The organism is Methylobacterium sp. Leaf125 (genome assembly GCF_001423085.1).
Taxonomy (GTDB): domain Bacteria; phylum Pseudomonadota; class Alphaproteobacteria; order Rhizobiales; family Beijerinckiaceae; genus Methylobacterium.
In genome coordinates this window covers 173015-229614 of record NZ_LMNU01000023.1, presented here as the reverse complement: position 1 = coordinate 229614, position 56600 = coordinate 173015, and the positions used below count along the sequence as shown (strand labels likewise).

Annotated in this window: 48 protein-coding genes and 1 other RNA gene (2 of these 49 running past the window's edge); 29 read left to right on the top strand and 20 right to left on the bottom strand. The window is 72.3% G+C overall.

Annotated elements, in window-relative coordinates; translation table 11 throughout:
- Nucleotides 1–1845, top strand: partial view of a bifunctional [glutamine synthetase] adenylyltransferase/[glutamine synthetase]-adenylyl-L-tyrosine phosphorylase gene (locus tag ASF58_RS17345; protein WP_055955195.1) — the 3' portion only. It extends 1074 nt beyond the left edge of the window; 1845 of the gene's 2919 nt are visible here — the last part of the coding sequence; its start codon lies beyond the left edge, outside the window; the stop codon is at nucleotides 1843–1845.
- Between the two features lie 408 nt (nucleotides 1846–2253).
- On the opposite strand, the gene ASF58_RS17340 is transcribed toward ASF58_RS17345, so the two are convergent.
- Together ASF58_RS17340 and pepN are read right to left on the bottom strand one after the other, a co-directional pair.
- Nucleotides 2254–4644 (bottom strand): ATP-binding protein, encoded by a 2391-nt coding sequence (locus tag ASF58_RS17340; protein WP_055955192.1) that lies wholly within the window; start codon nucleotides 4642–4644, stop codon nucleotides 2254–2256.
- 192 nt (nucleotides 4645–4836) lie between these two features.
- Nucleotides 4837–7467: an aminopeptidase N gene (pepN, locus tag ASF58_RS17335; protein ID WP_055955189.1), complete on the bottom strand. Its 2631-nt coding sequence runs from the start codon at nucleotides 7465–7467 to the stop codon at nucleotides 4837–4839.
- A gap of 147 nt (nucleotides 7468–7614) precedes the next feature.
- On the opposite strand from pepN, the gene gloA reads away from it, so the two are divergent.
- A complete protein-coding gene (gene gloA, locus ASF58_RS17330; protein WP_055955186.1) occupies nucleotides 7615–8055 on the top strand; it encodes a lactoylglutathione lyase in 441 nt (146 codons plus the stop codon).
- A 63-nt stretch (nucleotides 8056–8118) separates the two neighbouring features.
- On the opposite strand, the gene ASF58_RS26740 is transcribed toward gloA, so the two are convergent.
- Nucleotides 8119–8295 carry a hypothetical protein gene (locus tag ASF58_RS26740; protein WP_181017248.1) on the bottom strand — a complete coding sequence of 59 codons (177 nt, stop codon included), beginning with the start codon at nucleotides 8293–8295 and terminating at the stop codon, nucleotides 8119–8121.
- Nucleotides 8296–8643: 348 nt separating this feature from the next.
- Between ASF58_RS26740 and rnpB the strand changes: the two genes are divergently transcribed.
- The 11 genes from rnpB (at nucleotide 8644) to ASF58_RS17280 (ending at nucleotide 22958) form a co-directional block, all read left to right on the top strand.
- An RNA gene (gene rnpB, locus ASF58_RS17865) (RNase P RNA component class A) lies at nucleotides 8644–9054 on the top strand.
- A gap of 416 nt (nucleotides 9055–9470) precedes the next feature.
- Nucleotides 9471–10481, top strand: a complete 1011-nt coding sequence (locus ASF58_RS17325; protein ID WP_156375766.1) for a cytochrome c peroxidase — start codon at nucleotides 9471–9473, stop codon at nucleotides 10479–10481.
- Nucleotides 10482–10560: 79 nt separating this feature from the next.
- Entirely contained in the window at nucleotides 10561–12222 is a 1662-nt protein-coding gene (locus tag ASF58_RS17320) for a HAMP domain-containing methyl-accepting chemotaxis protein (protein WP_055955184.1), read from the top strand.
- Nucleotides 12223–12622: 400 nt separating this feature from the next.
- A complete protein-coding gene (gene rsmH, locus ASF58_RS17315) occupies nucleotides 12623–13681 on the top strand; it encodes a 16S rRNA (cytosine(1402)-N(4))-methyltransferase RsmH (RefSeq protein ID WP_055955181.1) in 1059 nt (352 codons plus the stop codon).
- Nucleotides 13678–14106, top strand: coding sequence for a hypothetical protein (locus tag ASF58_RS17310; RefSeq protein ID WP_055955178.1), 429 nt, complete (start codon nucleotides 13678–13680; stop codon nucleotides 14104–14106). The genes rsmH and ASF58_RS17310 overlap by 4 nt, the downstream gene beginning before the upstream one ends.
- A 176-nt stretch (nucleotides 14107–14282) precedes the next feature.
- On the top strand, nucleotides 14283–16019 hold the full coding sequence (locus ASF58_RS17305; protein WP_244477380.1) for a penicillin-binding protein 2: 1737 nt from the start codon (nucleotides 14283–14285) through the stop codon (nucleotides 16017–16019).
- Nucleotides 16016–17494, top strand: coding sequence for a UDP-N-acetylmuramoyl-L-alanyl-D-glutamate--2,6-diaminopimelate ligase (locus ASF58_RS17300; RefSeq protein ID WP_055955175.1), 1479 nt, complete (start codon nucleotides 16016–16018; stop codon nucleotides 17492–17494). The genes ASF58_RS17305 and ASF58_RS17300 overlap by 4 nt, the downstream gene beginning before the upstream one ends.
- Nucleotides 17491–19011 (top strand): UDP-N-acetylmuramoylalanyl-D-glutamyl-2,6-diaminopimelate--D-alanyl-D-alanine ligase, encoded by a 1521-nt coding sequence (locus ASF58_RS17295; RefSeq protein ID WP_082513143.1) that lies wholly within the window; start codon nucleotides 17491–17493, stop codon nucleotides 19009–19011. Before ASF58_RS17300 ends, ASF58_RS17295 begins: the two co-directional genes overlap by 4 nt.
- A gap of 85 nt (nucleotides 19012–19096) precedes the next feature.
- Complete coding sequence (gene mraY / locus ASF58_RS17290; RefSeq protein ID WP_055955172.1) at nucleotides 19097–20182, top strand: phospho-N-acetylmuramoyl-pentapeptide-transferase; 1086 nt, start codon at nucleotides 19097–19099, stop codon at nucleotides 20180–20182.
- A gap of 27 nt (nucleotides 20183–20209) precedes the next feature.
- The gene (murD, locus tag ASF58_RS17285; RefSeq protein ID WP_055955169.1) at nucleotides 20210–21571 is read left to right on the top strand and encodes a UDP-N-acetylmuramoyl-L-alanine--D-glutamate ligase; all 1362 of its coding nucleotides are present in this window, start codon (nucleotides 20210–20212) and stop codon (nucleotides 21569–21571) included.
- Nucleotides 21572–21680: 109 nt separating this feature from the next.
- A complete protein-coding gene (locus tag ASF58_RS17280) occupies nucleotides 21681–22958 on the top strand; it encodes an O-antigen ligase family protein (RefSeq protein WP_055955166.1) in 1278 nt (425 codons plus the stop codon).
- Nucleotides 22959–23030: 72 nt separating this feature from the next.
- On the opposite strand, the gene ASF58_RS17275 is transcribed toward ASF58_RS17280, so the two are convergent.
- The 3 genes from ASF58_RS17275 to maiA form a co-directional block, all read right to left on the bottom strand.
- Nucleotides 23031–23381 carry a hypothetical protein gene (locus ASF58_RS17275; RefSeq protein WP_055955163.1) on the bottom strand — a complete coding sequence of 117 codons (351 nt, stop codon included), beginning with the start codon at nucleotides 23379–23381 and terminating at the stop codon, nucleotides 23031–23033.
- A gap of 22 nt (nucleotides 23382–23403) precedes the next feature.
- Complete coding sequence (locus ASF58_RS17270) at nucleotides 23404–24735, bottom strand: NAD(P)/FAD-dependent oxidoreductase (RefSeq protein WP_055955160.1); 1332 nt, start codon at nucleotides 24733–24735, stop codon at nucleotides 23404–23406.
- A gap of 113 nt (nucleotides 24736–24848) precedes the next feature.
- Nucleotides 24849–25493, bottom strand: a complete 645-nt coding sequence (gene maiA, locus ASF58_RS17265; RefSeq protein ID WP_055955157.1) for a maleylacetoacetate isomerase — start codon at nucleotides 25491–25493, stop codon at nucleotides 24849–24851.
- A 185-nt stretch (nucleotides 25494–25678) separates the two neighbouring features.
- Here maiA and dgcN point away from each other — a divergent pair, with 185 nt between their 5' ends.
- Together dgcN and dgcA are read left to right on the top strand one after the other, a co-directional pair.
- The gene (gene dgcN / locus ASF58_RS17260; RefSeq protein ID WP_055955155.1) at nucleotides 25679–26710 is read left to right on the top strand and encodes an N-acetyltransferase DgcN; all 1032 of its coding nucleotides are present in this window, start codon (nucleotides 25679–25681) and stop codon (nucleotides 26708–26710) included.
- Complete coding sequence (gene dgcA, locus ASF58_RS17255; RefSeq protein WP_055955153.1) at nucleotides 26707–27693, top strand: N-acetyl-D-Glu racemase DgcA; 987 nt, start codon at nucleotides 26707–26709, stop codon at nucleotides 27691–27693. The genes dgcN and dgcA overlap by 4 nt, the downstream gene beginning before the upstream one ends.
- A 174-nt stretch (nucleotides 27694–27867) precedes the next feature.
- Here dgcA and ASF58_RS27535 read toward each other — a convergent pair whose 3' ends face one another.
- From ASF58_RS27535 to ASF58_RS17245, 3 genes are read right to left on the bottom strand one after another with little or no spacing between them, the layout of a single operon-like run.
- Nucleotides 27868–27990 (bottom strand): hypothetical protein, encoded by a 123-nt coding sequence (locus ASF58_RS27535; RefSeq protein ID WP_280137553.1) that lies wholly within the window; start codon nucleotides 27988–27990, stop codon nucleotides 27868–27870.
- Nucleotides 27987–29033 carry a cytochrome d ubiquinol oxidase subunit II gene (gene cydB / locus ASF58_RS17250; protein WP_055955150.1) on the bottom strand — a complete coding sequence of 349 codons (1047 nt, stop codon included), beginning with the start codon at nucleotides 29031–29033 and terminating at the stop codon, nucleotides 27987–27989. Before cydB ends, ASF58_RS27535 begins: the two co-directional genes overlap by 4 nt.
- Nucleotides 29034–29072: 39 nt before the next feature.
- Nucleotides 29073–29408, bottom strand: a complete 336-nt coding sequence (locus ASF58_RS17245; protein ID WP_055955147.1) for a hypothetical protein — start codon at nucleotides 29406–29408, stop codon at nucleotides 29073–29075.
- Nucleotides 29409–29729: 321 nt separating this feature from the next.
- Between ASF58_RS17245 and ASF58_RS17240 the strand changes: the two genes are divergently transcribed.
- The 3 genes from ASF58_RS17240 (at nucleotide 29730) to ASF58_RS17230 (ending at nucleotide 32861) form a co-directional block, all read left to right on the top strand.
- Entirely contained in the window at nucleotides 29730–31670 is a 1941-nt protein-coding gene (locus ASF58_RS17240; RefSeq protein WP_055955474.1) for a PAS domain-containing sensor histidine kinase, read from the top strand.
- A gap of 89 nt (nucleotides 31671–31759) precedes the next feature.
- Nucleotides 31760–32488 carry a peptidoglycan-binding domain-containing protein gene (locus ASF58_RS17235; protein WP_055955144.1) on the top strand — a complete coding sequence of 243 codons (729 nt, stop codon included), beginning with the start codon at nucleotides 31760–31762 and terminating at the stop codon, nucleotides 32486–32488.
- A 31-nt stretch (nucleotides 32489–32519) separates the two neighbouring features.
- Nucleotides 32520–32861 carry a DUF1491 family protein gene (locus tag ASF58_RS17230; RefSeq protein ID WP_055955141.1) on the top strand — a complete coding sequence of 114 codons (342 nt, stop codon included), beginning with the start codon at nucleotides 32520–32522 and terminating at the stop codon, nucleotides 32859–32861.
- A 45-nt stretch (nucleotides 32862–32906) separates the two neighbouring features.
- Here ASF58_RS17230 and ASF58_RS17225 read toward each other — a convergent pair whose 3' ends face one another.
- From ASF58_RS17225 to ASF58_RS17210, 4 genes are all read right to left on the bottom strand, one after another.
- The gene (locus ASF58_RS17225) at nucleotides 32907–34031 is read right to left on the bottom strand and encodes a DUF2336 domain-containing protein (protein ID WP_055955138.1); all 1125 of its coding nucleotides are present in this window, start codon (nucleotides 34029–34031) and stop codon (nucleotides 32907–32909) included.
- 151 nt (nucleotides 34032–34182) lie between these two features.
- A complete protein-coding gene (locus ASF58_RS17220; RefSeq protein ID WP_055955135.1) occupies nucleotides 34183–35814 on the bottom strand; it encodes a heme biosynthesis HemY N-terminal domain-containing protein in 1632 nt (543 codons plus the stop codon).
- 135 nt (nucleotides 35815–35949) lie between these two features.
- Entirely contained in the window at nucleotides 35950–38187 is a 2238-nt protein-coding gene (locus tag ASF58_RS17215) for a hypothetical protein (RefSeq protein ID WP_055955133.1), read from the bottom strand.
- Between the two features lie 129 nt (nucleotides 38188–38316).
- Nucleotides 38317–39042: a uroporphyrinogen-III synthase gene (locus tag ASF58_RS17210; RefSeq protein WP_055955129.1), complete on the bottom strand. Its 726-nt coding sequence runs from the start codon at nucleotides 39040–39042 to the stop codon at nucleotides 38317–38319.
- Nucleotides 39043–39202: 160 nt separating this feature from the next.
- Here ASF58_RS17210 and tsaD point away from each other — a divergent pair, with 160 nt between their 5' ends.
- The 5 genes from tsaD (at nucleotide 39203) to ASF58_RS17185 (ending at nucleotide 43173) form a co-directional block, all read left to right on the top strand.
- Nucleotides 39203–40246 (top strand): tRNA (adenosine(37)-N6)-threonylcarbamoyltransferase complex transferase subunit TsaD, encoded by a 1044-nt coding sequence (gene tsaD / locus ASF58_RS17205; RefSeq protein WP_055955126.1) that lies wholly within the window; start codon nucleotides 39203–39205, stop codon nucleotides 40244–40246.
- Nucleotides 40239–41117 carry a GNAT family N-acetyltransferase gene (locus ASF58_RS17200; RefSeq protein WP_055955124.1) on the top strand — a complete coding sequence of 293 codons (879 nt, stop codon included), beginning with the start codon at nucleotides 40239–40241 and terminating at the stop codon, nucleotides 41115–41117. The genes tsaD and ASF58_RS17200 overlap by 8 nt, the downstream gene beginning before the upstream one ends.
- Nucleotides 41114–42103: an NAD(P)H-dependent glycerol-3-phosphate dehydrogenase gene (locus tag ASF58_RS17195; RefSeq protein ID WP_055955119.1), complete on the top strand. Its 990-nt coding sequence runs from the start codon at nucleotides 41114–41116 to the stop codon at nucleotides 42101–42103. The genes ASF58_RS17200 and ASF58_RS17195 overlap by 4 nt, the downstream gene beginning before the upstream one ends.
- Complete coding sequence (locus ASF58_RS17190) at nucleotides 42100–42564, top strand: opioid growth factor receptor-related protein (RefSeq protein ID WP_055955117.1); 465 nt, start codon at nucleotides 42100–42102, stop codon at nucleotides 42562–42564. The genes ASF58_RS17195 and ASF58_RS17190 overlap by 4 nt, the downstream gene beginning before the upstream one ends.
- Before the next feature lie 192 nt (nucleotides 42565–42756).
- Nucleotides 42757–43173, top strand: coding sequence for an EVE domain-containing protein (locus ASF58_RS17185; protein WP_055955113.1), 417 nt, complete (start codon nucleotides 42757–42759; stop codon nucleotides 43171–43173).
- A gap of 66 nt (nucleotides 43174–43239) precedes the next feature.
- On the opposite strand, the gene ASF58_RS17180 is transcribed toward ASF58_RS17185, so the two are convergent.
- Together ASF58_RS17180 and ASF58_RS17175 are read right to left on the bottom strand one after the other, a co-directional pair.
- Nucleotides 43240–43899: a response regulator transcription factor gene (locus ASF58_RS17180; RefSeq protein ID WP_055955110.1), complete on the bottom strand. Its 660-nt coding sequence runs from the start codon at nucleotides 43897–43899 to the stop codon at nucleotides 43240–43242.
- Nucleotides 43896–45389 carry an ATP-binding protein gene (locus tag ASF58_RS17175; RefSeq protein ID WP_055955106.1) on the bottom strand — a complete coding sequence of 498 codons (1494 nt, stop codon included), beginning with the start codon at nucleotides 45387–45389 and terminating at the stop codon, nucleotides 43896–43898. The genes ASF58_RS17180 and ASF58_RS17175 overlap by 4 nt, the downstream gene beginning before the upstream one ends.
- 49 nt (nucleotides 45390–45438) lie before the next feature.
- On the opposite strand from ASF58_RS17175, the gene ASF58_RS17170 reads away from it, so the two are divergent.
- Entirely contained in the window at nucleotides 45439–46383 is a 945-nt protein-coding gene (locus ASF58_RS17170; protein ID WP_156375765.1) for a hypothetical protein, read from the top strand.
- A 218-nt stretch (nucleotides 46384–46601) separates the two neighbouring features.
- Complete coding sequence (locus ASF58_RS17165; RefSeq protein WP_156375764.1) at nucleotides 46602–47627, top strand: hypothetical protein; 1026 nt, start codon at nucleotides 46602–46604, stop codon at nucleotides 47625–47627.
- Between the two features lie 137 nt (nucleotides 47628–47764).
- On the opposite strand, the gene ASF58_RS17160 is transcribed toward ASF58_RS17165, so the two are convergent.
- Nucleotides 47765–49480: a DEAD/DEAH box helicase gene (locus ASF58_RS17160; protein ID WP_055955471.1), complete on the bottom strand. Its 1716-nt coding sequence runs from the start codon at nucleotides 49478–49480 to the stop codon at nucleotides 47765–47767.
- A 248-nt stretch (nucleotides 49481–49728) separates the two neighbouring features.
- On the opposite strand from ASF58_RS17160, the gene ASF58_RS17155 reads away from it, so the two are divergent.
- Both ASF58_RS17155 and ASF58_RS17150 read left to right on the top strand, forming a co-directional pair.
- Nucleotides 49729–50817, top strand: coding sequence for an NAD(P)/FAD-dependent oxidoreductase (locus ASF58_RS17155; RefSeq protein WP_055955098.1), 1089 nt, complete (start codon nucleotides 49729–49731; stop codon nucleotides 50815–50817).
- Nucleotides 50818–51033: 216 nt separating this feature from the next.
- The gene (locus ASF58_RS17150; protein WP_055955095.1) at nucleotides 51034–52731 is read left to right on the top strand and encodes a methyl-accepting chemotaxis protein; all 1698 of its coding nucleotides are present in this window, start codon (nucleotides 51034–51036) and stop codon (nucleotides 52729–52731) included.
- A 111-nt stretch (nucleotides 52732–52842) separates the two neighbouring features.
- Here the strand turns inward: ASF58_RS17150 and ASF58_RS17145 are convergent, their stop codons facing one another.
- From ASF58_RS17145 to ASF58_RS25240, 4 genes are all read right to left on the bottom strand, one after another.
- On the bottom strand, nucleotides 52843–53283 hold the full coding sequence (locus tag ASF58_RS17145) for a GFA family protein (protein WP_055955468.1): 441 nt from the start codon (nucleotides 53281–53283) through the stop codon (nucleotides 52843–52845).
- Nucleotides 53284–53394: 111 nt separating this feature from the next.
- A complete protein-coding gene (locus ASF58_RS17140; RefSeq protein WP_055955093.1) occupies nucleotides 53395–54117 on the bottom strand; it encodes a ferredoxin reductase in 723 nt (240 codons plus the stop codon).
- Entirely contained in the window at nucleotides 54110–54715 is a 606-nt protein-coding gene (locus tag ASF58_RS17135; RefSeq protein ID WP_055955090.1) for a sulfite oxidase-like oxidoreductase, read from the bottom strand. The genes ASF58_RS17140 and ASF58_RS17135 overlap by 8 nt, the downstream gene beginning before the upstream one ends.
- 76 nt (nucleotides 54716–54791) lie before the next feature.
- Complete coding sequence (locus ASF58_RS25240) at nucleotides 54792–54956, bottom strand: YqaE/Pmp3 family membrane protein (RefSeq protein ID WP_082513141.1); 165 nt, start codon at nucleotides 54954–54956, stop codon at nucleotides 54792–54794.
- A gap of 210 nt (nucleotides 54957–55166) precedes the next feature.
- Here ASF58_RS25240 and ASF58_RS17130 point away from each other — a divergent pair, with 210 nt between their 5' ends.
- Both ASF58_RS17130 and ASF58_RS17125 read left to right on the top strand, forming a co-directional pair.
- Nucleotides 55167–56171, top strand: coding sequence for a DUF2336 domain-containing protein (locus ASF58_RS17130; protein WP_055955088.1), 1005 nt, complete (start codon nucleotides 55167–55169; stop codon nucleotides 56169–56171).
- 13 nt (nucleotides 56172–56184) lie between these two features.
- A protein-coding gene (locus tag ASF58_RS17125) for a hypothetical protein (RefSeq protein WP_055955086.1) crosses the window boundary here: on the top strand, nucleotides 56185–56600 show its 5' portion. The gene runs 322 nt beyond the window's last position; only the first 416 of its 738 coding nucleotides appear in the window; it begins with the start codon at nucleotides 56185–56187; the stop codon falls past the right edge of the window.

Below are 56600 nucleotides of genomic sequence, written 5' to 3'. Positions count from 1 at the left end.
GGCGGGCGTCGGCCGGAGCTGCGCGGGCGCAGCACCGTCGCCATGCTCGACGGCCTGACCCGCGACGGCTGGATCGACGCCACCGCCCGCGACGACCTCACGGCGGCCTACGACTTCCTGCGCACCATTGAGCACCGCCTGCAGATGCTGCGGGACGAGCAGACCCAGCGCCTGCCGAGCGAGGCCGACGAGCTCGCGCGCTTCGCCCGCTTCGCGGGCTTCGACACGCGGGACGCCTTCGAGGCGGCCCTGTTCCACCACGCCCGCCGGGTGCAGGGCCACTACGCCCTGCTGTTCGAGGCCGAGCCCGACCTGTCCTCGGAGGTCGGCGACCTCGTGTTCAGCGGCACCGGCGACGACCCCGCGACCCTGGCGACCCTGACCAAGCTCGGCTTCCGCGAGCCCGAGCGGGCGGTGGAGACCGTGCGCGGCTGGCATTTCGGCCGGCGCCCGGCCGTGCGGACGCCCCGCGCCCGCGAGGTGCTGACCGAGCTGGTGCCGGTGCTGATGCAGGCGCTGGGCGGCACCGCCCACCCGGACGCCGCCCTCGACACCCTCGATCGGGCCTTCGCCCGGATGCCGGCGGCCCTCGAACTCCTCACCATCCTGCGCTCGAACGAGCGCCTGCGCCTGCTCTTCGCCGACCTCCTCGGCACGGCGCCGCGGCTCGCCGAGACCGTCGCCTTCAGCCCGCACGTCCTCGACGCGGTGATCGACCGGGATTTCGCCGATGCCGGCACGGATGCCGAGGCCCTGGCGCAGCAGGTCCGCGCCCGCCTCGGACAGCCGAGCGACCATGAGGACTTCCTCGACCGGGCCCGCGATGCCGCCCGCCAGCTCCGCTTCCTCACCGGGGCTCGGCTCCTCTCGGGCATCCTCTCGCCCGAGGAGGCCGGCCGCGCCTTCGCGGGCATCGCCGACGCGGTGATCGCCGTGACGGTGGAGCGGGTCTCGGCGAGCTTCTTCGCCGAGCACGGGGCGGTGCCCAAGGGACGCCTCGCGGTGCTCGGCCTCGGGCGCCTCGGCGCGCGCCAGCTCACGGCGGATTCCGACCTCGACCTCGTGCTGGTCTACGACTTCGACCCCGACGACCGCACCAGCGCCGGCCCGAAACCCCTCGACGCGGCGGTGGCCTACAACCGCCTGGCCCAGCGCATCGTCGCCGCCCTCACGGTGCCGACCCGGCGCGGCCATCTCTACGAGGTCGACCTGCGCCTGCGCCCCGGCGGGGGCCAGGGCCCGGTGGCGGTGCAGTGGCGCAGCTTCCGCAGCTACCATTCCGAGGAGGCGGAGCTCTGGGAGCACATGGCTCTGACCCGCGCCCGGGTGGTCGCCGGCGACGCGGGCCTCGGCGCCGAGCTCGAGGGCGAGATCCGCGCCATCGTCGCCCGCCCGCGGGACCCCGCCGAGGTCCGGCGCGCGGTGCGGGAGATGCGAAGCCTCGTGGAGCGGGAAAAGGGGCATCGCGGCCCCCTCGACCTCAAGCTCGCCCCCGGCGGCCTGCTCGACCTCGATTTCCTGGCCCAGGCCCTGGTGCTCGGTCAGGCCCATCGGCGACCGGACCTCGTCGGCCTCGGCGCCTGCGCGGTGTTCGCGAAGGCCGCCGATCACGGCGACCTCGCCCGGCCTGATGCGCAAAGCCTGCTGGACGCCTATCGCCACTTTGACGACGTGCTGCACTGGCAGCGCCTGATGGTGGAGGGCGACCCGGCCGAGGCCTCGCCCGTGGCCCTGGCGCGCCTCGCCGTCGCCATGGGCGCCCCGGATTCGGGCCGGCTGATCGCGCAGCTGGACGAGGCGCGAACCGGGATCCGGGCGCTGTTCGAGCGCCTGATGGCGGGGTGAGGACAGGGGGCGGGCCGAGGCCCTCCGCCCGGGACCAGCGTTCGTGCGAGACGAGAGACATCGTGTAAGCGGCGGATCGTTCCGACGCTCTGAGGCGCTCCGTCCCGGCAGGGCGATCGCCGTCCGCCGCGGGGTTCCGGGCCGACGGGGTGCCGCACGCGGATCTCGTGCCTCGACTGCGGTCGCGAGCGGACGTTTGCCGATGGCACCGCACCATCATTCCCGGGTGCCGCAGGCGAGCCCGGACTCCCGAACCGCCGACGCTGGATCAGTCCTGCATCGCCGGTGTGTCTGGATCCCGGACGCCGCTGCGCGGCTCCGGGATGACCTCGTGCGGCGCGCGGGCCTTCGACGCGCCGACCGGCCTCTTCGATCCCCCTGCCGGCAGGGGGCGCCGCCCCGAAAACCTCAGACCGGCTCCGTCACCGCCTCGGGCGGGCGCGGGGTGGCGCCGGCAGCGTCGCGGAGGGAGGCGACGGTTTCCTGGGCGGCGTCGGCCACGAGGTTGCGGCGGTTCTCCGCGGTGGGGATCGGCATCCGCACCATCACGATGGTGCCGAGGCCTTCCTGGGAGCGGATGCGCAGGGCGCCGCCATGCAGCTCGGCCATCGAGCGCGCGATGGCGAGGCCGAGGCCCGAGCCCTTGTGGCTGCGGGTGAGGTTGGTCTCGACCTGCTGGAACGGCGCGCCGAGGCGGCGCAGGGCCGATTTCGGGATGCCGATGCCGGTATCCTCGACGTAGATGTGGACGTTGGCCCCGGCCGGCCGCGCCTTGATGATGATGCGGCCGTCGCCGGCGGGGGTGAACTTCACCGCGTTCTGGACGAGGTTGGTGAGGATCTGGTGCAGGGCGCGCTCGTCCGCCAGCACCGTCAGGGCCTCGACCACGTCCACCGCGATGGTCAGGGACTTGGCCCGGGCCGCTTCGCCCACGAGCTTCAGGGTGCCCTCGATCGCCCCGGCCACCGCGATCTCCCGCGGGGCGAGCTTCACCGTCTGGGCCTCGATGCGCGACATGTTGAGGATGTCGTCGATGACCGAGAGCAGGTAGTCGCCGCTGGTGCGGATGTCGCGGCAGTAATCGGTGTAGCGGGGCGAGCCGAGGGTGCCGTAGACCTCGCTCTCCATCAGCTCGGCGAAGCCCATGATCGCGTTGAGCGGCGTGCGCAGCTCGTGGCTCATGTTGGCGAGGAATTCGGACTTGGCCTGGTTGGCGCCCTCGGCCTGCGCCTTCTGGTCGAGGTAGCGCTCGGCCAGGTCGGCGAGCTGCTGGGTCTGGAGCTCCAGGGTCCGGCGCGAGCGCTTCAGATCGCGCACGGTCTCGATCAGCTCGCGCTCGGACTGGACCAGCTGCTCCTGGTGGCGCTTGAGGCTGGTGATGTCGGTGCCCACCGAGACGTAGCCGCCATCCTTGGTGCGGCGCTCGCTGATCTGGAGCCAGCGCCCGTCGGTGAGCTCGGCCTCGAAGGTGCGGGCGGTGGCGCCGCTCGGCTCCAGGTCGCGCAGCTCGCGCCGGACCGGCGGCAGCACGCCCCGCCCCATGATCTCGGCGTAGCGCCGGCCCGGGATCGCATCCTCGGGGCTGAGGGCGTGGAGGTGGCGGAATTTCGAGTTGCAGAGGACGAGGCGGTTGCCGGTGTCCCAGAGCACGAAGGCCTCGGAGATGGCCTCGACCGCGTCGCGCAGGCGCATGTCGGCGGTGGCGTTGAGCTCGGCGAGGTTGCGCTGCTCGGTGACGTCGAGGGCGATGCCCACGAGGTGGCGGCCGCCGTCGATGGTGTCCGGCACGATCTCGGCCCGCATCCGCATCCAGACCCAGTTGCCGGTGGCGCCGCGCACCCGGAACTCGTGGTCGACGGTGGACTGGCTGGCCGCGAGGTGGCGGGCCAGGCTGTAGAGGTCGCCGTCGTCGGGATGCACCAGGGCGTTGACGTCGCCGAAGGACAGGAACTCGCGCTCGCGGTGATAGCCCAGCAGCGCGTACATCGAGTCGGACCAGTAGATCCGCCCGCGCGGGATGTCCCAGTCCCAGAGGCCGCAGCGGCCGCGGCCGAGGGCGGTGTCGAGGCGCTGCTTGATCTCCTCGCAGACCCGGTCGACGGCGTAGGCCCGGCGGGTCTGCAGGGCATAGGCGATGCCGGTGCCGATGATGACCAGGGCGGCGGCGCCGAGGAGGATCGCTTGGTTGCGCATCCGCGTGGTCCAGGCGGCCGTGATGTCGGTGAGCGGCTGGAGCACCGCGACCTGGCCCCGCCCGCCGGGCAGGTTGCGCAGGGCCGCGATCACCACGGAGCCGTCCGCCAGGGTCACGGTCATGACGCCGGCGCTCTCGCCCAGGGTGGAGAGCGCCTGCATCTCCCCGAGATGCTGGGTCAGGGTGCGGCGCGGGCCGGGCAGGGGCGGATTGGCCGCCACGATGACGTCGTTGGGGGAGATCAGCAGGATCTGGCGGCCGGCATGGAGCAGGCCCGGCGGCAGCAGCGCGCCGAGGTTGCGGTGGGCCGCCTCGCCCTTGGCCTCGCCGTCGATGTCGACCCCGGCGAAGGCCGCCGCGGCCAGGCGGGTCACCGCCTCCACGTCCGTGGTGGCCGCCCGGATCACCTCCTCGCGCTGGGCCTGCAGCAGCATGGCCGCCACCGCGCCGAGGCAGATCAGGAACGTGGCGAAGAGCGCCGGCAGGGCGAAGCGCAGCCAGGTCTCGGCACGCACGAAACGGACATGAGCGGCGTGTTGGGGCCGGTGGATGCCAAGAATCGTATCCGCGCGCGCGGAGAGGGAAGCGGAATCCGCCTCCAGCATGGACTAACTCCGCCGTTGGGATTTGGGCACCGGGAAGGCGGGTCGCCCGCTTTCCGAATCGTATACGATTCAACATTTCCGGTGGGGTTTTGTCCACGCGTTTTTTCCGGCCACGCTTGACTCCCAACGCGAATCCAAGGTGCGGAATCGACGTCGGGAGAGCCTGAAAAAACGATTCTCTTCAGGCACTTGCTAGCCGGCGAGGGTCCGCCCGAGGATGTCTCCGACGTCCCGTGACAGGCCCGCAACAGCGCGAATTTTCAGCAATCTGGATTCGGCCTGGGCACGCCGCTCCGGTTCCATCATCCGCCACGATCCGAAGGCCGTCAGGAGCCGCGCGGCCACCTGCGGGTTGGTCTTGTCGAGCGCCAGAACCGCCTCCGCCACAAGGGCATAGCCCGCGCCGTCGGGGCGGTTGAACTGGGTCGGATTGCCCATGCTGAAGCTGCCGATCAGGGACCGGACCCGGTTGGGATTGGTCATCGAGAAGGCCGGGTGATTCTGCAGGCGGCGGATCCGGTCGGGGGTCTCGGCCTCCGGGATCCCGGCCTGGATCGCGAGCCACTTGTCGAGGACTAGGGGCTCGGCGCGGTAGGCCTCGGCGAATCGGTCGAGCGCCGATTCGCGCTCGGGACCCGGAACCTGGGACAGGACCGAGAGGGCGGCGAGCCGGTCGGTCATCGTCGTCGCCGCGTCGGTCTGGTGCGCGGCGAGCAGGGTCGCCGCGGCCGGATCGGCGGCCGCGACGAGGTCGAGGGCCGCGTTGCGGAAGGCGCGCCGGCCGGCCGCCGCGGCATCGGGGCTGAACGGCGTGCCGGGGGCCTCCGCCAGGGCGTCGCGCAGGGCGAGGAGCTGCGGCTTCAGGCGCGTCCCGAGCGCCCGGCGCAGGGCGTGCCGGGCCCGGTGGATCGCGTCCGGGTCGATCTCCGTGGCGATCTCGTTGGCGACGTCCGCCTCGCTCGGCAGGGCGAGCACCAGGGCGGCGAAGGCCGGGTCGGCCAGGGCCTCGCCCTCCAGGAATCCCGCCAGGGCGGCGCCGAACCCGTCCGCCCCGGCCTCCGGCAGGGTGCCCGACCGCGTCCCCTGCACGAGGAGGCGCATGGCCACGCTCTGGGCCGCCTGCCAGCGGTTGAACGGGTCGGTGTCGTGGCGCAGCAGCGTCAGCGTGTCGGCATCGGTCATCTCGATCTCGACCCGCACCGGGGCGGAGAAGCCGCGGAACAGCGAGGGCACGGCGCGCGCGGGGACGTCGGTGAAGGTGAGGCTGTCGCTCGCCTGGTCGAGCACGAAGACGCCGTCCGCGACCCGGTCGCTCGCCGCCCCGGCGAGGGGGCCGTCCGGGCCGATCAGGCCGAGGCGGATGGGGATCACCAGGGGCGGGGCGTCGGCGGCGCCGGGCAGGCTCTGGCGGAAGGCGAGGTGATAGGTCCGCGCCGCCGCGTCATAGCGGCCCTGCACCCCGACCCGCGGCGTGCCGGGGCGCTCGTACCAGCGGGCGAAGGCGCCGAGGTCGCGGCCGGAGGTTTTCGCGAAGGCGGCGAGGAAGTCCTCCACGGTGGCGGCGGTGCCGTCGTTGTCGGTGAAGTAGCGGTCCATCCCGGCCCGGAAGGCCTCGGCGCCCAGGAGGGTGCGCAGCATCCGCACGATCTCGGCGCCCTTCTCGTAGACGGTGGCCGTGTAGAAGTTGTTGATCTCGGTGTAGTGCCGCGGCCGCACCGGGTGGGCCAGCGGCCCGGCATCCTCGGGGAACTGGCGCGCCCGCAGGGTGCGGACCTCGCCGATGCGGTGCACCGCGCGGGAGCGCATGTCGGAGGAGAATTCCTGGTCGCGGAAGACCGTCAGGCCTTCCTTGAGGCAGAGCTGGAACCAGTCGCGGCAGGTGATGCGGTTGCCGGTCCAGTTGTGGAAGTATTCGTGCGCGATGATCGCCTCGATGGCGGCGTAGTCCGCGTCGGTGGCGGTCTCGGGCGAGGCCAGGACGTAGCGGTCGTTGAAGATGTTGAGGCCCTTGTTCTCCATCGCGCCCATGTTGAAGTCGGAGACCGCGACGACGTTGAAGACGTCGAGGTCGTAGGCGCGGCCGAAGGCGGTCTCGTCCCAGGCCATCGCGCGCGCCACGGCGTCGAGGGCGTAGTCGGCCCGCTCCGCCTTGCCGGGCTCGACATAGACGGCGAGCTCCACCGTGCGGCCCTCGCTGGTGGTGAAGGGGCGCCGGACAGAGTCGAGGCGCCCCCCCACCAGGGCGAAGAGGTAGGCGGGCTTCGGGTGGGGATCGTGCCAGATCGCGTAGTGGCGGCCGGGGCCGGCCGCGCCGGATTCCACCAGGTTGCCGTTGCCCAGCAGCACCGGCGCCGCGTCGCGATCGGCCTCGATCCGCGTGGTGTAGACCGCCATCACGTCGGGCCGGTCGAGGAAATAGGTGATCCGCCGGAAGCCGTCGGCCTCGCACTGGGTGCAGTAGACCCCGTTCGAGCGGTAGAGCCCCATCAGCTTGGTGTTGGCGCTCGGATCGATCCGGGTCTCGATGCCCAGGCTGAAGGGGCCGGCCGGCGGCCGGTGCAGGGTCAGGCCGGACGGCGTCAGGCTGTAGGCCTCGGGTGCGAGGGCCGCTCCGTCGAGGGTCAGGCTCTCCAGGGTCAGGTCCTCGCCGTCGAGGACGAGGGGGGCGCCCGGAAGCCCGGCCGGGTTGGGCGTCAGACTGAGCCGGGCCCGGACCCGGGTGGCGGTGGGATGCAGCGCGACGTCGAGATCCACCGTGTCGATCCGGTAGTCGCTGGGGCGGTAATCCTCCAGGCGGATCGTGATCGGGGCTTCGGTGCGCATGCGGACTCCTCGGGCTGAGCCCCCACTGTGCGGGGTGCGCCGCGGCGGCGCAACGCGCGCGGGCTCCGGCTCGTTGACGCGTGCCCCGCGTTGACCCGTGCCCGCGCCGGACCACATAGGCGCTAGTCCCCTGGAGAGCCCCCACCCATGCGATTCCTGCACACCATGGTCCGCGTCGCGGACCTCGACCGCGCCCTCGACTTCTACGTGAACACCTTCGGGCTTCAGGAGGTGCGTCGCGTCGACAACGAGAAGGGTCGCTTCACCCTCGTGTTCCTGGCCGCCCCCGACGATGCCGGCACCGCCAGGGAAACCCAGGCGCCCGTGATCGAGCTGACCCACAACTGGGACCCGGAGACCTATTCGGGCGGCCGCAACTTCGGCCACCTCGCCTACGAGGTCGACGACATCTATGCGTTCTGCGCCAAGCTGCAGGCGGCCGGGGTCACGATCAACCGCCCGCCCCGCGACGGCAACATGGCCTTCGTGAAGTCCCCCGACGGCATCTCGATCGAGCTGCTGCAGAAGGGCCCGGCCAAGCCGCCGCAGGAGCCCTGGTCCTCGATGGAGAACACCGGCTCCTGGTAGGCGTCCGGTCCGGGCGAACGACCCCCGCGCGGGGCCGTTCGTCCGGGGCCTCGGGCCCTCGTCTCAGGCGTCCCCGGTCTCCGGCACGGGCGTGATACCGAGCTGGCTCAGCTTGGCCGCCACGATCTCGATCGGCCGGCGCAGCTTCAGGCTCATGACCGAGACCGGAATGCCCTCGCGGGCCATCGCGGTGAGTTGCTGGACGGATTCGAGCGTCCAGGCGGTGTCGTTCGTCGCCATCGCGTCCTCCTGCTCCGTTGCGGCCCCTTGATCCGGTCGGATCCGGGAGCCCGGATGGTCCCTGGCGGCGCCGGACCTGCCGGTGCGCCAGCCCCGAAGACCTGGCGCGGGGCGCCGGCTCCGCAAGCGGCCTGGCCAAAATCCCGCCATGCCGCTCCCAGCGGCAATCGTCGTCTCGGCATGCCGCTCCCGGCGGCAATCGTCATCTCGGCATGCCGCTCCCGGCGGCAATGGGTCTCTCGGGATGCCGCTTTGCGGGTGAATCGTCGAGCGTCACCGCTGCTGCGCCCGCGCGGCGACATCTGGGCCTTGACCCCCGGGCCGTGCCCGGCGCACACCCGCGCCGGATCAGTCGGCCGGGCGGCCGCTCCGGGCCGCAAGGTCCGGGGAGGAAAGTCCGGGCTCCATGGAGAGACGGTGCCGGATAACGTCCGGCGGGGGCGACCCCAGGGACAGTGCCACAGAGAGCAGACCGCCACGGACCGGCGCGAGCCGGGCCGCGGTAAGGGTGAAAGGGTGCGGTAAGAGCGCACCGCGGACGCGGCAACGCGGACGGCACGGCAAACCCCACCGGGAGCAAGACCGAATAGGGGCGACAGGGCGGGCCTCGCGGTCCGCCAGGCCCTCTCTCCAGGCCCGTCGCCCGGGTTGGTTGCTTGAGGCGGTCGGCAACGATCGTCCCAGAGGAATGGCCGCCACGTCCGGGGACCGCGAGGTCCCCGGGCCCTACAGAACCCGGCTTATAGGCCGGCTGATCCGCTCGCCGAGTCACCGTCGCGCCGCCCCGAGACCGGCGGCGATCGCGATGGCCAGCGTTCGCGCAGGCCATCGCAGGTGTCGCGGTCGCAATGCCCCCGCATCGCCAGAATTCGATGTGCGGAGGCAGGTCGGCCGGCTCGCGCGCCGTGCAGGCGCACCGCAATCGCCCTCACCGAAGCTCCGATCGACCACGGCGTTGTCGCGACACGCGCGCTGAGATCGTGCGGCCGGGGCGTGCACGGCTTCCGATAGACTTGGCTCGCAGTAAGATCAGCTTCCGGTCTATGCTGATGTAGCGATGGGAAAGATTGTTTCTCGAACTAGGAAAAGCTTAAGATCGGACCGATAGACGAAGGCTGAGCCGGCCGGAGACACGATCTCGCGGGTCTCTGTTGTGATTGATCCGAGGTTTCGCGATGCCGTTTCTGCGCGGGATGATGATGCTGGCCGCCGGCGCCCTGCTCTGCGCCGGGCACCTTGCGACGGCCTCCGAACGCGACGATCCGCGGACCCCCTACCGGCGGCCGACCTCGATCCCGTTTCCGGAGAACGCCCCGTACTCGCCGCAGATGGCGACGCTGGGCAAGATGCTGTTCTTCGATCCGCGCCTGAGCGGCAAGCAGAACCTCAGCTGCGCGAGTTGCCACAACCCGTCCTTCGGTTTCGAGGTCCCGGTGCCGGGCGCGATCGGGGCGACCAACACGCCCCTGGGCCGCAAGGCTCCGACGGTGCTGAACGCGGCCTGGATCCCGACCCTGTTCTGGGACGGGCGCGCGCCGGACCTCGAGACGCAGGCGATGGGCCCGATCACCGCCGATGCGGAGATGGACGGCAAGTTTCCCGAAATCATCGCCCGCCTCAAGGCCCGGCCGGAATACGAGGCCTGGTTCGCCCGGCTCTTCCCCGGCAAGGGAGTGACGCAGGAGGGAATCCTGACCGCGATCGCCACCTACGAGCGGACGGTGGTCTCGGGCTGGGCCCCGTTCGACCGCTGGGTCGATGGCGACGAGACCGCGATCGCGCCGGCCGCGCAGCGTGGCTTCGCCCTCTTCACCGGCAAGGCGGGCTGCGCCAGCTGCCACACCGGCTGGAACTTCACCGACAACCGCTTCCACGACCTCGGCCTGCCGACCCGGTATCTCGGCCGCGCGGCCTTCGAGCCGGATTCGGTCCTGGCCCGGCACGCCTTCAAGACGCCGGGCCTGCGCAACCTGACCTATCGCGCCCCCTTCGGCCATGCCGGTCAGTTCGCCGACCTCGAGGCGATCGTCGCCTTCTACGAGAGCGGCGGGATCGCCCGACCCTCGAAGTCGCCGCTGATGAAGCCGCTCCGGCTGGCCCCGGAGGAACGGGCGGACCTGATCGCGTTCCTGCGCGCCCTCACGGCCGAGCAGACCCGGACCGCGCTCCCCAACCTGCCGAACTGATCCCAACCGAACTGCCCCGGCCGAACGGCCCCGACCGAACTGCCCTGACCGAACTGCCCTGACGCCGAGAGCCACCGCGATGTCGATCCGCTACACGATCCTGCTTCCGCTGCTCGGCCTCATGCTCCTGGCGGGGATTCTCTCCGGTGTCACCGGGTGGGTCGGCCTCGGGGCCGTGGACGACCTGTCCCGCCTGGGCAGCCGCACCACCGAGATGAACGAGGCGAGCCGCATCGCCCGCGACCGCTTCCACCGCGCGGAGGCGCTGATCGCGCGGGTGAGCGCGATGACCGACCTCCTCGACATGGCGCCGATCCAGGCGGAGTTCACCGCCGCCGGGGATCAGCTGATGGCGCTGCTCGACCGGCTCGAAACCCTCGCCGAATCCGAGCGGATGGTGACGCTGGCCCGCAGCGCCGCCGCCGAGGCGCGGCAATGGCGCGGGGACGCGGAGGTCCTCCTGGGAATCCGCCCCGCCCGGGAGATCCCGACCCTCGACCGCATGGCGCAGGAAAGCCGGCGCCTGCGGCAGCGCTTCGACGAGGCGGTGGCGCTGGCCGCCGCGGATACGCGGAGCCGGATCGAGGCGACCCGGGCGGCGACCCTCTGGCAGATCCGGGCCATGCTCGGCCTCGTCGCCGTCGTCGTGGTCCTCGGCTCGGGCACGGCCTGGTGGCTGGCCGGCACGCTGGCCCGGCCCCTGGTGCGCCTGACCGCCGACACCACCCGCCTCGCCGGCGGCGACACCTCCGTGACGCTTTCCGCAACGGGGCGCCGCGACGAGATCGGCGACATCGCCCGCGCCGTGATGCGGATCCGGGACATGTCCCTGGCGGAGGCCGCCCGGCAACTGCAGACGACGGAGGCCGCGCGCCTGCGCGAGGAGCAGGCCCGGCGCAGCCTGTTGTCCGACCTTGCCGACCGGTTCGAGCGATCGGTGGGCGGCATCGTCGCGCATGTGGGCGAGGCCGTGACCGGCCTGCAATCCGCTTCCGAGACGATGCAGGTCGCGATCGCCGGAACCGCGGCCCGCTCCACCAGCGCGGCCGAGGCCGCGCGGCAGACGTCCGGGAACGTCACCGCCGTGGCCGCCTCCGCCGACCAGCTCGGTTCGACGGTCGCCGATATCGGCCGGCAGGTGGTGCAGGCGGCGGAGCTGTCCTCCGCCGCCGTGACGGCGGCCGCCCGCACCGGCGAGACCATGGCGGCTCTCTCCAGTGCCGCGACCCGGGTGGGGAACGTCGTCGGCCTGGTCTCGACCATCGCGGGCCAGACCAACCTCCTCGCCCTCAACGCCACCATCGAGGCCGCGCGGGCCGGCGAGGCCGGACGCGGCTTCGCCGTGGTCGCCACCGAGGTGAAGGAACTGGCGTCGCAGACGGCGCGGGCGACGGAGGAGATCCGCCAGCAGATCGCCGCGATCCAGGGGGCCACGGACGGCGCCGCGCAGGCGATCGCCGAGATCACGGCGCAGATCCACGCCATGAGCGGCGTCACGACGAGCATCGCCGGGGCCGTGGAGGCGCAGGGGACCACCACCCACGCGATCGTGCGGAGCATGGCGGAGGCGTCCGCCGGCACCGATCGGGTCACCGCCGACATCGCGGAGGTCGCCCACTCGGCCGACGACGCGGGCGGCGTCGCCCGCGCCGTCGCCTCCGCGGCGGATGCCCTTGCCGGGCAGTCGCGCATGCTGCGGACCGAGATCGAGGAGTTCCTCGGCAATGTCCGGGCGGCCTGAGCGGCGGCCCCGTCGCGGCGCCGGAGGAGGGGCCCCGACCGGTCCGGAACGACGCCTTTGCGTGCGAAAACTTACGCTCGGTTAACCTTGCTGAGGTCTGATCCGTCCGAGCCGCTCCCCCTCGGCCAGGTTCGTTGACGGCGCTCAGAGGCCCATGGTACCCCGATTCATCCCGTCAACGGCGATTTTCGGATCGACGGACGCAGCCTGTCCCAGGCAGGCCGGTGTCCGCATGCGCGGTCGCGTGACGCGTCGACCCGGAGACGCCCCGTCTCTCCGAGCCGCGCCCGCGCGCTCCAGCCCCGTGGAAGGGACGCATGCGCCGCATCAGTCCGGTCGAGTCCTCGCTCCGTCCCTCCGCGCCCTCGGTCGCGCGACCGCCGCGCGTCGGGATCGCCCGATGACGCGCGCCCCCCGCGAGGCGCGGGTGAGCCGGGTGTCCGACGGGGCGCCCCACGTCCCCGTCCTGCTGGCGGAGGTCCTCGAAGCCCTCGACCTGCCGGGCCGGACCCTGGCCGTCGACGGCACCTTCGGGGCCGGCGGCTACACGCGCGCGATGCTCAAGGCCGATCCGTCCGTTCACGTTCTGGCGATCGACCGCGATCCCGGCGCCATCGCGGGCGGTGCGCCCCTGGTGACCGAGGCCGGCGGCCGCCTGACCCTGGTCCCGGGCCGCTTCGGCGGCCTCGACGCCTGCGTCCGCGACGCGGGGCACGCGTCCGCCGACGCGGTCGTCCTCGATATCGGCGTCTCCTCGATGCAGATCGACCAGGCCGAGCGCGGCTTCTCCTTCCGCAACGACGGCCCCCTCGACATGCGCATGGAGCGCGCCGGGCCGAGCGCCGCCGACCTCGTCAACGAGTCCGAGGAAGCCGACCTCGCCGACATCATCTTCCACTACGGCGAGGAGCGCCGCTCCCGCGCCGTCGCCCGGGCGATCATCGAGGCGCGCCGCAAGGCCCGCATCGAGACCACCGCGGCCCTCGCCGACATCGTCGCCAGCGTGGTCTGGGCCGATCCGGCCAGCGGCATCCACCCGGCGACCCGGACCTTCCAGGGCCTGCGCATCGCGGTGAACGACGAGCTCGGCGAGCTCGTCCAGGCGCTCCACGCCGCCGAGCGCATCCTGCGGCCGGGCGGCCGGCTCGCGGTGGTGACCTTTCACTCCCTGGAGGACCGCATCGTGAAGCAGTTCTTCTCGGCCCGCAGCGGCCGGGCGGCCCAGGCCTCCCGCCACCTGCCGAGCCTGGACGCGCCGGCGCCCCGCAGCTTCGCGGTGGTGACCAAGGGCCCGGTGCTGCCCACCGACGCCGAGACCGCCGCCAATCCCCGCGCCCGCTCGGCCAAGCTGCGCGCGGTGGAACGCACGGACGCCCCCGTGCCCGCCCCCCTGGCCGCCATCGAGACCCTGGCCGCGCTGCCCGCGCGGACAGGTCGGAGCGGAGGAGCACGCCGGTGATCCGTTTGCTCAACCTGATCGCGGTGCTCGGCCTGATCGGCTCGGCGATCTACGCCTACTCGATCAAGTACGACACGCTCTACCAGGCCGGGCAGGTCTCGAAGGCCCAGACCCAGCTCAAGAAGGAGCGCCAGGCCATCGCGGTGCTGCGCGCCGAGTGGCAGCTCCTGACCCGGCCGGACCGGCTCCAGGCGGCGGTGGAGCGCTACCTCGCCCTCGAGCCCATCGGCACCGCCCATCTCGGCCGCCTCGCCGACCTGCCGGCGCGGCCCGACCGCGGCGACGAGATCGGCCGGCTGCTGGCGGCCACCGCGACGCCGAAGGAGAAGCCGGTGGCGGGGCGCGGCGGTGACGAGCCGCGCACCACCGGCAGCATCACGCCGCGCACCACCACGACCAGAACCCCGACCACGACTTCGAGGTAGTGCCCGTGTCCGAAGTCCCGCCGCCCGGCCAAGACCCGATCCATTCCCCGGAGACCGCCTCCGCCGCCGAGCCGACCCGCGCGCCCGTCGAGGCCGGCGCCGGCGCGCCGCCGGACGCGCGCCCGGTCGAGCGGACGCGGCTGGAGCCGGCCGCAGAGGCCGTCGCGTCGCCGGCCCTGTCGAAGCGCGCCTGGGTCGCCCGCAACGCGCGGGCGATGTTCCACCTCGCCATCGAGCGCTCCTACACCCGGGTCGGCCTCGTGGGCCTCGCCTTCACCCTGGTCTTCACCACCATTTCCGGGCGCCTGATCCTGGGCGCCGCCTTCCCGGAGGCGGATAACGGCGACCGCCGGATCGCGGCCGCCGCCACCACGGCGATCCGGCCGGACATCGTCGACCGCAACGGCGAGATCCTCGCCACCGACATCCGCACGGTCTCGATCTTCGCCGAGCCGCGCAACATCTACGACAAGGACGAGGCGGTCGAACTCCTCACCGCCGTGCTGCCGCAGATCAACGCCACCGAATTGCGCGCCAAGCTCTCCACCAAGAAGGGCTTCGTCTGGGTCAAGCGCGAGATCACCCCGAAGCAGCAGGCGGAGGTCCACCGCCTCGGCATCCCGGGCATCGGCTTCCTGCCCGACCACAAGCGCGTCTACCCGAACGGCGTCGCCGCCGCGCACATCCTCGGCGTGACCAACCTCGACAACATCGGCATCGCCGGCATCGAGAAGTACATCGACAACCAGGGCAACAAGGCGCTCAACGATTTCGGCCTCGTGGCCAAGCAGACCGACCTGTCGCCGATCCAGCTCTCCATCGACCTTCGGGCGCAGTTCGCCGTGCGGGACGAGCTCGCCTGGGGCCTCGACCACTTCAAGGCCAAGGCCGCCGCCGGCATGATCCTCGACGTCCAGACCGGCGAGGTGATCGCGCTCGCCTCCCTGCCGGACTTCGATCCGAACGACCCGGCCGACGCGCTCAACCCCGACCGCATCAACCGCATGAACGTCGGCGTCTACGAGATGGGCTCGACCTTCAAGGCGATGACCCTGGCGATGGCGCTGGATTCCGGCAAGTTCAACGTCAACTCGACCTTCGACACCCGCGGCGGCGTGCTGAACTGGGGCCGCCAGAAGATCCACGAGTACCACGGCACCAACCGCGTCATCACCATGCCGGAGGTGTTCACCCACTCGTCGAACATCGGCTCCGCCAAGATGGCGCTGGGCATCGGCGTGCCCGGCCACAAGGCCTTCCTGAAGAAGATGGGCCTGACCGACCGGATGCGGACGGAACTGCCCGAGAGCGCCGAGCCCATCGTGCCGGCGCGCTGGACCGAGATCAACACCATCACCATCGCGTTCGGCCACGGCCTCGCGGTGGCGCCGATCCAGGCGACCGCGGCGGTGGCCGCCATCGCCAACGGCGGCTTCCTGATGACCCCGACCTTCCTCAAGACCACGCCCGAGGCGGCAATGGCCAAGGCCACCCGGGTGCTGAAGACCGAGACCAGCGAGGCGATGCGCTTCATCATGCGCCTCAACGCCGTCGAGGGCTCGGCCAAGAAGGCCGCGATCCCGTACTACTTCGTCGGCGGCAAGACCGGCACGGCCGAGAAGGTGATCCACGGCCGCTACGTGAAGAACCGCCTGTTCACGACCTTCATGGCCGCTGCCCCCATGAACAACCCGAAATACCTCTTCGTCACCATCATGGACGAACCCCAGGGCCTGCCGGAATCCGGCGGCTACGCCACCGCGGCCTGGAACTCCGGCGTCGTCACCGGCCGGGTGATCGAGCGCGTCGCCCCCGTCCTCGGCCTGCCGCCGCAGTTCGATCCGCCGGTGAAGCCCTTCCCCCTGATGGTGAAGCTCGGCGCCTACCACGCCACGCAGGTGGACGGACGATGAGCGGGCCGACCCTCGGCGCGCTCTTTCCCGAGGCGGAGGCCGGCCTCGCCGGCCTGCCGGTCGCCGGGCTCACGGCCGATTCGCGCAAGGTCGCGCCGGGCTTCGTCTTCGTCGCCGTGCCCGGCACCGTCGCGGATGGCCGGCGCTTCGCCGCGACCGCCGCGAGCGCCGGCGCCGTGGCGGTGGTGAGCGAGGGCGCGCGGCCGAAGGGGCTCGAGGCCGGCGTGCCCTACCTCGCCGTGGCGGACGTGCGCCGCAGCCTCGCCCTCGCGGCCCGGGCCTTCTCGGGCCGGCAGCCGGCCGAGGTGGTGGCGGTGACGGGGACGAGCGGGAAGAGCTCGGTCACGGATTTCGTGCGCCAGATCCTGGCCCGCCTCGGGGCCGAGGCGGCCAGCCTCGGCACGGTCGGCATCGTCACCAACCGGGGCGCCACCTACGGCTCCCTGACCACCCCCGACCCGGTGACCCTGCACGCCACCCTGGCGCGGCTCGCCGAGGACGGCATCGACATCCTGGCGATGGAGGCGTCCTCGCACGGGATCGAGCAGCGCCGCCTCGACGGGGTCGCGCTCGCCGCAGTGGGCTACACCAATCTCGGGCGCGACCACCTCGACTACCACGCCACCATGGACGACTACCTGGCGGCCAAGCTGCGGCTGTTCACGACCCTGGCGCAGCCCGGCATCCCGGCGGTCATCAACATCGACGGCGCCTATGCCGACGTCGTCGTGGCGGCCGCCGCCGCCCGCGGCCTCGACGTCCACACCACGGGGTCGAAGGGCGACACCGTGCGGCTGATCTCCGCGCGCACCGAGGGCTTCCACCAGCACCTCGTCCTGCAGGCCCCGGGTCCGACGGGCCGGCTGGACGAGTATGCCGTGCGCCTGCCGCTGGTCGGTGCCTTCCAGGTCGAGAACGCGCTGCTGGCCGCCGGACTCGTGCTGGCGATCCCCGCCGGCCGGGCCGACCCCGCCGGCGTCATCGCCGCCCTCGACCATCTCACCGGGGTCCCGGGCCGGATGGAGCGGATCGGCGAGGTCCATGGCGGCCTCTGCCTCGTGGACTACGCCCACAAGCCGGAAGCCCTCGCGGGCGTGCTGACGGCCCTGCGCCCCTTCGCGACCGGCCGGCTGCGCGTCGTCTTCGGCTGCGGCGGCGACCGCGACACCGGCAAGCGCCCGATCATGGGCGCCATCGCGGCCGAGAAGGCGGACGCCGTCATCGTCACCGACGACAATCCGCGCAGCGAGGACCCGGCCGCGATCCGCGCCGCGATCCTGGCCGCCGCCCCGGGCGCCGTCGAGATCGGCGACCGGGCCGAGGCGATCCGCACCGCCGTGCGGGCGCTGGAGCCCGGCGACGTGCTGGTGGTGGCCGGCAAGGGCCATGAAACCGGCCAGATCGTGGGGTCACAGGTCCTGCCCTTCTCGGACCACGACGTCCTCCGGGCTGCGATCGCGGAACGCTCAGCATGACCGACAAGACGCCGCCCGGCACGACTCCGCCAGGCACGACCCAGCCGGGCACGACTTCGCCAGGCACGACCCCGCTCTGGACGCCCGAAGCCCTGGAAGCCGCCACCGGCGGGACCCTGCTGGGGCCCCGCAGGCCGATCACCGGGGCCTCGATCGATACCCGCACGCTGGCGCCGGGCGACCTGTTCTTCGCCATCCGGGGCGAGGCCCGGGACGGGCACGACTTCGTCGCGGCCGCCCTGGGGCGCGGTGCCGGCGCCGCCGTGGTCGCGGCCGACCGGGCGCAAAGTTTCGCCGAAGCCGGGCCGGTGCTGGCGGTCGCGGGCGCGGGCGAGGATCCCGTCCTCGACGCCATGCGCACGCTCGGCGCCGCGGCCCGGGCCCGAACCGGGGCGGGCATCGTCGCGGTGACGGGCTCGGTCGGCAAGACCGGGACCAAGGAGGCCCTGCGCCACGTCCTCTCCGCGCAGGGGCCGACGCACGCCTCCATCGCCTCCTACAACAACCATTGGGGGGTGCCCCTGACCCTGGCGCGCATGCCGGCCGACACGCAGTTCGGCGTGTTCGAGATCGGCATGAACCACCCGCGCGAGATCGTGCCGCTGACCGCGATGGTGCAGCCCGACATCGCCCTGGTCACCACGGTCGAGCCCGTTCACGTCGAGCACTTCGCCTCCGTCGCGGCCATCGCCGACGCCAAGGGCGAGATTTTCTCCGGCCTCAAGGCCGGCGGCACCGCGATCATCAATCGCGACAACCCGCATTATGCCCGCCTCCTCGCCCATGCCCAGGCCTCGCGGGCCGGCCGGGTCGTCAGCTTCGGCGAGCACCCGGAGGCGGATGTCCGCGCCCAGCGCATCGTGCTCCGCCCCGACCTCTCGGTGGTCGACGCCGTGGTGATGGGCATCCCGGTCACCTACCAGCTCGGCACGCCGGGCCGGCACACGGCCATGAATTCGCTCGGCGTGATGGCGGTGGTGCATGCGCTCGGCGCCGACCTCGCCCGCGCGGCCCTGTCGCTGGCGGCCCTGCGGCCCCCGGTCGGCCGCGGCGAGCGCACCGCCCTGGCGATCGGGGAGGGCGAGGCCTTCCTGGTGGACGAGAGCTACAACGCCAACCCGGCCTCGATCCGCGCCGCCCTGGCGACCCTGGCCGGCATCGAGACCGGCCCGCGCGGGCGCCGCATCGCTGTGCTGGGCGACATGCTGGAGCTCGGGCCGGAGGGCGAGGCCCACCACCGCGCCCTCGCCGGGCCGGTGGAGGCCGCCAAGGTCGACCTCGTCTTCACGGCCGGCCCCCTGATGCGCAACCTGTTCGAGGCCCTGCCGGTGAGCCGGCGCGGCGCCTCCGCGGCGACCTCCGCCGACCTGCTCGAGCCCGTGCTCTCGGCCCTGCGCCCCGGGGACGCCGTGATGGTGAAGGGCTCGAACAGCATCCGCATGGGCCGGATTGTCGAAGCGCTCAAAGCCCGTTACGCGAACGCCCAAGCCGAACCGCCGCGCGCCGTCGCGCGCTGAGGCGACCTTCATCACGGCCGGGGAGGGGTGCTGCGCGCCCCTGAGCCTCCGGCTGATTTCGCATTGAACCACGGCCGGGTGCTGGATGCTGTATCTCCTGTCGGACCTGAGCGGCACCGTCTCCGCCCTCAACGTCTTCCGCTACATCACCTTCCGCACCGGCGGCGCGCTGTTCACGGCGGGCCTGTTCGTGTTCTGGTTCGGGCCGCTGATCATCTCCTCGCTGCGCCTGCGCCAGGGCAAGGGCCAGCCGATCCGCGAGGACGGCCCCCAGTCGCACCTGCTGACGAAGCGCGGCACCCCGACCATGGGCGGCCTGATGATCCTGGCCGGCTGCGTGGTCGCGATCCTGCTCTGGGCCAACCCGCGCAACCACTACGTCTGGGTCACCCTGGCGGTGACGCTGGGCTTCGGCGCGATCGGCTTCTACGACGACTACCTCAAGGTGACGAAGCAGTCGCACAAGGGCTTCTCGGGCAAGTTCCGCCTGCTGCTGGAAGCCTGCATCGCCATCGCGGCCTGCGTGCTCATCTCGGTCTACTCGGCTCCGACCCTGCAGAACCAGCTCGCCTTCCCGATCTTCAAGGACGCGCTGCTCAACCTCGGCTGGTTCTACGTGCTGTTCGCCGCCTTCGTGATCGTCGGTGCGGGCAACTCGGTGAACATGACCGACGGCCTCGACGGCCTCGCCATCGTGCCGGTGATGATCGCCTGCGGCACCTTCGGCGTCATCGCCTACCTCGTCGGCAACGTCTTCACGGCCGGCTACCTGCAGGTGAACTACGTCCGCGACACCGGCGAGCTCGCGGTGGTCTGCGGCGCGGTGATCGGGGCCGGGCTCGGCTTCCTCTGGTTCAACGCGCCCCCCGCCCAGGTCTTCATGGGCGATACTGGGTCCCTGGCGCTGGGCGGCCTGCTCGGCACCATCGCGGTGGCGACCAAGCACGAGATCGTGCTGGCGATCGTCGGCGGTCTGTTCGTGCTCGAGATGATGTCGGTGATCATCCAGGTCGCGTCGTTCAAGCTGACGGGCAAGCGGGTCTTCCGCATGGCCCCGATCCACCACCACTTCGAGCAGAAGGGCTGGAAGGAGCCGCAGGTCGTGATCCGGTTCTGGATCATCGCCGTGATCCTGGCGCTGGCCGGCCTCGCCACTCTGAAGCTGCGCTGAGCCCGTCGCCATGCTGAGCCCGTCGTCATGACGCCCGTCACCACCTTCGCCGGCCAGAAGGTCGCCCTGTTCGGCCTCGGCGGCTCCGGCCTCGCCACGGTCCGCGCCCTGATCGCCGGCGGTGCCGACGTCCTGGCCTGGGACGACAGCCCGGAGAGCACGGGCCGCGCCCGCGGCCAGGGCATCACGGTGTCCGACCTGCGGGAGGCCGACTGGAGCGGCTTCTCGGCCCTCATCCTCGCCCCCGGCGTGCCCCTGACCCACCCGGCGCCGCACTGGACGGTGGAGAAGGCCGGCGCGGCCGGCCTCCCGGTGATCGGCGACATCGAGCTGTTCTGCCAGGAGCGCCGGGCGCGCGCGCCGGGCGCGCCGTTCGTCGCCATCACGGGGACCAACGGCAAGTCGACCACCACGGCGCTGATCGCCCACATCCTCGCCTCCGCCGGGCGCGACGTGCAGATGGGCGGCAACATCGGCACGGCGATCCTGTCCCTGGAGCCGCCGGCGCCGGACCGGATCCACGTGATCGAACTCTCGTCGTTCCAGATCGACCTGACGCCGAGCCTCGACCCGAGCCTCGGCATCCTCCTCAACATCACGCCGGACCATCTCGACCGCCACGGGACGCTGGCCGACTACGCCGCCATCAAGGAGCGGCTGGTGGCGGGCGCGGACCGCACCATCGTGGGCGTCGACGACGACCTCAGCCGGGCCATCGCCGACCGCCGGGGGGGCCCCTGCGTGCGGATCCACGTGGGACTGCCTGAGGCGGGCTTCGACGGCCTGTCGGCCCGCGACGGGACGGTGTTCGACGCCGACGGCGCAGCCATCGCCGACCTCGCCGGGATCGGGTCGCTGCGCGGGGCGCACAACTGGCAGAACGCGGCGGTGGCCGCCGCCTGCGTCCGGGCCCTCGGGATCGACGACGCGGACCTCGTCGCCGGCCTGCGCAGCTTCCCCGGCCTGCCCCACCGCATGGAGGAGGTCGGCCGGCGCGGGCGCGTGCTCTTCGTCAACGATTCGAAGGCGACCAACGCCGATTCCACCGAGAAGGCGCTCACCGCCTTTCACGACATCCACTGGATCCTCGGCGGCAAGGCCAAGGAGGGCGGCATCGCCCCCCTGGCGCCGCTCTTCGGCCGCGTGGCCCACGCCTACCTCATCGGCGCGGCGAGCGACGCCTTCGCCGCCACGCTGGAGGGCCGGGTGCCCTACACGGCCTGCGGCACCCTCGCGGTCGCCACCGCTCGGGCGGCCGAGGCCGCCGCGGCGTCGCCGGCGGCCGAGCCCGTGGTGCTGCTCTCGCCGGCCTGCGCCTCCTACGATCAGTTCCGCAGTTTCGAGGATCGTGGGGATCAATTCCGGAATCTGGTGCGCGCGCTGCCCTGAGGCGGGCCGCGCGCGGATTCGCCATCCAAATTCTCAATCATTCTCGCGTCCCATCGGCGGCGTGTAGCGCGGTCCCGCCCTGTCGGCGGCGCGGTGATGGGTTGAGTGCATGGCGTTCACGATGGCACCCGGCGCGTCGCGCTGGCAGGCGGGAGCCTGGGCCCACATCCCCGTCCTGCACGTGCTCCGGCGCCTGGCGACGCTGCTCCTCGTCGCCTTCATCTTCTTCGCCTGCTTCGCCTTCTCGGACACCTCGCCCTACGACGTGGTGGCGATCCCCACCATCGTGCTCTGGCTCTGTCTCGGCCTGCGCCTGCACCGGGGCATGGTGCCGCTGCTCGGGCTGCTGATCCTCTACGTCGGTGCGATCACGGTGGCGCTGCTGCCCTATATCGACCAGGCCCTGCCGGTGACCTGGACGATCCAGCTCGCCTACCTCGCCATCACCGGCGTGTTCTTCGCGATGCTGTTCGCCGACGACACGCAGGCGCGGATGGAGCTGGTGCTCAAGACCTTCGTGGCGAGCTGCCTCCTGTCGAGCGCCTTCGGCATCGTCGGCTATTTCGGGTTCATCCCCACCGAGGACCTGTTCTACAAGTACGGTCGCGCCTCGGGCACCTTCCAGGACCCCAACGTCTTCGGCTCGTTCCTGACCCTCGGCGCCCTCTACCTGATGCACGGCCTGCTCCTCGGCACGAGCCGGCGGCCGGTCCTCGCCTGCGCGATCCTGATGGTGATCGTGGCCGGCATCTTCCTGTCCTTCTCGCGCGGCTCCTGGGCCGGCTCGCTCATCGCCGTCGCGGTGATGGTCGGCAGCGTCTACACCACCACCCCCTCGGCGCGCCTGCGCCGCCGCATCGTCACCCTGACGGTGCTGGCCCTGGTGGCCACCGCGGTCGCCATCGTCGGCCTGCTGTCGATCGGCGACACCGCCGAGATGTTCTCGAAGCGCGCCGCGGTCACGCAGGACTACGATACCGGCGAGACCGGACGCTTCGGCAACCAGCTGCGCGGCCTCAACATGCTGGTGGACGAGCCCTTCGGCATGGGCCCCCTGCGCTGGCGCCTGATCTTCGCCCTGGAGCCGCACAACACCTATATCGGCAGCTTCGCCAATGGCGGCTGGCTCGCCGGCGTCACCTTCATCGGCCTCGTCGTGATGACGAGCGTGGTCGGCTTCCGCCTGATGCGCCGCGACACGCCCTATCGCCGCCACGCCCAGATCGTCTGGCCCGCCCTGCTGATGTTCTTCCTGCAGGCCTTCCAGATCGACATCGAGAAGTGGCGCCACGTCTACATGATGCTGGGCATGATCTGGGGCCTCGAGGCCGCTCGCCTGCGCTGGCTGACGGGTGGGCGGGTGTCGGTCAGGCCGACCCCTCGCTAGGCCCGGGCCTCCGGTCCGGCTTCTCCGCCCCCCGCTCGCGGGGAGAGGAGGGACGCACGCGCCCGCAGAAGCCTAGTCCGGCTTGTCCTGCGCGTCGTCCGCCGCGTTCGTGTCGTCCGGCTCCTCCGGCTCCGGATCGGCCGTCCAGCGCGTCGCGAAGGCGGCGAGGTGGCGGGCATCCGCGAAGGCCAGGACGGTGACGGCCCGGTCCGCCGGCATGCCGCCGGGATAGGGCGACAGCAGCACCTTCTCCTCGGACAGTTTCGCCCCCGGGGCGTGCGCGGCGAGCCAGGCCTCGGCCTCGTCCGACAGGCGCGACGGGTCGGCCGCGTCGCGCGCCCGGGAATCGCCGCGCAGGACGAGGACGTAGGAGCCGAGCGCCGGATTGCGCTGCTGCACCGCTTTGACGATGTCGAGAAACATGCCGATCGGTTCCCAGTCGTGCTCAGTGCAGCTTCACGCGCGACTCGGTGCGCCGGGTCAGGGCCCGGGCGACCGCGTCGAGGGTGGTCTTGACCGTGCCGTGCAGGGCCTGCTCGTGCATCTTGTACAGCGAGCGATACATCATCCGGGCGAACAGTCCGGCGATGAACATGTTCTTGCCCTTGATGAACCCCATCAGGCTGCCGACCGTCGAGTATTCGCCCAGCGAGACCAGCGAGCCGAAGTCGCGGTACTTGAAGGGCTTGAGCGGCCTGCCGGCCATCTTCTCGGGGATGATCTTGATGAGGTGCGTCGCCTGCTGGTGGGCCGCCTGGGCGCGGGGCGGGATCGGCGTGTCGGAGCCCTTCTCCACCAGGTAGGCGCAGTCGCCCATGGCGAAGATGTCGGGATCGCGGGTGGTCTGCAGGGTCGGCGTCACCACGAGCTGGTTGTTGCGCGTGGTCTCGAGGCCGCCGATCTCGTGCAGGAAGGGCGGTGCCTTGACGCCGGCGGCCCAGACCACGAGCTCGGACGGGATGAAGCCGCCATCGGCGAGCTGGACCCCGTCGGGCCGGACCTCGGTGACCCGGGCCCCGGTCCGGACCTCGACGCCGATCTTGTCCAGCAGCACCATGACGTCGCGGGACATGCGCTCCGGCACCGCCGGCAGGATGCGGCTCGCCGCCTCCACCAGGGTGATCTTCAGGTCCTTGGCCGGGTCGATGCGGTCGAGCCCGGTGGCGGCCACGTCGCGGGTGGTGCGGTGGAGCTCGGCGGCGAGCTCGGTGCCCGTCGCCCCGGCGCCGATGACCACGACGTGGAGCTGGCCGGCCCGCACCGGCCCCGGCTGGGTGTGGGCCCGCAGCATGCCGTTGATCAGGCGCTGGTGGAAGCGCACCGCCTGGCCCTGGGTGTCGAGGGCGATGGCGTTCTGCTGCACGCCGGGTGTGCCGAAGTCGTTGGTGGTCGAGCCCACCGCCATCACCAGCGTGTCGTAGGGGATCTCGCGGATCGGCGTGACCTCGCGCCCCTCGGTGTCGTGGCTGGCCGCGAGGTGGATCACCCGCTTGGAGCGGTCGAGACCGGTCATCTCGCCGATGCGGTAGCGGAAATGGTGCCGGTGGGCGTGGTGCAGGTAATCTACCGCGTGGTGGCCGACATCGAGGCTACCGGCGGCGACCTCGTGCAGCAGCGGCTTCCAGATGTGGGTCCGCGCCCGGTCGACCAGGGTCACGTGCGCCTTGCTCGTGCGGCCGAGCTTGTCGCCCAGTTTCGTGGCGAGCTGCAGCCCCGCCGCGCCGCCGCCGACGACCACGATGCGGTGCAGATTGTCCTCGGTTTCGCCCGGTACCATGTCGCTCAGGTCCTCGTGTCTCACGATTGTGCGGATGCGTGCCCCCACGGCGAGCGCCGCATCGTCATCCCGGTGTTCAGCTTAGAAGGATTGTAAATCGACCGCCATTCCCATCACGCCGGCGCGCCCGGCTGACGCAGGGGATGGGCCCGGGCGAAGGCGTCCTGGGCGAGGCAGTCCTCGGCGATCCGGCGCACCGTGGGGAAGGGCGCCGTGTCGACGCCGAAGATGCCGGTGCCGACCCACAGGCTGACGAGGCAGAGATCGGCGTGGCTCACCGCGTCGCCCTGGGCGTAGCGGCCGGTGCCGGGCTCCCGGGTCAGGCGCGTCTCCAGGGTCTTCAGCCCGGTCGCCATCCAGTGGCGCACGAAGTCGAGCATCCGCTCGCGCGGCAGGTCGTAGGTCTCCATCAGGAAGTTGCGCACCCGCGGCACGTAGAGCGGATGGGTGTCGCAGGCGACGACCTGGGCAAGGGAGCGGGCGCGGGCCCGCGCGCGCGGCTCGTCGGGCAGCAGCGGCGCGGCCGGATGGATGTCCTCGAGATAGTCGAGGATGGCCAGGGACTGGATCAGCGGCGGGCCGTCGCCATCGAAGAACGCCGGCACCGCCCCCTGCGGATTGATCGCGAGGAAGTCGGGCTTGAACTGCTCGCCGGCATCGAGGTCGAGGAAGATCTCCTCGTAGGCGATGCCCTTGAGGTTGAGGGCCACCCGCACCCGGAACGCTGCGGCCGAGCGCCAATTGCCGTACATCTTCATGCGCGCAACGTTTCCTCTTCGCGGAGTCTTATCCGTCTCTTAGCGCCCAGGACCACACCCGACATCGCGCTCGCCCGCAAGCCCGTTCTGCCGGCGAAGGCCCGTCGGATGCACGATTTGGCAGCGCCGTGATCATCGCGCATAGGAGGAGACGAGGTGTTCATCCTCGGCCGATGAGTGACGCGATGCAGATCGAAACGCCCTACCTGATGTTCCTCGGCGACGTGCCCGACCGCCTGGCCGCCAAGACCGCCTACGGCATCAAGGACTGGCGCCCCGAGTGGTGCGTCGGCCAGCTGCGCCTGCCCGGCTGCGCCGCCGACCTCGGGATTCCGGACCTCACCCTGGCGGAGGCCGTGGCGCAGGGCTGCCGCACCCTGGTGATCGGCGTCGCCAACGCGGGCGGCATCCTCCCCGAGCACTGGGTCGCCGAGGTGGTGGCGGCCCTGGAGGCTGGGCTCGACATCGCCAGCGGCCTGCATGCCCGCCTGGGAGCGGTGCCGGCGATCGCCGAGGCCGCCGAGCGCCACGGCCGGCAATTGCACGACGTGCGGCACACCGCCGAGACCTTCGCCACCGGCAAGGGCACGCGGCGGCCCGGCCGCCGCCTGCTCAGCGTCGGCACCGACTGCTCGGTGGGCAAGAAGTACACCGTGCTCGCCCTGGAGCGCGGCATGCGGGAGCGCGGCCTCGACGCGGATTTCCGCGCCACCGGCCAGACCGGCGTCTTCATCTCGGGGCGCGGCGTCGCCATCGACGCCGTGGTGGCCGACTTCATCTCCGGCGCCGTCGAGTGGATCGCCCCTGCGGCCGCGCCCGAGCACTGGGACCTGCTCGAGGGCCAGGGCTCACTGTTCCACCCGTCCTTCGCCGGCGTCAGCCTCGGGCTGCTGCACGGGGCGCAGGCCGATGCCTTCGTGGTCTGCCACGAGCCGACCCGCACGACCATGCGCGGCGTCCAGCACCCGCTGCCCACCATCCGGCAGGTCATCGACCTCACCGTCCAGCTCGGGCGCCTGACGAACCCGGACATCCGCCCGGTGGGCATCGCCGTCAACACGCAGGACCTGGAGGAGGGGGCGGCCCGCACGCTGCTCGCCGCTCTCGCCCGCGAGCACGACCTGCCGGCCACCGACCCGGTCCGCTTCGGCGTCGAGGCCATCGTCGATCGGATCGTCTCCGAGTTTCCCCCGGCCCATACGGGGGCGAGCGCGTGACCCGGCACCTCGACGTCGCGGTCGAGACGTTCCCGATCGCCGGGGCCTTCACCATCGCGCGGGGCAGCCGCACCGAGGCGGTGGTGGTGGTCGCCACGGTCACGGACGGGGAGGGCCGGATCGGGCGCGGCGAGTGCGTGCCCTATGCCCGCTACGGCGAGACCGTGGAGAGTGTCGTCGCGCTGATCCGCGACCATGCCGAGGCCATCGCCATGGGGGCGACCCGGGCCGACCTGCAGGTCGGCATGAAGCCGGGTGCCGCCCGCAACGCCCTCGATTGCGCCCTGTTCGACCTCGAGGCCAAGCAACTCGGGCGCCCGGCCTTCGAGATCGCCGGCCTGTCGGCCCCGCAGGTCGCCACCACCGCCTACACCCTGAGCCTCGGCGACCCGGAGAGCATGGAGGCGGCGGCCCGCCAGGCCGCCCACCGGCCCCTGCTCAAGGTCAAGCTCGGCGGGACGGGCGACCCGGAGCGGATCGCCGCGGTACGGCGGGGCGCTCCCGATTCACGCCTGATCGTGGACGCCAACGAGGCCTGGCGCGCGGAGACGATCGAGGCCAACCTGGCGGCCTGCGTCGCCGCCGGCGTCGGCCTGATCGAGCAGCCGCTGCCCGCCGGCGAGGACGCGCTCCTCGCCGAGATCGCCCGGCCGATCCCGATCTGCGCCGACGAGAGCCTGCACGACCGCGCCGGCCTCGATGCCCTCAGCCGGCGCTACGACGCCATCAACATCAAGCTCGACAAGGCCGGCGGCCTGACCGAGGCGGTGATGCTGGCCCACGAGGCCCGGGCGCGGGGCTTCTCGCTGATGATCGGCTGCATGGTCGGCACCTCGCTGGCCATGGCGCCCGCCATGCTGCTCGCCCACCACGCCGACTACGTCGACCTCGACGGTCCGCTCCTCCTGTCCCGCGACCGGGAGCCGGGCCTGCGCTTCAAGGGCAGCCTGATCCATCCGCCGGAGCCGGCGCTCTGGGGGTGAGGGCGGCGTGACCTGCGGATCCGTCCCTGCATGCAGCGGGGACGGATCGCCGAGCGGTCCTCGGAACGCCGGTCTGCCTCGGGGAAGCGGAGCGGGCGGAACGGCTGCGGCCGAAGGGCCACTACAGACGGCCCCCTACGGACGGGTCCCTGCAGACGGGCCGTCGGGCGCCCATCACCCCTTCACGATGGCGCGCAGGAAGTAGACCAGCGCCGTGAAGGTCACGAGGCTCGCGGCGTAGAAGGCGACGAACCAGAGCAGCCGGCGGCCCTTGGCCCCGGATGAGCCCCCGCTCAATGCCCGTAGCCCCCGGATTCGAGGTCTTCCGCCACCTTCCCGCGGAAGACCCAGTAGGCGTAGGCGGTATAGGCCAGGGTCAGCGGCATCACCACGGAATAGCCGACGAGGGCGAATTGCAGGGCGCTCACCGCGTTGGCCGCCTGCCAGATCGTGTAGTGCGGTGGCACGATGTAGGGGAACAGGCTGATGGCGAGGCCGAGGAAGCCGAGCAGGAACAGCGCGACGGTGAGCAGGAAGGGCGCCACGTGGCGTCCGTTGCGGATGCCCTGGAAAATGCCCCAGGCGACGAGGGCCGTCACCACCGGAACGGGGGCCACGTAGAGGATGTTCGGCCAGGCGATCCAGCGCCACTGGATGTCGAGGCCGAGGAACGGCACCCAGGCGCTCACCACCGCCATCGACACGATGGTGGCGGCCAGGAATTGCAGGCTCTTGCGCCGGGCCCAGATCTCGAGCTCGCCCGAGGTCTTCATCACGCACCAGGTCGCCCCGAGGAGGCCGTAGCCGCAGACGAGGCCGATGCCGGTGAGCACGCTGAAGGGAGTGAGCCAGTCCATGGTGCCGCCGGCGAAGCCGCGGCCCTCGACCTTGAAGCCCTGGACGAAGGCGCCGAGCACCATGCCCTGCGCGAAGGTGGCCAGCAGCGAACCGTAGTGGAAGGCATTGTCCCAGACGAACTGCGAGCGGTCGGCCTTGAACCGGAACTCAAAGGCGACCCCGCGGAAAATCAGCGCGATCAACATCAGGATGATCGGGATGTACAGCGCCGGCAGCAGGATGGCGTAGGCGACGCTGAACACCGCGAACAGGCCGCCGCCGCCGAGCACCAGCCAGGTCTCGTTGCCGTCCCAGATCGGCGCGACCGAGAGCATCATCCGGTCCCGCCAATTGCCCTTCCGCGCGGCCGTGAACAGGATGCCGACCCCGAGGTCGAAGCCGTCGATGACCACGTACATCGCCACCGCGAGCGCCAGCAGGCCCGCCCAGACCACGGGCAGCCAGAAGGCGGCGCCCTCGTATTCCATCCCGAAGCCGAACATCCGCTGGATTCCTCGCCGCGTCGCGAACCAACTACCCCCTTACGGGGACGCGCGTTCCCCGCGTTGCGCCACCGTAGCGCGATCGGCATGCGTTTGCGCGCCCCGCCACGGGACTTTTCTGTCGCTGTCCAACAGGGTGTCGCGGGAGGCGGGCCGACCGCTGGGCGAGGCCGCGAGGGCCTGCCCGGCCCGCCGCCCGATCTCCGCGGCCCCCTCGCGCAGGGCGGCGTCGCGCACGGGCGCGGGCAGGGCGTCCCAGGCCTCCGCCGCCGCATCCGCCACCGCCGGCGGTGTGGGCGCGGGCTCGCCCTGGTGCTGAAGCGCCAGCCAGGACAGGACGCCGATGACCAGACCGGCACGGATGAGAAAGGACATGGGTTTGTGGCCCGGACGCGCCCCGGCCGGGGCGCGAGCACCGTCGGGCGCGAGCGGTAAAGAGGGCCTGACGCACCGCCGGCAAAGCGCCGGAATGGTGAACACAAGCTTATCCCGGTGTCATTCTAGGCTTTTTCGTGTCGTGCCCCGAAAAGGTCTATCGGACAGACCGGTGACAGTTACGTCCCGGAAAGCATGCGGAGACAATCGGACTGTCTAGCGCAAGACTCGCTTAAGTCGGCTCTGCGAAGTTGGCCTCAGTCGAGTTCTCGTCGAGCCAAGGGGCGTCGGGGTGGCCGTCGGGCCGTGTCCGCGCTGTGCGTGTCGGTATTGCGTATCTACGGTGCCCTGGCTTCCCTCATCGATGTCCGCCTCGCGGGGCTCGTCCATGAGTCGGTGAAAGAGGATGGCGGCGTGCGCTTCCGGCACGAGCGCTTCCTGGTCTCGCGCCTCGCCACCGGCCTGATGATGATGCTGGGCCTGCCGCCCTACCTGGTGCTGCGCGGGGTGCCCACCGGCGTCGAGGCCCTGGCCATCGCCAGCCTGATGCTGCCCGTCTTCGCCGCCGTGCTCCTGTCCCGCACCGGCATCCTCTGGCTCGCCCACGCCATCTCCTCGGCCGGCCTCACCGGCGTGGTGGTCTGCCTCGCTATGATGACGGGCGGCGCCGAGTCCGCCGCCGCGATCTGGCTGGTGGCGATCCCCCTGGAGGCCGTGGTCTCGGGCTCCCGGCGCGCCACCCTGGCGGCCGCCATCGTCGCGGCCCTCGGGGCCCTCGCGGTCGCCCTGCTGCCGCCGCTGGCCGAGGGTACTCCGCTGCCCGAGTGGTCGCGCGCCCTGGCGATGCCGGTCTTCGCCATCACGGCGATCGGGCACATCGCGGCCCAGGCCCTCGAGCATTTCCGCCACGAGGGCCGCTGGCTCGCCCGCCTGCGCGACAACGAGCGCCGCGACCGCATGCTGCTCTCGGCCATCGACGACCTGGTGACCTGGCACGACCCGAACGGCCGCGTCCTCGAGGCCAGCGCCTCGGCCACCCGCTTCCTCGGCGCCGATCCGGCCTCCCTGCAGGGCCACGGCCTGCTGGAGCGCGTCCATGTGGGCGACCGCCCCCTGCTGCTGCAGGCCCTGAGCGACGTCGCCGCGCATGGCCGCCCGGCCCGGGTCCAGTTCCGCCTGCACCTCGACGTCGCCTCGGCCCGCGGCGAGACCGCGCCGCGGGTGATCTTCGCCGAGATGCGCATTCATCGGATCGACGGTCAGGCGGCGGAGACGGTCACGGCCGGCCGCCTGCAATCCAGCGTCGTCGCGGTCACCCGCGACGTGACCGAGCACCGCCGCCACGCCGAGGAGCTGGAACAGGCCCGCGCAGAGGCCGAGCGCGCGGACGAGGTGAAGAGCCGCTTCCTCGCCAATGTCAGCCACGAGCTGCGCACGCCGCTCAACGCCATCATCGGCTTCTCCGAGGTGCTCTCGGGGGAGGGCGGGATGGTGACCGATCCCGAGCGCACGCGGGAATATGCCGGCATCATCCGAAATTCCGGCCAGCACCTCCTCGAAGTCGTCAACACGCTCCTCGACATGTCGCGGATCCAGAGCGGCCATTTCGACTACACCCCGGAGCCGTTCGACCTCTCGGCCCTGATCCAGACCTGCTGCAACCTGATGCAGCTGAAGTTCGACCAGGCCGGCGTCACCCTGGTGCGCGATGCCAGCGTCACGCCGGTGGAGATCACCGCCGACATGCGCGCCTGCCGCCAGATGGTCATCAACCTCCTGTCGAACGCGGTGAAGTTCACCCCGCGCGGCGGGCGGGTCGAGGTCGGCCTGCGCGGCTCGGGCCGGCACCTCGACCTCATCGTCGCCGATACCGGCATCGGCATCAGCGAGGCCGACCTGCCCCGCATCGGCAGCCCGTTCTACCAGTGCGCCGGCGGCTACGAGCGCACCCACGAGGGCACCGGCCTCGGCCTCTCCGTGGTGCAGGGCCTCGTCGGCCTGCATGGCGGCGCCATCACCATCGAGAGCACCCGGGGCGAGGGCACCACGATCATCGTCACCCTCCCGCGCGCCTGCCGGGTCGGCACCGGCGCCATCCCGTCGGCCCCGATCCGCACCCGCCTGCGCCTGCCGGTCTCGGGCGGCAGCCTCGTCGCCGCCGTAAACGACGGACCCGTGCCGATGCGCCGGCCCATGGGCCTGTTCGAATCGAGCCCCGAGCCGGTGCGCGAGAGCTACGTTCCCCTGCGGCGCGCCGGATGAGTGCGCCGCGATCCTGCCGGCACCGGATGGTCCGGACCCCGCATTGCGCGGGGCCCGGACGCCGGTGCGAACAGTCCTGAGGAGATCGAATGCGCGAGCCGCCAGCACGCCGCGACCAGCGAGAGATCATCGTTCCGTCCCGCGGCCGCGAGGCCCGGCCCGTCGCCCGGCGTCGGCCGGCCCCCGGCGGCGTGGCGGGGTTCGGGAGTCTGGCGGGGTTCGGGGCCCTGGCGGGAGGCGCGGGCCGCGCCATCCTGCGCCATCCCGGCGAGGTCCTCGGAGTCGCCGTCGTTCTCGGCGCGGTGTCGATGATCTGCCTGAACGCGCTCGGCTACCAGATGGGCCGCCATCCCGCGCCGATCTTCCCCAAGCTGCCCGCCAAGCCGGCGCTCGCCCGGGCCGCCGAGGCCCCGAAGCCGGCTGCCGCCGCGGTCGCGAAGCTGGAGGCCGCCAAGCCTGAGGCGTCCGGAAAGCCCGAGGCGTCCGGAAAGCCCGAGGCATCGAAGCCGGACCCGGCCCGGGTCGAGGCGGCACGCGCGCCGCGGGACGGCATCGGCGAAATCATCCGGTCCGGCGAGCCGGCCGGTGCGGAGACCACCGCCTCGGTGACGACCCTCGGGGGCCTCTCCGTCGCCCAGGCGCAGCGCGCCCTGGTCAAGCTCGGCTACGGGCCGCTGAAGGCCGACGGCCTGATGGGCGCGAGCACCCGGGCGGCGATCGAGAAGTTCGAGCGGGACCGCAAGCTGCCGGTCAAGGGCGAGCCCTCGACGCGGACCTTCCGTGAACTCGCCACCCGCGCGGGCGCCTCACGGGGCTGATCCGGCGGGGCGGCGTGCTATAGACCGGCGCATGGCACGCCTGCGCTCGGATTTCTGGGTCTCCGCCCATCTTCGCCGCCTCGGGATCGAGGGCATCGCCGCGGTCCAGCGCCGCCGCGGCGCCCCCGAGGCGGGAGCGATCTTCGTGAAGGTCGATCGCCTCGACGGCAGCGCCGATCTCTACGGCCCGGCCCCGCAATCCCTCGTGGACACCGAATCCGACGGCGACCGCCGTTTCGTGGCCCTGCTCAGCGAGGCCACGCCCGCCGACGTGGAGGTGCGCCTCGGCAAGGAGCTGCGCTTCGACGACGACCTCTGGATCGTCGAGATCGACGACCGCGCCGGGCGCCACCGCCTCGACCTCGCCGAGTAGGCGGATTCGCGCGGGCGTTTCGCGCGCGGCCGGTTCGAGGGTGAATCAGTTCGCCTGGCGCTGCCGGCTCGGCAGGGGCGTGCGCAGGGGCGGGCGCTCGCTGGCCGAAGCCTGCGCCCGGGGGCGCTGCGCGTCCGGGGCATGGTAGGGCTGGTGCGCCGCGCCGGCCGCCCGCTCGGGCGGGGTCCAGTCGAGGATCGCCGCCAGCAGGTCGCGGGCAGCGACGCGCGGCAGGGTGCGGAACAGCTTCACCAGGTTGAACACCCGGTCGACCGATTGGGCCACGGTCTCGTTCAGGGTGAGGTAGATGTAGACCGCCTCCTCCTCGTGCAGGCCGGCAGCGCGCAGGGCGACCGTCAGCAGCTCGTAGCGCAGCGACGGATCGGGGGTGGTGGCGAGGAAGCCCTTGGGCAGGGCGAGCAGCTCGGTGAGGGCGGCCACGAACCCGGCCACGTCGCCCCGGGCGGAGAAGCCGGTGAGCACGGCACCGGCCTCGCGCGGCGCCGGCGGGGCCGGCCGCAGGGCCGCCGTCGCCATCATCGCGTGACCGATCGCCTCGCGGCGGGCCTCGTCCGCCAGCAGGAACAGCGGCGCCACGTCGGCATGGGCGAGGTCGTGACGGGCGAGGAGCGCCCGGGCAAGGTCCGGAATCTTGCGGGCCCGGGCGACGATGCGGGCCAGCATCTCGCCCTGGAGGGCTACGGCCGGATTGGCGGCCAGCGCCCGGTCGATGGCCGGATCCTCGCGACCGATCAGGTCCAGGACGGTGGCGCGGCTGAGGTCGTGCCGGGTGGCGATGGCAGGGCCGAGTTCGGCATCCTCGGCCAGGGCGGCCTGGATCATGGCCTGCGTCAGGATCGGCGCGTGGGCGATGACGGCGTCCCGGGCGCCGCCGCCGCGTTCCACCAGGGCGGCCAGGAGGGCGGGCGGCGTGTCGGGGAAGGGCGCGAGCTTGCGGGCGACGATCTCGGCGGTCTCGGCATCGACGATCGGGATCAATCCCCCGGCCAGGGAGGCGAAGGCCGCGAGCGTCTTCCGGTCCCGGACCACCGCCGAGAGAAAGAGATCCGTCTGCACCCGAAGGATGACGGGTTTCAGATCGAGGTTGTCGAGACGCGACAATTCGATCAGGCCGGAGAGGTCCGGCGCATCGTCGAAAGATGGGGACATGGCACTTCGGTTACGCAGAACTCGCTGATCGGGAGGATTAGCGGAATTGCGTGAACCGACCTTTAAGGACGGTCGCTCGGAACCGTCCCTGCATGCGCCATGCTGGCCCGGAGCCCGGTGACGTAACCGGGCCCGGGGCGACGTTCGCCGATCAGCCGGCGCGGCGGGGCTGGGTGCCCTCGCCGGCCTTCGGCGGCGGAAACACCACGGGGGTCGGCGACTTGGCCACGAGGGGCCCCGCGGCCGCGGCCGGGGACGCATTGCCCGCAGCGGACGGCGCGGCGGCGGCCGCCATTCCGGCGGCCACCGGTGCCGTCTCCTTGGTGGTGGACGGGAACAGCACCGTCGTGGGCTTCGGCTCGGCCGCGCCATCCGCCTTCGACGGCGCCGACGGCATCGGCATCGCGGTGGTGGCCGGCGCAGGGGCGGCCGTCGGACCGGCGAGAGCGCCCTCCGGGGCCGTCTCGTCCGTGTCGTCCGGCGCCTCGGGACCGGCGATGAGCTCGGTCGGGGTCTTCCAGACGAAGGCGTCGAGGCGGCCACTCACCGGCGAGACGGGCGCCCAGGTCTCGGACGCGATGCCGTCGGCGATCCAGAGCGGATCGCGCGGGGCATGCGCGGCGCGGGAGAGCCACTCGCGGGCCCGGCCCGAACCGGAGCCGTGCTCGGCCTCCTCGATGCGGGCCATGGTCAGGCAGGCGCGGACCGTGGGCCGGTCGGCCAGGAGCGGCGCCAGGGCGTCGCGGGCCTGGCCGAACTCTCGGGCCTCGTAGGCCGCCTGCGCCATGGCGAGGCGTGCTTCCGGGTGCCAGGACGAGATCTTCGCCAGGGTCTCGGCGCGGGCCATGCGGTCGCGGACGGAATCGCCGGTGCGCAGGTTCAGGTAGGTCTTGGCGAGGTCCGGGTGCGGCCCGGCGCGCCATGCGGCCTCGATGATCTTGGCGCCCTTCCGCAGGTCGCCCCGGCGCACCATCAGGCGCGCGGCCAGCACCGCGGCCGGGACGAGGTCGGGGGCGAGCTTGACCGCCTTGAGGACACGCTCGGTGGCGGCCTCCGGCTCGCCGGCCTCGCGCTCCTGCGCGGCGGCGGTGAGCAGGACGGCGCGCTGGCGCCGGGCGGTCGCCTTTTCGATCAGGCCGAGGGAGGCACGCCGCTCGACGGTCTCGTTGGCGCCGCTCCAGTCGCCATCGGCGCATTGCGCCTCGAGCACGGCCTCGTTGGCCCAGGTGACGCTGGGTGCGAGGCGGGCGGCCTCGGCGGCGTAGGCACGGGCGGAGGCGTCGTCCTCGCGGCGGCGGGCCTCGACGAACAGGCCGCGCAGGCCGAGCACGCGGGTCTCCGGGTCGTTGACCATGCGCTGGAAGGCCTGCTCCGCGGCCTCGCGATCACCGGAGATCTGGGCGGCCTGGGCCTTGAGGAGCAGGGTCAGGGGCTCGGCGCCGAGCAGCCGCTCGGCATCGTTGGCGTGGCGGCGGGCGGCGAGGGGATCGCCCGACCCCACCGCGACCATGCCGCGGGACAGGGCCGAGAAGCCCTTGGCCCGGCGCCGGTCGCGCGAGCCGCGCACCAGCGTCTCCGGCAGGGTGATGAAGCCCCGCACGATGGCCCAGATGAAGCCGATCAGGATGGCGGCGATCAGGACGCCGATCAGCCCGATGGCCAGGCTGGTAGCCACCTCGTAGCCGTTCCACACGATGGTGACGGTGCCGGGATGGTCGGCGACCCAGGTCGCGCCATAGGCGGCAACCGCGAGAAGGGCCAGGAAGGCGAGGGCGCGCCACATGAGATCAGAAACTCCTGGGAGTGGCGTCGGCCGGTCCGGCGACACCGAGAGTCGGGGGCGGGAGCGTTCGGCGCTCCCGCGCGAAATCCGGGTGGCCGCGCAGTCCGCCGGAGGGCAGGGCGCGCGGCCGCACGCTCAACGGGAGGCGCCGGTGGCAGGCAGGCCCTTGAAGGCGTCGGCGAGCAGGCCCTGGGCGGCGTCGCCGGCGGCGGCACGCGAGGCCAGCTTGGTGCCGAAATCGCCGGCTTCGGCCCGTGCCGCCTCGGGCAGCGCCGCGAAGGCTTCGGCTGCCTCCTTGATCGCGCCGCGGTCGAGGGCGTCCTGCACCTTCGGGGTGGTGTCGGGGGCCTGCGCGGTGCCGTTGCCGCCGGCGGCCGGGCTGTCGACGCGCCGGACCTGGACGATCGACTCGGCCATGCTCATCAGCTTGGTGCCGATGTCACCGGTCTCGGCCACGGCCTTGCTCTGGGCGGCCCGGCGCTTCGCCGCGATCTTCTCGGCGATGGGACGGAACTCGGCCGCGAGCGAACGGGCCGTCGGCGCGCCCTTGTCGGCGAAGGCCGCCACCGCCGTGAGGCGGGCCGGGTCGCCCGGCTCCAGCCCACGCAGGGCCGAGAGCGCGTCCGCATAGGGGGCTCCGGTGTTCAGGGCGGTCACGATCCGATCGGCCGACACGACGCGCAGGGCGGCCTGTAGGGTCGCGGTCTCGGCCCGCTCGGAGACGGCCTTGTCGAGGCCGGCGATCTTGTCGGCCTGGGCCTGGAGCTGGCGCTCCACCGCCTTGGCCGTCTCGGCCGCCTGGGTCTTGTTCGCGTCGGCGACCTTCTCGCTCGCCTGGGTCGCGGCCTGGACCGCCTCGGTGGCGGCCTGGACGCGGGCGTCCAGCGACTGCTGGAGGGCTGCCACCTTCTGGCTCAGCGCCTGGGCCGCCTCGGCATTGGCCTTGGTCTTGGCCTCGACGTCGCCCTGGAGGGCGGCGAGCTTCGGAGCGAGGTCGGGCTGCGCGGCGGGCTTGGGCGCGGACTCGACCTTGCCCTCGACGGTCTTCAGGCGCTGCTGCAACTCGGCGAGCTGCGGTCCTGCGGATGGGGTGACCGCCATCCGCGCGTCGGAGCCCTGGTCGCGGCCCGGCTCTTCCTGCAGCGCCGAGACGCGCTGGTCCAGGGCATCCAGGCGGGCGACGAGATCGGCCGGCACGGCGGCCGGGGCTGCCGCCGCGGTCGGCGCTCCCTCGACCGGAGCGGGCGCGCCGCCCTGGGCCGCGTTCGCCTTCTCGAGGGCCTGGCGTGCCGCCGACACCGCCTCCGGAACCGCCTTGAGCGCCGCCTCGTTCGCCGCGACCCGCTTGTCCAGGCCCGCCACCGCATCCTTCGGGGCGAGGGCGGCGATCCGCTGGTCGAGGGCGGTGATGCGCGCATCCTCGCCCGGCGCCATCAGGCCGCTGCGCGCGACGCCGAACAGGAGGCCGGCCCCCACCACGCCGCCGAGCAGGCCGGCGGTGACAAGGGAGCCGAAGCCGGCCCCGGTGGACGCGGCCGGTGCGGTCGCGGCGGCCGGGGTGATGCGCGGTGTCGTCGGACCACCGGCCTTCGGAGGCTCCGCGGAGGCCTTCGAATCTGAGAGCTTGCTGTCCGCGGACTTGCTGTCCGCGGTCTTGCTGTCTGTGGTCTTGCCGTCCGCCGGCTTGCCCGGCATCCCTGCGGCAGCACCGGCAGCACCGGCAGCACCGGCAGCACCGGCAGCACCGGCAGCACCGGCAGCACCGGCCGGCTTCGCCGGCGGTACTGGATCCGGCATGCGCTTGGCCTTCAGGTCGATGATCGGACCGTCGGTCACCGACTGGCCCGGACGCGCGCCGGGCTGCGTTCCGGCGAACCCGCCGGGTCGGGGCGGCTCGGTTTTTCCGGTCTCGGCCTTGAACGGATCGGTCTTCGAAGCGTCGGGCTTCGCGGGATCGCTTTTCGAAGCGTCGGGCTTCGAGGGATCGAGCTTGAGGCCGTCCGGCTTCGGCGCGTCGGCCTTGATCGCATCGGTCTTCGCGGAGCCGACGGCCAGCGGATCGGGCCGGGTCAGGTCCGGCTTGGAGGCATCGGGTTTCACGGCGTCGGACTTGGCGGCGTCCGCCTTCGCGGCGTCGGGGGTGAGGATCGCGGCCTTGGCGGCTTCCGTCTTCACGGCATCCGTCTTCGTCCCTTCCGTGACCGGCTCACCCTTCGGGGGTGTCCCCGGAGTGCTGCCGGGCTGACCCGGCTTGGTCGAGGTCTCGACCTTCGGCGGAACGGAGCCGCCCGGCGTGCCGGGCTTGCCGGGCTCGGCCGGCCGGTTGCCGGTGGGAGAGCCCGGACGGTTGGCGTCGCTGTTGGGTGGTTTCACGGTTCAAGGCTCCCTTCCCGTCTCCCGCCGCCCGGCCCGTTCGGCGCATCCGGCGCCCGGTGGGTCGAGGCTGGCGGCGCAGCTTCTTGCGCTCGTCCTAGCACCAGGGCCGCCGCCGGAGCGAGGCCCTTATCGAAATCCTGTTGGCCCGGGGGCCGGCAATCCCGCGAGGAGCGCGTCCTCTCCGGGGCGGTCGGGCACGAAATGGACCGCGACCCCGGCGGTGACCAGGGGCACGGCGACATCGGCCGACAAGCAGTAATGCGTCAGGTCTCCGAAGGCTCCGCCGAGCCCGGCCGCGTTGGCGAGATCGTGTGCCGCCTGCGCACTGCGCCGGGAATAGTGCAGCGCCCCGTCCAGGCGCCCGGCCGCGAGGGCATCCGCCGCCGCATCGGGCAGCCTCGCCACCACCTGCGCGACATAGAGTTCCCGCACCGTGAGGCGGTATCCGGCCGCGACCAGGGAAGCGGCGGGTTCGGCCTTGCGCTCGGCCCCCGCCGCGTGGACGAGGTGCGCCCCCTCGGGCAGGGACTCCCGGACCAGCCGGGCGACGGCATGGGCGTCGCCCTCCGCCGCGCGGACGTCCGCGAAGCCCAGAGCACGGGCCACGGCGGCGGTCCGCGCGCCCACTGCGAAGGTGGGGATCGTGCGCAGGCGCGCGCGATCCTCCGGTGCTAGCGCGGAGGCCGCGTTGGCGCTCGTGAGGATGAGGCCGGCGAAGGCCTCCGCGGGCAGGTCGATCCCCGTCGGTTCGACGGCCAGGACCGGGGCGACGAGGGGCCGGTGTCCCAGGGCGGCGAGGCGCGCGCCCGTTCGCGCCGCCCCCGGTTCCGGCCGCGCCACCCAGATCCGCATTCCGCCTCGCGCTCCCAGAACCCCGCCCCATCCATGCCGGTCTCGCCGCCCCTGGCAACCCGTCGTTGCCGCCGGGGGAGGCGGACGATAGGGTGCCGCGCAATCCACGGGATACCCCGCACGCCTCCGACGAGGCCCTTTTCGAGATGATCCGCCGTCCATGAACGTCCTCGGCATCGAAACCACCTGCGACGAGACCGCCGCCTCCGTGGTCGCCCCCGGCGAGAACGGGCGCGGGCGCATCCTCTCCAACGAGGTGCTGAGCCAGATCGCCGAGCACGCGGCCTATGGCGGCGTCGTCCCCGAGATCGCGGCCCGCGCCCATGTGGAGGTGCTCGACCGGCTGATCGACCGTGCGCTGGGCAGCGCCGGCCTGCGATTGGCCCAGGTCGACGGCATCGCGGTGGCGGCCGGCCCCGGCCTGATCGGCGGGGTCCTCATCGGCCTCGTCACGGCCAAGACCCTGGCGCTGGTGGCGCGCAAGCCGCTGATCGCCGTGAACCACCTGGAGGCGCACGCGCTGACGGCGCGGCTCACCGACGGCATCGGCTTTCCCTACCTGCTGCTGCTCGCCTCCGGCGGCCACACCCAGCTCGTGGCGGTGAAGGGCGTGGGCGATTACGTCCGGCTCGGCACCACCATCGACGACGCCATCGGCGAGGCCTTCGACAAGGTCGCCAAGCTCCTCGGCCTCGGCTACCCGGGCGGCCCCGAGGTCGAGCGCCTGGCCGAGACCGGCGATCCGGAGCGCTTCGCCCTGCCGCGGCCGATGCTCGGCCGGCGCGAGGCGAATTTCTCCCTGTCCGGCCTGAAGACCGCCCTGCGGATCGAGGCCGAGAAGCTGGCGCCGCTCTCCTCGGTCGACGTCGCCGACCTCTGCGCCAGTTTCCAGGCGGCGGTGGTCGACGTGGTGGTCGATCGCCTGCGGGTGGCGATGCGCGACTTCGCGAGTGTCGCCGGCCATCCCACCGCCCTGGTGGCGGCCGGCGGGGTCGCGGCCAACGGCGCGATCCGCCGGGCGCTGACCACCCAGGCCGGCGAGGCGGGCCTCGCCTTCGTGGCCCCGCCGCTGTCCCTGTGCGGCGACAACGGCGCGATGATCGCCTGGGCCGGGATCGAGCGCCTGCGCCTCGGCCTCGTCGACGACCTCACCGCGCCGGCCCGGGCCCGCTGGCCCTTCGCGGAGCCGAAGGCGGTTGCCTGAGGCCGCGCGGCTGCGCTGGCGCGACCTCGTCGAGCGGCGCCTGCCCGAGGCGGCCCGCCCGGACTGGCCGGTGCACCGCGACCATTGCTTCGCGCGCATCCTCCTCGACAACACCTGCGGCGGGCCCTGGCGCGAGAGCGTGCCGGCGCCCGCCTGGGCGAACCTGTCCCTCGACCAGCTCGACGCCGCCACCGACCTCGGCGAGGCGGTCCTGGTCGGACGGGCCGACCTGTTCGCGCTGAACCGGCGCTCGCTGGCCCTGCGCGGCAAGCTGCGGCAGGCCGAGGCGGTGCCGCCGCCGGAGGGCCTTCGTGACGGGGATCTCCTGTTGCGGCCCTGGCAGGCGGGCGACGAGGCCCGTTTCGCCGCCCTCAACGCCGACCCGGAGGTCATGCGCCACTTCCCCGCCACCAAGGACGTGGCCGCGAGCCGGACCGAAGCGCGGACCTGCGCCCGGCGCTTCGTGGCGGACGGCTTCGGCCCCTGGGCCGTCGCGCTCGAGGGACACGGGTTCGTCGGGATGATCGGCGGCGCGCGTCTGCTGCGCCCCATGCCGTTCCCGGGCGGCGAGCGTCCGGGCGAGACGGTCGAGATCGGCTGGCGCCTGGCACGCGCGGCCTGGGGCCGCGGGATCGCCACGCGGGGCGCCCGCCTCGCCTTGGCCGACCTGTTCAGCCGCTGCGGCCTCACCGCGGTCGTCGCCTTCACGGCCGAGGTGAACGCGCCGTCGCGCCGGGTGATGGAGCGCCTCGGCATGCGCCCGGAGGGCGGCTTCGCGCATCCGGCCCTGCCGCCGGGACATCCGCTGCGTCCGCATCTCCTGTATCGTCTGCGGGCGGACCACTTCACATCGCGAGGGACCAGCGCATGAGGCGGATCGGAGTCGTCGGCGGCGGTGCCTGGGGCACGGCCCTCGCCAACGCGGCCGCCGCGGCCGGGCACGACGTGACCCTGTGGCTGCGCGACCCGGAGGCCGCGGCGCGCCTGCAGGAGGCCCGCGAGAACGCGCGCTACCTGCCCGGCGTGCCCCTGCACCGCCGCATCGCCGTCACCGCCGGCTCCGCCGACCTCGCCGAGGCCGGGACGGTGCTGATGGTGACGCCGGCCCAGACCCTGCGCGGGGTGCTGGCCGAGCTGGCACCCGCCTTCGCCCGGGACGCCGCCATCGTGCTCTGCGCCAAGGGGATCGAGCGCGGCACCGACGCCTTCATGAGCGAGGTCGCGGCCGGGCAGCTGGGCGCCGCCGCCCCCGTGGCGGTCCTGTCCGGCCCGAGCTTCGCCGCGGACGTCGCCCGCAACCTGCCCACCGCCGTGACGCTCGCGGCGGCGGATGCCGGCCTGGCCGCGCGCCTGGCCGGCACCCTCTCGGGCCCGACGCTCCGGGTCTACCACACCGACGACGTGCGCGGCGTCGAGATCGGCGGGGCGGGCAAGAACGTCCTGGCCATCGCGTCGGGCATCGTCGCCGGGCGCGGCCTCGGTGAGAGCGCCCGGGCCGCCCTGATCGCCCGGGCCTTCGCCGAATTGATGCGTTTCGCCCGCGCCTATGGCGGCCGGCCGGAGACCCTGATGGGCCTGTCGGGCCTGGGCGACCTGGTGCTCACCGCCTCCTCGCCGCAATCGCGCAACTTCGCCTTCGGCGAGCGCCTCGGCGCCGGGGCCTCGCCCGAGGCGGCCGCCGGCGGCAAGCTCGCGGAGGGTGCCTTCACGGCCGCCGCCCTGGTCGACCTCGCCCGCGCGCGCGGCATCGAGATGCCGGTGGCCGAGGCGGTCGCCGCCATCGTGTCGGGCGGCGCCAGCGTCGACGGCGTCATCGCCGCCCTGCTGGCGCGGCCCCTGCGGGGAGAAGCCGAGTGAGCCAGCACCCCGTCCGCGCCTTCCTGGCCGGCACCGGCGACGATGGGGCCGGGCGCCGCCTGACCGACATCCTCGCCTTCGACGACGCCCATATCGAGGGCGTGCACGACTTCGTCCAATGGTGCTTCCCCCTGCACGAGGCGAGCCTCGCCGTGCCGGGCGCGCCGGTGCTGAGCCGCGCCGAGGCCGAGGCGATCCGCAACGATCCGGCGGCCCTCTCGGGCGTGCGGGCCGCCCTCGGGCGGATGACCCGCTTCTATGCCGAGACCGACGGCTGGCTGCGCGCGCACGACCACAACCACCTGCGCATCACCCGCATCCTCTCGGCCCTGTCCGATCTCCTCGGGCCCGAGGCGGCGGCCGAGTTCCACGCCTTCGTCACCGCCCGAAACGCGGGGGCCGGCGCCCCGATCAACGCCGCAAGCCTGGACTACTGGGAGTCCGCGCTGCGCCGGGCCTGACGGCCACGCTTGATTATCGGAATTTACGGGGCCTGACGGCCACGCTCGGCGAATGGGATGTGCGGGGCCTGACGGTCACGCTTGGTTATCGCAATTTGCGGGGCCTGACGGCCACGCTTGGCTTCTGTGATGTGCGGAGCCTGACGGCCACGCTTGGCCGGTGCTATGGAGCCGACGTCTCTGGAGAAGCGCATGGCCTACTGGCTCTACAAGTCCGAGCCCTCGACCTGGTCCTGGGAGCAGCAGGTCGCCGCCGGCGGCGCCGGAACCCACTGGAACGGCGTGCGCAACCACGTCGCCAAGAAGCACCTCATGGCCATGGAGGTGGGCGAGCGCGGGTTCTTCTACCACTCGAACGAGGGCAAGGCCGTGGTCGGCATCGTCGAGGTGATCCGGCCCTATTACCCGGATGATTCCGACGCGACCGGCCGCTTCGGCATGGTCGACCTGCGCGCCGTGGAAGCGCTGCCCCGCCCCGTCACCCTGGAGGCGATCAAGGCCGAGCCGCGCCTCGCCGCCATGGTGCTCGCCAACAATTCGCGCCTGTCGGTTCAGCCGGTGACGGAGACCGAGTGGGCGGTGGTGCGCGCGATGGGCGGCTTCGGCTGAGCGTTTCGCCCCGGCGCCGCGTGGGCTTGCCGAAAGGGTTCCCATCCTTGCCGGGCGGGACCCGTCTCAGCCCTGGCGCTGTGCCTGCGTCACCGCAACGTGGATCAACTCCGCCAGGGTGCGCAGGCCGAGCTTCTGGCGCATCATCGAGCAGGCATTGGTGATGGTCTTGTAGCTGACCGACAGGTCGCTCGCGATGGCGCCGTAGGACTTGCCCTGCGCCAGGCGCTGCAGGATCTGCAGTTCGCGCGGCGTCAGCTGGGTCTCGGGCGTGCGCTTCGGGTCGGTGCGCAGCATCGCCACTTCGGTGGCCAGGCGCGGATCGAGGTAGGGGCGGCCGGACCGGACCCGCTCGAAGGCCTCGAACAGCTCGCCGGAGGCGTGGTCCTTGAGCACGTAGCCCAGGGCGCCGGCCTCCAGGGCCCGCGAGACGATGACCGGATCGTTGTGCATGCTGAACACGAGGACGCGCACCCCCGGATGGGCGGCCCGCATCCGGCGGATCAGCTCCAGGCCAGCGAGCCCGCTGCCCTGGAAGGTCAGGTCGCAGATCACCGTGGCGGGGCGGGCGCGCAGGAAGTGACGGTAGGCCGCGACCACGCTGGTGGCCTCGAGGATCCGCTCGATGCCCGCATCCTCGAGCACCCGCCGGCATCCCTGGAGCACGATCGGGTGATCGTCGATGACGAGGGTGGGGGCCTCGGGGGGGGTGGCGATCGCGTTCATGCGCTGGGAATCGGACTCGTTTCGGCGTCCCGCTCATCATCGAGCGGAATCATGATCCGGACAACCGCGCCGGGCGGGGCATTGTCAAGCCGGAACGTGCCGCCCAGGGCCTCCACGCGCTCGCGCATCCCCGACAGTCCGAGCCCGAGGCCGTGCTCGGGGGCGATGCCGCTGCCGTCGTCGCGGATGGTCAGGTGCAGGGCCCGGCCGCCCGCCATTCCCGCGACCGCCTCGTCGCGGGCCCGGACGGTGACGTTCAAGGCGCGCCCATGGCGGACCGCGTTGGTCATGCTCTCCTGGATGCAGCGGAAGACGGTGAGGTCCGTGACGTCGCCGTAGCCCCGCGCCAGCCCGTCGAAGCTGCCGGCGAAGCGCGTGCCGGCATGGCGCCGGCGGAAGTCGCGCAGCAGCAGGTCGAGGCAATCCGGCAGCGGCACCTGCCCGAGGGCGTGCGGGCGCAGGCGGTTGAGGAGGTCGCGGTTCTGCGTCTGCACCTGGCCGACGATGCTGGCGATGTCCTGGGCCCGCTGCCTCAGGCGGTCCCGGTCGGGGGGCGCTTCGGCCTCGGCCATGCGGACCACCGAGGCGGCGGTGGCTTCCAGGGCGAAGAGGCAGGGGCCGAACTCGTCGTGCAACTCCAGGGCCGTGCGCCGGCGCTCGTCGTCCTGGGCCGAGAGGAGCTGGCGGTTCAGGCGCCCGTTGGCGGCGCGGGTCTCGGACAGGGCCTGCGCCACGCGGTTGAAGCGGGCGGCGATGGCGGCGAGCTCTCGGGAGGCGGGCGGTTCGAGGCGCGCGGTGTAGTCCTGCTGTTCGAGCTGGATCAGGCCCTCGGAAAGCTGCGTCAGGGGGGCCAGGACCCGGCCGAACGCCACCGTCAGGGCGCCAAGCAGGCCGAGGCTGAGACAGAGGCTCGCGAGCGACAGCGACAGGGCGTAGCCCCAGACCTCGTCGATCTCGTCGCGGGGCTGCGTGGTGATGCGGGCCGTGCCGATGCGCCGTCCCTGGGCCACGATGGGCAGGTCGTGCTCCCGGATCGCCGGGGCGATCAGCGCCGCGAACCAGGCCGGCGCGGCGTGCTGGTCGCGCCGGACCCGGCCGAGGCCCCCCGTCACGACCTTGCCCTCGGCGTCGAGGACGGTGACGCGCACGTGGCGCAGGTCGTGGATGCGCAGGGTCAGGGTCTGCAGGATGCCGGCGGGCGGGCCGGCCTGGGCGAGGTCGATGGTGTCGGAGACCAGAAGCTCGACATTCGTCATCGCCGCCTGCATCTCGACCTCGACGGCGGAGCGGGCGTTCAGCACGATCAGGGCGCAGGAGACCAGGGCGGCCAGGATGTCGATGGCGAGGACGAGGACGATCATCCGGGTGCGGGTCGACCACGAGGCCCAGTACGGCCAGCGGCCGATCCGCTCCCGCGGGGCCGGGTCGCTAGCCGTCCGGGCGATGAGGCCCCACCGGGAGCGGGGAGCGGAGGCGGCGTCGTGAGGCATGGCGACTTGGGTGGGGCCCGTCGGGGAAACGATGCGCGGTGGTCACCCCGTGTGTAGCGAACCCGAGGCCGGATGGCAGCGTCCCGAGGCGGTTTCGCGCCTGGTGGCCGAAGCCCTGGCCGATCCGGAGACCACCTGGACGATGGGGGGCTTCGGTGCGCTCGCGCGTTTCGGGCGCCGCCGCGACCCGTTCTTTGCCGCTCCGGCGGACGGCCGCCCCGGCCACGTCACGGCGTTCGGCGGGATCGCGCTCGAGCCGGCAGCGGCGATTCCCGTGGCCTACGAGACCGCCTTCACCGGCGGTTGGAGCCACGCCGTCGCCCTGTGTCTGCCCGGGGCACGCTGCCCTCGGGCGGGGGCCGGACCGATCCGCGACGTGGGACGCGACCACGGGGCACTTCGCGCGCAGAATCGTGGGGATAAGTGGTTCGACCTCGGCCTCGACCTGCCGCAGGGCCGCCTGCTCCTGCGCTCTGCAGACCCGGACACGCTCGCGCACCTCGCCGTGCTGGCCGGTCGGACCGTGGCGGACACGATCGAGGCGGTCCGGGGCCTGATGGCCGCCGCCGACGTGGTCGTCACCACGCCCCTCGGCCGGATCGAGGTCTTCGCCGGTGCGCCGGCGTCTTCGGACGGGCCGCGGGCCTTCCTCGACCCGAAGATCCTTGGCCTCGGCCGCACCCACGCCGCCACTGCCCCGATCCCGTCCGGGCTGGTGCCCGTCGCGCAATTCACGCCGCCGCATCCTTGCCGGGACGGCGCGGGCCGATTCCGCCCCTTCGATCCTGGGGCGCATGCGAGCTTCCAGGCGGTGCTGAGCCGCTGGGGCGACCCGGAGCTGGTCCGCCTGAAGGCGCGCCTGCTCGCGGGGGACACCGTCGCGCCGCTAGCGGCGAATCGTGCGACGCGCGCCGTTTCGCGCCTCGTTCAGGTTCAGATCGCTGCAGCGGCGAACCAGGACAGTGCCAAGTCGTCTACAGACACCCCTCGTTAAACCTGTTGGCTCTATTCAGATTCGTGCCGCGCCTGATCCGAGCCTGTTCAAGGATTGGGTTAAGGACATCTTCATGCCCCATTGCGGCGCCTCTTTCGTTACACGCAGGTGTCGCCGCTCCGGCGTCGCCGCGCCGGTCGTGCACGACCAGCGCCGCGTGATCGACCGGCAACGGTCAATCCGAACCTCTTGAAGCGTGCGAGATGTCTGAGACCCTGATGTCCGTAACGATCGACCCCTCCGAGACCCGGCGCCCCGCCCCGCCGGCGCCGCGCCCGTCCCGGGCGAACCTCCGGCTGGTGCTGCTCTCCGGGGCCGGCCTCCTGGGCCTCGCCGGCTTCACCGCCTTCGCCTTCGCGACCCTCGGCAGCCTCGCGGGACCGCAATTCGCCCGGCCGACCCTCGCCACCGCGTCCGCCACGCCCGCGAGCCTCGGACGCAACGCCTCCGAGTGGCCGGACCTGCGCGATGGCGTCCCGGTCCTCGCGCCGGCGCAGCCGAAGCCCGTCGCGGCCGTGCCGGATCAGCCTGCCGCGGCTCCGAAGGCGGCGCTCCTGCCGGCAGCGATCGCCCCACCCACGGCGCCGGTCGCTGAGGTCAAGCCGTCGCAAGCGAAGCCCGCGGATGCAAAGCCCGTGGATGCGACGTCCTTGCAGGCGAAGTCCTTGGAGCCGAAGTCCTGGGAATCGAAGCCTGCCGGCGTGACACTTGCCGAAGCACGGCCTCCCGAGCAGCGGGTATCCGAGGCGCTGCCGGTTGAGAAGCCGACGGCGGCCCCGGTCGCGACGAAGCCGGCCCGCCTGCCGCCGATCGAGAATGCCGCGGTTCTGCCGCCGGCGCGTCCCGCCTCGCTGGTTCCGGCAACCCGTACGGCCGCCCTGATCGCGCCGCTGCCCAACGAGACGACCCGGTCGCGGGCGACGAACGGCACCTTCACGGCCCTGGCGCCGGAGGGGCCGAAGCACAATCCCGTCGCCAAGACGCCGGAAACCAGGGCGTCCGTCGACAAGCCCGTCGTTGTCAAACCTGTCGCGACCAAGCCGGTGGTCGCCAAGGCCGCGAGCGCCAAGCCGGCGAAGCCGGAGACGGCGCCAGCGCCTCAGGTCGCGCAGGCGGAGCCTGAGCCGGAGCAGACCGAGTTCCTGGGCGTGAAGGTGCCGTCGCTGGCGCCGGCCGGGCGCAAGATCGCCGAGAGCGTCGAGGCCCTCGGAAATGCGGTGAGGAACCTGCCCGACCACTTCTAGCGCGGGCGCCCGGCTTCGGGCGTTCTTCAGCGCATAAGCATGCCCGGCTTCGGGCGCTCTTCATCGCGTGAGCACGCCCGGCTTCGGGCGTTGTCCGTTGCGTTGGCGCGCCCGGGCCGCGGGCGCGCCCCGTCGGGTCAGCGTGCCCGGCTGGCGCGGGGCTTCTTGGCGATCTCGCGCTCGTGGCGCGCGCCGCGCGGGCTCTTCAAGCCCTTCGGTCCCTTCTCCTCGCGAGCCGGCTCGTCGTCGAGGAGCGGCTCCACCTGGATCTCGGGCGAGCCGTTCTTGGCGAAGGTCTGGGCGAAGCGCGAGGCGGCGCCACCCCGGACCTCGAACTTGGTCTCCCGATCGAAGATGCGGATCGCACCGATCTCCTGGCGGCCGATATTGCCGCGCCGGGTCAGCATCGGCAGCAGGCGGCGCGGATCGGCGTTGTCGCGCCGGCCGAGGTTGAGCCGGAACCACACGGCCGGGCCCTGAGCGTCGATGCGGTCCGCGTCGGCGGGATCGTAGACCGGGCGGGACTTGCGCTCCGGGCCGGCACCCGGATCGGTGACGTCCTCGGGGGCGGGCAGGCGCGAGCGGTAGATCCGCGCCAGGGCCGCGGCGAGTTCCTGCGGCGTGCGCTGCGCCATCAGGGTCTCGGCCATGGCCACGTCTTCCTCGGCCGGCTCCTCGGTGAAGATCGGGTCCTGCCACATGCGCTCGCCGTCGAGGCGGCGGATCTCGTCGGCGGTGGGCGGGCCGGCCCACTCGAACGAGACCTTGGCGATCATCAGCATCTGCTCGGCCCGGCGCCGCTTCGAGGCCGGAATCAGCAGGAGGCTGGTGCCCTTGCGCCCGGCGCGGCCGGTGCGGCCGGAGCGGTGCTGCAGCACCTCGGCATCGTGCGGCAGGTCGGCGTGGATGACGAGGCTGACGGTGGGCAGGTCGATGCCGCGGGCGGCGACGTCGGTGGCGACGCAGACCTTGGCCCGACCGTCCCGGAGCGCCTGGAGGGCGGCGTTGCGCTCGCCCTGGCCGAGTTCGCCCGAGAGCGCCACGGCCGAGAAGCCGCGCTCGGTGAGCACCGCCTGGAGGTGGCGCACCGCGTTGCGGGTGTTGCAGAAGATGATCGCCGTCGGCGCATCCATGAAGCGCAGGGTGTTGACCACCACGTGCTCCAGCTCGCGCGGCACAACGCGGATGGCCTTGTAGGTGATGTCGGCGTGGCCGCGCTCCTGGCCCTTCACGGCGATGCGCAGGGCGTCGTTCTGGTAGCGCTCGGCCAGCGTCGCGATCGCCTTCGGCAGGGTCGCGGAGAACAGCAGGGTGCGCCGCTCCTTCGGGGTCACCGACAGGATGAATTCCAGGTCGTCGCGGAAGCCGAGGTCGAGCATCTCGTCGGCCTCGTCGAGGACGACGGCACGCAGGTCCTGAGTGGCGAGGTTGCGGCGCTCCAGGTGGTCGCGCAGGCGGCCCGGGGTGCCGACGACGATGTGGGCGCCGTCGTTGAGCTGGCGGCTCTCGCGGCGCGGGTCCATGCCGCCGACGCAGGAGATGACGCGGGCGCCGGTCTCCGCATAGAGCCAGGACAATTCGCGCTCGACCTGCAGCGCGAGCTCGCGCGTCGGGGCGATGACGAGGGCGAGCGGCGCGCCGGCGGGGCCGAATCGCTCGGCGTCGCCCAGGAGGGTCTCGGCGAAGGCGAGGCCGTACGCGACGGTCTTGCCCGAGCCGGTCTGGGCCGAGACGAGCAGGTCGCGGCCTTGCGCGGCCGCCTCGATGACGGCGCTCTGGACGGGCGTCGGGTCTTCGTAGTCGCGCGCGGTCAGCGCTCGGGCGAGCGGGGCCGGCAGGGTGGGGAAGGGCACGGTGACGGAAGCCTTAGGGGGCAAGCAGGCGAAGAACCCGCCGGGGAGCCGTCGCGATGGGCGCGATCCTCTCCAAACCGACGTGATTCCGGCCTCGAACGGTTACGGATGGCGTCTCTTGTAGCCGGAACTGCGGCCCAGCGCCATGACCGCGGATGCATGCCCCTCCACCCCTGGGCGCCCGGGCCCGCGGTGGACGCGTGCCATGTTGTGTTCCCGGTCCGTCTCGTGCTCATCTCCGGCCCGTCATGGATATCCTCGTCGTCGGTGCCGGAATCGTTGGTCTCGCCGTGGCCCGGGCCCTCGCGCGCCGGGGCCACGCGGTCATCGTCGCGGAGGCCGAGGGGGCGATCGGCACGGGCATCTCGGCCCGCAATTCCGAGGTCATCCATGGGGGGATGTACTATCCGGCGGGCTCCCTGCGGGCGCGGCACTGCGTGGCCGGCGCGGCCATGCTCGCGGCCTTCTGCGACAGCCACGGCGTTGCCTACCGTCGCTGCGGCAAGCTCATCGTGGCCACCGCGGAGGCCGAGCGCGAGGCCATCGCGGCGCTCAAGGATCGCGGCGACGCCAACGGGGTCCCGGGCCTGGCGCTCCTCGACGGGGCCGAGGCCCGGGCCCTGGAGCCGAACCTCGCCTGCGTCGCGGCGCTGCACGCGCCCGGCACCGGGATCGTCGACAGCCACGGGCTGATGCTGGCGCTCCAGGGCGACCTGGAGGATGCCGGAGGCGCCATCGCCTTCAACAGCCGGATCACGGAGATCGCCCGGAGGCCGGAGGGCTGGAGCGTCACCGTGAACGGCGAGGCCCTGCCGTTCGAGGCCGTGGTCAATGCCGCCGGCCTCGGGGCCCAGGCCGTCGCGGGGGCGGTCGAGGCCTATCCCGCCGCGCGCATCCCGCGCCAGGTCCTGGCGAAGGGCAGCTATTTCGGCTGCACCGGCCGGCCCGCCTTCTCGCGGCTGATCTATCCGGCCCCCGTCGAGGGCGGCCTCGGAATCCACCTGACGCTGGACCTCGCCGGCCGCATGCGCTTCGGGCCCGACGTCGAATGGGTGGAGACCCTCGACTACCGGGTCGATCCCGCCCGCGCCGATCATTTCGCCCGGGCGATCCGCCGCTATTGGCCGGGCCTGCCGGACGGGGTGCTCACCCCGGACTATGCCGGCATCCGACCGAAGCTGACGGGGCCGGGCGAGCCCGCCGCCGATTTCCGGATCGATGGCCCGGCCGAGCACGGGCTCCCCGGCCTCGTCCACCTCTTCGGGATCGAGAGCCCGGGCCTGACTTCGAGCCTGTCGCTGGCCGAAGACGTCGCGGATCGGCTGGTCGGCGCCTGAGCGCACTCTCCGATCGTCGGAACACGCAGGGGCGAGGGGTGCGTCTCGCGGCGTGATGGACATCGCCCACCCCAGCATCCGCAAACAATTTTTCCTCACGCCTGAGAAGCGCGAAGAATTTTATCGCTCGCGGAAACGCAAGGGAAATAGTGTTTATGACTTTTTAAGTGAAAGTTCCTAAGTACCGCAGGATCGATTTTCTGTTGGGTTACCGTGATGCGCATCCTCCGAAATGCCAAGATCATCGTCAAAGTGGCCTCACCGCTTGTTATCCTTGCGCTCGTCGCGGCTGGTCTTGCGTTTTACTCATACGCCACTCTGAAAAATCTGTCGCAGCAAACGGTGAACATCGTCGATGTTCAGGCCGCGCGCCTCGAAAGTATTCTGAGTATCCGCATCAACGTGAACGAGGCTTCGGTCCAGGCGCGCAACATCATCCTCGAGACCCGCGAGCAGGAAATGGCCGGGTACAACTCGCGTTACGATACGGCCACGAAAGCGGCCCTGGATGGGGTCGAACGGTTGATGGCGCTGGCCGATACCCCGGAGCGCAAGGCGGTGCCGGTGAAGCTGCGCGACGCGCTCGGTGATTTGATCACCATCATGAACCGGTCCAACGCCCTCGGCCTGAAGAACCAGGGAGATGAGGCCGCCAAGATCCTCCTGATCGAGGGGTCCGTGGCGCGGACCAAGGTCCGGGAGATCATCCAGCCCCGCCTCGAGATCCTGACCGCCGAACTTCGCCAGGCCCGTGACGAGGCCGAGCGGGCCGTCGGCGCCGCCAGCACCATGCTCATCACCGCCACGGCGGCAGGCCTGCTCGGCGTGATGGCCCTGGCCGCCGCGATCGTCGCCTTCGGAATCACCCGGCCCATGAGCCGTCTCGTGCAGGTGCTTCAGGGCATGGCGAAGGGCGATATCGAGGCCGAGATCGCGGAGGCGTCCCGCGGTGACGAGATCGGCGCCATCGGTCGCGCCGTCGAGGGCATCAAGGCCATGGTGGCGATCAAGGCGGCCGAGCAGGCCGAGATGAAGCGCATCGCCGACGCGGCTGCCGCCCTCGAGCGCAAGCGGACGATGGTGGAGCTGGCGGATTCCTTCGAGCGCGCGGTCGGCGGCATCGTCGGCATGGTCTCGTCCTCCGCCACCGAGCTGCAGGCGACCGCCCAGTCGATGACCACCACCGCCAGCGACACGGCCAGCCAGTCCAGCACCGTGGCGGGCGCCGCCGAAGAGGCCGCCGCCAACGTGCAGACCGTCGCGGCCGCCGCCGAGGAACTCGGCTCCTCCGTGCAGGAAATCGGGCGTCAGGTCTCGGGCTCCTCGGATCTCGCCCAGACCGCCGTGGGCGAGGCCGACCAGACCATGCAGCTGGTCCAGGCCCTGAGCCAGGCCTCCGCACGGATCGGCGACATGGTCGGGCTGATCTCGAACATCGCCAGCCAGACCAACCTGCTCGCGCTGAACGCGACCATCGAGGCGGCCCGGGCCGGCGAGGCCGGGCGCGGCTTCGCCGTGGTCGCCACCGAGGTCAAGGAACTGGCGGCCCAGACCGCGCGGGCCACCGATGAGATCGGCACGCAGATCGGCCAGATCCAGGGTGTCACCGGGCAGGCGGTCGCGGCCATCGGCTCCATCAGCACGCGCATCCGCGAGATCAACGGCGTCGCCGCCTCGATCGCGGCCGCGGTGGAGGAGCAGGGCGCGGCGACGCAGGAAATCGTGCGCAACGTCGCCCAGGCCTCCAGCGGCACGAGCCAGGTGACCAGCAACATCGCCAGCGTCGCGCAGGCCTCCGAGGAGACCGGCGCGGCGGCCAGCCAGGTCCTGGGCGCCGCCTCCGAGCTCTCGCGCCAGTCCGAGCAGCTCGGGACGGAAGTCGCCCGCTTCCTGGCAACCGTTCGGGCGGCCTGATCGCCGGAACGGCCCGTGACGGCCACGGGCTCAATGCCGGCCGCGACCTTCGGGACGCGGCCGGATTCCGACCTCCCCGGAGTCCGACCTCCCCGGAGTCCGAACGGGCGCCTAGCGGGCGGGGACGAAGCGCAGCGTGCCGGCGAGCCGGCTCGATCCGCCGGTGTCGCTGGGATGGTTGACGCCGTCGACCACCGGGATCTCGGCGAAATCGAAGGGGCTGACGCCGTCGAGGCAGGCGACGTTGACGCCGTACTGGTTGGGATTCGAGCGGCGCTGGTGGTGCGTGTAGATCCCGCAGCACGCGCAGAAGAAGTGCTGCGCCACGCCGGTGTTGAAGCGATAGCTGGTCAGCAGGTCCGCGCCCCGTAGGATCTCGACGCCGTTGGTTTCCGCCGAGACCACCACCGCTCCCCGCATCCGGCAATACGAACAGGTGCAACGCCGGACCGTGTCGAGCCCGTCGCTCAGGGTCGCCCGGAACCGGACGCCGCCGCAGTGACACTGTCCCTCGTGCTGGGGGCGCTCCGCCGACGGATTATCTGCCGATATTGTGTCGTCTGACTTGGAGTCTGCTGACATGGCGTTCCCTCCCGTCTGCCGAAACCTGCGCGGTCCGTGATCCGTGGCGGAGCCGGCCCGGCCGAAACCCGCGATTGCCGCTCAGCCGCCGAAGCGCTCGGTCCGGACGCGGGCGGGGTCCACCCCGGCGTCGAGGAGGAGCTCCGCCACCGCCCCGACGAAGGGATTGCCGCCGCAGAGATAGGCATGGCGCGGCGGACCGAGCCGGTCCAGCGCCTCCGCGATCACCGCCGCGTCGACCCGACGGCCGCCGGCCCGGGTCAGGTTGAGCATCAGCTGGAACTGCGCCTCGTCGCGGGCGCGCACCGCCAGCTCCTCGGCGGCGATGATCTCGCTGGCATCGCGCACGGAGTAGAGAAGGAGGGCGGGCACGCCAGGCGCCGTCGCCGCACGGTGGCGCAGCATCGACAGGAGCGGCACCACCCCCGAGCCGCCGCCCGCCAGGAAGAGGGGGCCGCCATCCTCCGGGCGCCAGACGAAGGATCCGCCGATCGGGCCGCGCAACTCGATCGTGTCGCCGACCTCCGCCACCGCGTCGAAGAAGCCCGAGACCTCGCCCTCCGGAAGGCCCTCGATCAGCAGTTCGATGGTGCCGTCGCCGTCCGGCGCGGAGGCGATCGAGTAGCTGCGCTGGGCCTGGTACCCGTCCGGCGCGGTGAGGCGCACGTCGACGTGCTGCCCGGCCAGCATCGGCCGGTCGAAGGCGACCCGGAAGCGGTAGCTCTTCACCCGCCGCGTCACCGGACGGATGGCCGTCAGGGTCGCGGTCTGCCAGGGGAGGGGTCCTGGCGCGGGATCAATCACCGGTGAAGCGCTGCTCGCGCCAGGGATCGCCGTACATGTGGTAGCCGCGCAGCTCCCAGAAGCCGCCCTCGTCCCGCCGGGTGAAGCGCAGGCCCTTCACCCACTTGGCGCTCTTCCAGAAATACAGGTGCGGCACCAGGAGCCGGGCCGGGCCGCCATGATCCACCGGGATCGGCGCGCCGTCGTAGTGGGTCGCCACCATGGCCTTGCCGCCGGTGAGGTCCGCCACCGGCACGTTGGTGGTGTAGTCGTCGTAGCCTTCGGCGAGGAGGAAGGCCGTCGGTGCGTCGAGGCCGGCATCGGCCAGGAGGTCGTCGAAGCTCACGCCCTCCCAGGCGGTGTCGAACTTCGACCACTTCGTCACGCAGTGGATATCGCCGCCCCAGCGGGTGCGGGGCAGGGCGTTGAAGGCGTCCCAGCTCCAGCTCTTCAGGGGCCGCGACCCCTCACGCAGGGTGAACGACCAGGTCGCGAGGTCGATTCGCGGGTTCGGGCCGATCTGGAGCACCGGGAAGTCCTCGGTGAGGTATTGGCCCGGGGGCAGACGCTCGCGGGTCGCCTCGGGCGGCTTGCGCCCCGTGAAACCTCGTGTGCTCATGCTCCCCTCGCCCTCGTCCGACCGTTCAGGGCGATCGCGCCTCGACGATCATCCCGCATGGCAGGCTATCATTCCCTCAGCGATCGCGCAGCACCAGCCACAGGGCATGGATGGTGCCCGGCAAAACGCCCAGCAGCGTCAGCAGGATGTTGAGGAGGAACTGCAGGCCGATGCCGGTGGTCATGAGGACCGCGATCGGCGGCAGGAAGATCGCGAGGATGATGCGGACGAGGTTCGACACGGTCGCTCCGGGGAGACTGCGCCCGCGGGACTGCGGTCGCAATGGCCCAACCGCAACGGGATCGTCGCGGCCAAGTTCCCCGGTGGGGCCAAGTTCCCCGGTGGGGCCAAGTTCCCCGGCGGGGCCATCGGGGATTTCATTTTCTTAATCTCTGCGTCCACAGAATGTGCGGGGCAAGACCGAAGGACGGGCCGCGCAGGGATTCCGCGTATGATCGAAACCCTCGTGCGCGACATCGAGCAGGTGGTCCGATCCGGCGGGCTGCGCCAGCGCGGACGGGTGCTGCAACGGCTGTCGACGCTCTTCACCGAGCGGGCCGCCGAACTGCTCGAGGAGCAGGTGGAGGTCTTCGACGCCGCGATGCTGCCCCTGGCCCGCGCGGTCGATGCAGCCGCCCGCGTGATCCTGGCGGACGACCTGGCGGACGTGCGCAACGCACCGCGCGCCGTGGTGCGGGACCTGGCCTTCGATCCGGACATCGCGGTGGCCCGTCCCGTGCTCCAGCGCTCGCCGCGCCTCGACGAGGCCGATCTCGTCACCGTCTCCGAATCGCGCGGCCAGGAGCACCTGCGGGCCGTCGCGCAGCGGCCGACGCTCGGCGAGCGCGTCACCGACGTGCTGGTCGCACGCGGGGACCGGCAGACGGTGCACGTGGTCGCCGCCAATGCCGGGGCGCATTTCTCCGGCGCAGCCTACACCGCGCTCGGGGAACGGGCCCGCGGCGATGCGGTCCTGCGGGCCATGCTGGTGACCCGCGTCGCCCCTCGGGGACAGCCCGCCGTCTCGGCGGGCGGCTTGGCGGGCGGCTCGGCGGCCGGCTTGGCGGTCGGCCTGCGGCGGGACCAGACCCTCCCGCGGGCGACGGATGCGGATGAGCAGCGCATCGACGACCTGATCCGGGCCGGAGACCTCGACAAGGCGTTGGCCGAGGTCGCGCGCCTCGCCGCGGTGCCGCCCACCTTCGCCCGGCGCGCCTACGATGCGACGGACCACGATCCCCTGCTGTTTCTCCTGCGCTCGATCCGTCTGGGCTTCGGGACCCTGAAGCTGTTCCTGCGGGCGAAACCCGGGCCGGTTCGGCGGCCCGAGGAATGGAGCGGGATCCAGACGGCCTTCCAGGCCCTGTCGGTCACCACGGCGCAGCGGGTGGTCCGCCTCTCGGCGCAGTCGGGCGGCGAGCGGGAGGGGCGGGGTCCTTCGGGCTCGGCCCTCTGATCCGGGGGGCGGCGTGCTCGTCGAACTCCTCCACCTTCTCGTCACGCCGGTGTCCCTTGCCCATCGTCGGAGGGGCTACCTGCGCGAGAGCGTCCTGCTGATGTCCCGGGGGCGCCGCTGCCGCCGCGCCTGGGCCCCCCATCTCGCCGCGGCGCGGGCCGCGATCCTGGAGGCCTGCGACGGGCTCCCACAGCGGCGCGTGGCCGTGGTGCTGGGCTCCGGCCTTCTCCAGGACGTTCCGCTCGCGGAGCTCGCCGCGCGCTTCGAGCGGGTCGACCTCGTCGATGCCGTGCATCTCTGGCCGGCCCGCCTCCGCGCGCGGGCCCATCCCAACGTCCGGCTGATCACGGCGGACCTCGCCCTCCAACCCGATCGGCCCGAACCCCTGGCCGCCCTGTGCGGCGGCGAGACGGTCGACTTCGTGGTCTC

What these genes read in the sequence shown, in the direction of transcription:
- ASF58_RS26740 (WP_181017248.1), bottom strand. Translation starts at nt 8,295, where the DNA reads ATGGCGACGAACGACACCGCCTGGACGCTCGAATCCGTCCAGCAACTC.
- ASF58_RS17340 (WP_055955192.1), bottom strand. Translation starts at nt 4,644, where the DNA reads ATGCTGGAGGCGGATTCCGCTTCCCTCTCCGCGCGCGCGGATACGATT.
- ASF58_RS17230 (WP_055955141.1), top strand. Translation starts at nt 32,520, where the DNA reads ATGGCACGCCTGCGCTCGGATTTCTGGGTCTCCGCCCATCTTCGCCGC.
- ASF58_RS17210 (WP_055955129.1), bottom strand. Translation starts at nt 39,042, where the DNA reads ATGCGGATCTGGGTGGCGCGGCCGGAACCGGGGGCGGCGCGAACGGGC.
- ASF58_RS17235 (WP_055955144.1), top strand. Translation starts at nt 31,760, where the DNA reads ATGCGCGAGCCGCCAGCACGCCGCGACCAGCGAGAGATCATCGTTCCG.
- ASF58_RS17130 (WP_055955088.1), top strand. Translation starts at nt 55,167, where the DNA reads ATGATCGAAACCCTCGTGCGCGACATCGAGCAGGTGGTCCGATCCGGC.
- ASF58_RS17275 (WP_055955163.1), bottom strand. Translation starts at nt 23,381, where the DNA reads ATGTTTCTCGACATCGTCAAAGCGGTGCAGCAGCGCAATCCGGCGCTC.
- ASF58_RS17225 (WP_055955138.1), bottom strand. Translation starts at nt 34,031, where the DNA reads ATGTCCCCATCTTTCGACGATGCGCCGGACCTCTCCGGCCTGATCGAA.
- rsmH (WP_055955181.1), top strand. Translation starts at nt 12,623, where the DNA reads ATGACGCGCGCCCCCCGCGAGGCGCGGGTGAGCCGGGTGTCCGACGGG.
- ASF58_RS17150 (WP_055955095.1), top strand. Translation starts at nt 51,034, where the DNA reads ATGCGCATCCTCCGAAATGCCAAGATCATCGTCAAAGTGGCCTCACCG.
- ASF58_RS17270 (WP_055955160.1), bottom strand. Translation starts at nt 24,735, where the DNA reads ATGGTACCGGGCGAAACCGAGGACAATCTGCACCGCATCGTGGTCGTC.
- gloA (WP_055955186.1), top strand. Translation starts at nt 7,615, where the DNA reads ATGCGATTCCTGCACACCATGGTCCGCGTCGCGGACCTCGACCGCGCC.
- ASF58_RS17195 (WP_055955119.1), top strand. Translation starts at nt 41,114, where the DNA reads ATGAGGCGGATCGGAGTCGTCGGCGGCGGTGCCTGGGGCACGGCCCTC.
- ASF58_RS17245 (WP_055955147.1), bottom strand. Translation starts at nt 29,408, where the DNA reads ATGTCCTTTCTCATCCGTGCCGGTCTGGTCATCGGCGTCCTGTCCTGG.
- pepN (WP_055955189.1), bottom strand. Translation starts at nt 7,467, where the DNA reads ATGCGCACCGAAGCCCCGATCACGATCCGCCTGGAGGATTACCGCCCC.
- ASF58_RS17325 (WP_156375766.1), top strand. Translation starts at nt 9,471, where the DNA reads ATGCCGTTTCTGCGCGGGATGATGATGCTGGCCGCCGGCGCCCTGCTC.
- ASF58_RS17320 (WP_055955184.1), top strand. Translation starts at nt 10,561, where the DNA reads ATGTCGATCCGCTACACGATCCTGCTTCCGCTGCTCGGCCTCATGCTC.
- ASF58_RS17295 (WP_082513143.1), top strand. Translation starts at nt 17,491, where the DNA reads ATGACCGACAAGACGCCGCCCGGCACGACTCCGCCAGGCACGACCCAG.
- murD (WP_055955169.1), top strand. Translation starts at nt 20,210, where the DNA reads ATGACGCCCGTCACCACCTTCGCCGGCCAGAAGGTCGCCCTGTTCGGC.
- ASF58_RS17220 (WP_055955135.1), bottom strand. Translation starts at nt 35,814, where the DNA reads ATGTGGCGCGCCCTCGCCTTCCTGGCCCTTCTCGCGGTTGCCGCCTAT.
- ASF58_RS17180 (WP_055955110.1), bottom strand. Translation starts at nt 43,899, where the DNA reads ATGAACGCGATCGCCACCCCCCCCGAGGCCCCCACCCTCGTCATCGAC.
- mraY (WP_055955172.1), top strand. Translation starts at nt 19,097, where the DNA reads ATGCTGTATCTCCTGTCGGACCTGAGCGGCACCGTCTCCGCCCTCAAC.
- cydB (WP_055955150.1), bottom strand. Translation starts at nt 29,033, where the DNA reads ATGTTCGGCTTCGGGATGGAATACGAGGGCGCCGCCTTCTGGCTGCCC.
- ASF58_RS17155 (WP_055955098.1), top strand. Translation starts at nt 49,729, where the DNA reads ATGGATATCCTCGTCGTCGGTGCCGGAATCGTTGGTCTCGCCGTGGCC.
- ASF58_RS17165 (WP_156375764.1), top strand. Translation starts at nt 46,602, where the DNA reads ATGTCCGTAACGATCGACCCCTCCGAGACCCGGCGCCCCGCCCCGCCG.
- ASF58_RS17175 (WP_055955106.1), bottom strand. Translation starts at nt 45,389, where the DNA reads ATGCCTCACGACGCCGCCTCCGCTCCCCGCTCCCGGTGGGGCCTCATC.
- ASF58_RS17300 (WP_055955175.1), top strand. Translation starts at nt 16,016, where the DNA reads ATGAGCGGGCCGACCCTCGGCGCGCTCTTTCCCGAGGCGGAGGCCGGC.
- dgcN (WP_055955155.1), top strand. Translation starts at nt 25,679, where the DNA reads ATGCAGATCGAAACGCCCTACCTGATGTTCCTCGGCGACGTGCCCGAC.
- ASF58_RS17185 (WP_055955113.1), top strand. Translation starts at nt 42,757, where the DNA reads ATGGCCTACTGGCTCTACAAGTCCGAGCCCTCGACCTGGTCCTGGGAG.
- maiA (WP_055955157.1), bottom strand. Translation starts at nt 25,493, where the DNA reads ATGAAGATGTACGGCAATTGGCGCTCGGCCGCAGCGTTCCGGGTGCGG.
- ASF58_RS17280 (WP_055955166.1), top strand. Translation starts at nt 21,681, where the DNA reads ATGGCGTTCACGATGGCACCCGGCGCGTCGCGCTGGCAGGCGGGAGCC.
- tsaD (WP_055955126.1), top strand. Translation starts at nt 39,203, where the DNA reads ATGAACGTCCTCGGCATCGAAACCACCTGCGACGAGACCGCCGCCTCC.
- ASF58_RS17135 (WP_055955090.1), bottom strand. Translation starts at nt 54,715, where the DNA reads ATGAGCACACGAGGTTTCACGGGGCGCAAGCCGCCCGAGGCGACCCGC.